The sequence below is a fragment of the Clostridium sp. genome, assembly GCF_047718555.1.
GTDB lineage: Bacteria > Bacillota > Clostridia > Clostridiales > Clostridiaceae > Clostridium_I.
Map to the genome: position 1 here is coordinate 1 of NZ_JBDNRK010000012.1, position 40,600 is coordinate 40,600.

At 29.5% G+C, this 40,600-nt stretch carries 27 protein-coding genes; 24 read left to right on the plus strand and 3 right to left on the minus strand.

What is annotated here, in order from left to right:
• Positions 1-866: 866 nt before the first annotated feature.
• From ABF633_RS06965 to dprA, 8 genes are all read left to right on the plus strand, one after another.
• On the plus strand, positions 867-1,526 hold the full coding sequence (locus ABF633_RS06965; RefSeq protein WP_415522930.1) for an O-antigen ligase family protein: 660 nt from the start codon (positions 867-869) through the stop codon (positions 1,524-1,526).
• A gap of 784 nt (positions 1,527-2,310) precedes the next feature.
• Entirely contained in the window at positions 2,311-3,543 is a 1,233-nt protein-coding gene (locus tag ABF633_RS06970) for a beta-1,4-xylanase (protein ID WP_415522931.1), read from the plus strand.
• 500 nt (positions 3,544-4,043) lie between these two features.
• A complete protein-coding gene (locus ABF633_RS06975; protein WP_415522932.1) occupies positions 4,044-4,616 on the plus strand; it encodes an Rpn family recombination-promoting nuclease/putative transposase in 573 nt (190 codons plus the stop codon).
• A 59-nt stretch (positions 4,617-4,675) separates the two neighbouring features.
• The gene (locus ABF633_RS06980; protein WP_415522933.1) at positions 4,676-4,990 is read left to right on the plus strand and encodes a hypothetical protein; all 315 of its coding nucleotides are present in this window, start codon (positions 4,676-4,678) and stop codon (positions 4,988-4,990) included.
• 220 nt (positions 4,991-5,210) lie between these two features.
• Complete coding sequence (tnpA, locus tag ABF633_RS06985) at positions 5,211-5,684, plus strand: IS200/IS605 family transposase (RefSeq protein WP_415522934.1); 474 nt, start codon at positions 5,211-5,213, stop codon at positions 5,682-5,684.
• Between the two features lie 180 nt (positions 5,685-5,864).
• Positions 5,865-6,449, plus strand: a complete 585-nt coding sequence (locus ABF633_RS06990) for a transposase (RefSeq protein WP_415522935.1) — start codon at positions 5,865-5,867, stop codon at positions 6,447-6,449.
• A 2-nt stretch (positions 6,450-6,451) separates the two neighbouring features.
• Entirely contained in the window at positions 6,452-7,990 is a 1,539-nt protein-coding gene (locus ABF633_RS06995) for a YifB family Mg chelatase-like AAA ATPase (protein ID WP_415522936.1), read from the plus strand.
• A gap of 7 nt (positions 7,991-7,997) precedes the next feature.
• Positions 7,998-9,071 (plus strand): DNA-processing protein DprA, encoded by a 1,074-nt coding sequence (gene dprA, locus ABF633_RS07000; RefSeq protein ID WP_415522937.1) that lies wholly within the window; start codon positions 7,998-8,000, stop codon positions 9,069-9,071.
• A 314-nt stretch (positions 9,072-9,385) separates the two neighbouring features.
• Here the strand turns inward: dprA and ABF633_RS07005 are convergent, their stop codons facing one another.
• Both ABF633_RS07005 and ABF633_RS07010 read right to left on the minus strand, forming a co-directional pair.
• Positions 9,386-9,655: a helix-turn-helix domain-containing protein gene (locus ABF633_RS07005; RefSeq protein ID WP_415522938.1), complete on the minus strand. Its 270-nt coding sequence runs from the start codon at positions 9,653-9,655 to the stop codon at positions 9,386-9,388.
• A gap of 337 nt (positions 9,656-9,992) precedes the next feature.
• The gene (locus ABF633_RS07010) at positions 9,993-11,774 is read right to left on the minus strand and encodes an Ig-like domain-containing protein (RefSeq protein ID WP_415522939.1); all 1,782 of its coding nucleotides are present in this window, start codon (positions 11,772-11,774) and stop codon (positions 9,993-9,995) included.
• A 520-nt stretch (positions 11,775-12,294) separates the two neighbouring features.
• On the opposite strand from ABF633_RS07010, the gene ABF633_RS07015 reads away from it, so the two are divergent.
• From ABF633_RS07015 to ABF633_RS07060, 10 genes are all read left to right on the plus strand, one after another.
• Positions 12,295-12,978 carry a YveK family protein gene (locus tag ABF633_RS07015; protein WP_415522940.1) on the plus strand — a complete coding sequence of 228 codons (684 nt, stop codon included), beginning with the start codon at positions 12,295-12,297 and terminating at the stop codon, positions 12,976-12,978.
• 11 nt (positions 12,979-12,989) lie between these two features.
• A complete protein-coding gene (locus tag ABF633_RS07020) occupies positions 12,990-13,685 on the plus strand; it encodes a CpsD/CapB family tyrosine-protein kinase (RefSeq protein ID WP_415522941.1) in 696 nt (231 codons plus the stop codon).
• Entirely contained in the window at positions 13,686-14,456 is a 771-nt protein-coding gene (locus ABF633_RS07025; protein WP_415522942.1) for a tyrosine-protein phosphatase, read from the plus strand. It abuts the gene before it with no gap.
• Positions 14,457-14,724: 268 nt separating this feature from the next.
• Positions 14,725-15,087 (plus strand): CFI-box-CTERM domain-containing protein, encoded by a 363-nt coding sequence (locus ABF633_RS07030; protein WP_415522943.1) that lies wholly within the window; start codon positions 14,725-14,727, stop codon positions 15,085-15,087.
• A gap of 18 nt (positions 15,088-15,105) precedes the next feature.
• On the plus strand, positions 15,106-16,137 hold the full coding sequence (locus ABF633_RS07035) for a hypothetical protein (protein WP_415522944.1): 1,032 nt from the start codon (positions 15,106-15,108) through the stop codon (positions 16,135-16,137).
• Between the two features lie 33 nt (positions 16,138-16,170).
• Positions 16,171-17,817, plus strand: a complete 1,647-nt coding sequence (locus ABF633_RS07040) for an Hsp70 family protein (protein ID WP_415522945.1) — start codon at positions 16,171-16,173, stop codon at positions 17,815-17,817.
• Between the two features lie 9 nt (positions 17,818-17,826).
• Complete coding sequence (locus ABF633_RS07045; protein ID WP_415522946.1) at positions 17,827-21,201, plus strand: AAA domain-containing protein; 3,375 nt, start codon at positions 17,827-17,829, stop codon at positions 21,199-21,201.
• A gap of 23 nt (positions 21,202-21,224) precedes the next feature.
• Positions 21,225-22,589, plus strand: coding sequence for a phospholipase D-like domain-containing protein (locus tag ABF633_RS07050; protein ID WP_415522947.1), 1,365 nt, complete (start codon positions 21,225-21,227; stop codon positions 22,587-22,589).
• Between the two features lie 25 nt (positions 22,590-22,614).
• Positions 22,615-24,177 carry a class 1 isoprenoid biosynthesis enzyme gene (locus ABF633_RS07055; RefSeq protein WP_415522948.1) on the plus strand — a complete coding sequence of 521 codons (1,563 nt, stop codon included), beginning with the start codon at positions 22,615-22,617 and terminating at the stop codon, positions 24,175-24,177.
• A gap of 182 nt (positions 24,178-24,359) precedes the next feature.
• Positions 24,360-25,469, plus strand: a complete 1,110-nt coding sequence (locus tag ABF633_RS07060; protein ID WP_415522949.1) for an Ig-like domain-containing protein — start codon at positions 24,360-24,362, stop codon at positions 25,467-25,469.
• Between the two features lie 184 nt (positions 25,470-25,653).
• Here the strand turns inward: ABF633_RS07060 and ABF633_RS07065 are convergent, their stop codons facing one another.
• Positions 25,654-26,871, minus strand: a complete 1,218-nt coding sequence (locus tag ABF633_RS07065; RefSeq protein ID WP_415522950.1) for an SH3 domain-containing protein — start codon at positions 26,869-26,871, stop codon at positions 25,654-25,656.
• Positions 26,872-27,116: 245 nt separating this feature from the next.
• Between ABF633_RS07065 and ABF633_RS07070 the strand changes: the two genes are divergently transcribed.
• The 6 genes from ABF633_RS07070 to ABF633_RS07095 form a co-directional block, all read left to right on the plus strand.
• Positions 27,117-29,906 (plus strand): Ig-like domain-containing protein, encoded by a 2,790-nt coding sequence (locus tag ABF633_RS07070; RefSeq protein ID WP_415522951.1) that lies wholly within the window; start codon positions 27,117-27,119, stop codon positions 29,904-29,906.
• A gap of 119 nt (positions 29,907-30,025) precedes the next feature.
• On the plus strand, positions 30,026-32,050 hold the full coding sequence (locus ABF633_RS07075; protein WP_415522952.1) for an Ig-like domain-containing protein: 2,025 nt from the start codon (positions 30,026-30,028) through the stop codon (positions 32,048-32,050).
• A 117-nt stretch (positions 32,051-32,167) separates the two neighbouring features.
• Positions 32,168-33,202, plus strand: a complete 1,035-nt coding sequence (locus ABF633_RS07080; protein ID WP_415522953.1) for a cohesin domain-containing protein — start codon at positions 32,168-32,170, stop codon at positions 33,200-33,202.
• A 15-nt stretch (positions 33,203-33,217) separates the two neighbouring features.
• Positions 33,218-34,648 (plus strand): C1 family peptidase, encoded by a 1,431-nt coding sequence (locus ABF633_RS07085; protein WP_415522954.1) that lies wholly within the window; start codon positions 33,218-33,220, stop codon positions 34,646-34,648.
• A gap of 305 nt (positions 34,649-34,953) precedes the next feature.
• A complete protein-coding gene (locus ABF633_RS07090; protein WP_415522955.1) occupies positions 34,954-37,458 on the plus strand; it encodes an Ig-like domain-containing protein in 2,505 nt (834 codons plus the stop codon).
• A gap of 441 nt (positions 37,459-37,899) precedes the next feature.
• Positions 37,900-40,600: Ig-like domain-containing protein (locus ABF633_RS07095; protein ID WP_415522956.1), on the plus strand; the 2,701-nt coding region annotated here is incomplete at its 3' end.

A 40,600-nucleotide genomic window follows, 5' to 3' on the forward strand; every position in this document is an offset into this window, starting at 1 on the left:
GAAAAAAAAGCAAAAAAAAAATAAAAAAAAATTTTTTTAAATAATATAATAAAATCTAATTTTAGATAATTGTAATTTTTATCTTAATAATTAGAAAATATAAAATTTATTCTAATAAATTAAAGTTAATTAAATATTTTTTCAAATAATGGTTTGATTTAAATAATATTTTACAATTTTTCTATCATTACCTTATAATTAAAAGATATTTAGTGAATCTTAAGAGGTGAAAATATTTGCTTAAAAAATTTCTAAGTAATACAAATATAATATTTTATCTATTTTTCTTTTCAATATTTATTGAATATCAGTCTAATATAAACAAGATTTATAATATTATATGTTTTATTTTGTATATTGTTTTTATTATTAATCTAATAATAAATTTTAAAAATAAATCTAAATTTGATAAATTAAAGTTTGATAATAAATTTTTGATACTAATAACATTTTTTTATTTTTATACATCAATTATTAATATATTTTTTTATAAGAGTTATTCATTAGATGATTTTAAATCGTTAAGATATATTATTAGGATGTATTTTATTGCTTTATTTTTATTTTTTAAATTAAATACAAGTAATGACCAATACATTAATGTATTTTATAAATGGTTTACATTTATAATGAATACTTTTTCTATTATAAGCATATATGAAATTTTATCTAAAAAAAGTTTATTTTCACCATTTTTTAAAATTGACAATTCTTTTGTGGTATCTGAATATAGTGGACAAAGTTTTAGAGTTGTTTCAGTTTTTACACACCCAATTGTATTTGGATTATTTTTAGTTTCATTATTTTGGTGTAATAAATTTATTATAAGGAATAAGTTTATTAGATTTCCTTTACAAATAATTTTGATGATAAATCTATTTTTTACAGGATCTAGAAGCTCATGGATAGCTTTAGTTATTACTTTAATAATATATTATTTTAAAATTATAATTAGTAAAATTATAAATAGTGATTTTAAAATTACTTATAAAAAGATCTATGTTAGCATTTTTATTTTTTTATTATCTGTAATTATATTATTTATATTTTCTAATTATATATTATCTGTAATAAATATTATTTTACAAAGAATTATTACTGCAACGAATAATTCCTATGGAGATGTTTCTCGGCTTCAGCGATTGGGTACTATACGTATAATATATAATTACATGCTGAATAATGGAATTGTAAATTTTTTATTTGGGAATGGTTTTAAGTCGGTTAATATATTTATGCTTAATAATCCTGTAGTAATTTCAGGGTTTTCTACGACAGATAATCAATATTTATCTTTTTTTTATGATTTTGGTTTTTTAGGATTGTTATTATATATAATAATAATAATATATTCAGTAATAATATTTTTCAAAAATAATATTTTAAATATTAATAATCTATCTATTTTATGTTTTTTAACTATTTCAGTAAATATGTTTTTCTTTAATAGTTATACGCGGTATAATGTTTTAATTTTTTTAATAGTAACTATGTTTTTCATAGGAATAAAAAATAATAAGAATTAAAAAAAGGATAAAATATAAGGTTGAATATATGAATATTCTAAAGCCATAGGGTATATAGCAGTTGTTTTAGGACATTGCGATTCACACATAACTAAATTTTATTTATTTCATATACAACTATTTTATCTTATATCAGGATATTTTTACAAAGAGGATAATATTAAAAATATTATTAATTTTATTAGGAGAAGATTATTGCTTTTTCATTAGGGGGAAATATACCAATGAACTAATTAAAATAGGTACTATTCTTCAGTAAAAAAAATAAGATACTTCTCTGACATAGAGATATTTCTTTTTTATCTGAAAAGGAGTCTTTTAATTTATAACTATACCTATCTAAACAATTATCTTAGTGTTATGAACTTATTTTATCTGTAATTACTGTTCTCATACGCTCACCATAGAAAACTTCAAGACCATTCTTCAAATTTTGAATTGGTTGTAATTATAAGTGAACTCTTCTCATAATGTTATGCAAATATTTGGAGTATTAATTGAGTTGTGGCGTGGAGTAGATTTATTAAAGATTAGGTTTATTTTAGAAAATGTACATAGTTTATTATTTAAAAATTTTTATAATAAATGTTTTCGCTATTAATATTTAATGCTGCAATCATATTCGAGTCACAATTTGTTAAAGTATTTTAGGTCTTTAGCGAAAATATTATATTACAAAGTTATGACTTATTTAATTTTACAATTCCTGTTATTTAACAATCTATAGAATTTTAAATTGATATTCTGAATAATAGAATATTTGAAAGAATTAAAGGAGATAAGAATGTATAAAAAATCAATTTGCATACTATTAATAATTTTTATTATATTTAATTTTATTATTTTTAGATTTATCACACGAGATAAAATTAATTCTAATAATTTAGATAAAAGCTCGCAATTTTTAATAGGTGTAAATATTCATTTTTTAAAACCAAGTGTTCAAGAAGTTAATAAACTTCAAGATGGTGGATTTAAAATTGTGAGGAGAGATTTATCATGGGGAAATATTGAAAAGAAAAAAGGAGTATATGATTTTTCACAGTATGATAAATTAGTAAAAAGTATGAGTGAAAATAATATAAAAATCTTGTTTATTTTAGATTATTCTAATCCTCTATATGATAAAAACCTTTCACCATATACTAATAATGGACGAAAGGCTTTTGCCAATTTTGCTAAGGCAGCAGTAGAACATTATAAAGGAAAACAAATTATTTGGGAAATATGGAATGAACCTAATATTACATTCTGGAAACCAAAACCTAATGTTGATAATTATTTTAAATTAGTTATAGAAACTATAACTGCTATCAAATCTAAAGATAAAAATGCATTTATAATGGCACCAGCATTATCAACTTTTGATTATGATTATTTAAATTGTTTAGGTAAATATGGATTATTTAAACTAATAAATGCTATAAGTATTCATCCATATAGAGCAGAAAATCCAGAAACAATTATAGATGATTATAAGAGATTAAGAGATTTAATACAAAAATATCCACATAATAAAAATATTGAAATTTCTTCTGGGGAATGGGGATATTCCACATCGTTGGATGGAATGAATGACATAAAACAGGCACAGTACTGCATTCGTTCATATTTAATTAACATTATGTGTGGAATAAATATAAATATTTGGTATGATTGGAGAGATGATGGTATCGATAAAAACAATATTGAAGATAATTTTGGAATAGTTTATAATGATTTAACGCCTAAGCCAAGCTATTATGCAATTAAAACTATGAATAAAGTACTTGATGGATACAGGTATATAAAGAGAATAGATGTAGGATCAAAAGATGATTATGTACTTATGTTTGAAAAAAACAATAAAATGGTTTATGCTCTTTGGACTACAGGTAAAGATCATAATGTAAAGGTAGATTTAAAAAGTAAAAAAATTGAAGTTATTGACTTTATAGGAAAGAATTATAGTGATAAAGTTTCTAACAAAGAGTATAAAATTAGTATAGATGAAAATGTTAAATATATTTTGAACTAGTTAGTGAATAATATGCTCTGTTAGAGCACTTGATACGTTGAAAGTGAGCCACTTTCACGGAATAATTTGAGCCACCCTCACGCCGGGTGATTCACCTACATATTTTTTGTCAATAATGAATTTATACGCTATTTTTAGTGTAAATAAATTCAAAGGAGGTCATATTATTATGACCAGATATAGAGAAATACTACGATTGCATAATCAAGGTATTAGTCAGCGTAGTATTGCATTAAGTTGCGAGTGTTCTCGCAACACCGTATCAAGGACTTTAGCAACTTCGGTCGAAAGCGCCCTCAGTAGGGTGACAGTCACCTGTCTAAAAAACAAAAATAAAGTCAGTAAAGTAACAGGGCAATTGCTCTGTTTTTTCTTGAGTTAAATGACAGTTTGACGCAGTTCATTTTCAAATAGGATATCAATATGTATAAAGGTATACTTAGTATGGAATAAGACTTAATTTTCTGATAAAATAAAAGTATAGAGATATAAAATAATGTATGTTAATATATGGAAGTAGATACAGAGGATGTGATAGAGTGCCTAGAAAAAAGAAAAAAATACTGGATGATAATTTCATAATGTCACCTAAGTATGACTTTGTGTTTAAATATATATTTGGTAATGAAAAGCATAAGGATTTATCAATAGCATTACTTAGTGATATACTAACTGTTCCAGAGGAAGAATTCGAAGGTATAGAAATAATAAATAGTGAACTTATAAAGGAGTTTAAGGAAGATAAAAAAGGAATTCTTGATGTAAGGATAAAAACAAAAAGTGGAAAGCAGATAGATGTAGAAATACAGATACTTCCAACAGAGTATATGGCAGAACGAACTATATTTTATTGGGGTAAGATGTATACGGGTCAGATAAAGCCAAGAGATACCTATGATAAGCTAAAGAAGTGTGTAACTATAAATATAGTGGATTTCAAGTGTACACCGCTAAATAAATTGTACTCCGTTTACCATATAACAGAGGATAAAACAGGATATAAATTAACAGATATACTGGAGGTTCACTTTTTAGAACTACCAAAGCGTTTTGATGAAGATGTGGAGAGATGAGGATGATCCAGTAGTCCAATGGATGGAATTCCTAGATGCAAGAACGAGGAGAGATGGAAATGTTAGTGAAAAAGAATAAAGATATAAAGAAAGCTTATGATTTATTGCAGATAATAAGTAAAGATGAAAAGGCTAGAATGCTATACGAAGCCCAGCAGGCAGAAATCAGTGATCAGCTAACTAGAATAAAATCAGCTGAAGCTAAGGGAGAAGCTAAAGGAGAAGCTAAAGGAATAGCTGAAGGAATAGCTGAAGGAAAAGAAGCAGCAGCTATAAATTTTCTAAAACTTGGAGTAGATGAAGAAATAATAGCCAAAGGTACAGGACTAAGCATAGAAAAGGTATTGGAACTTAAGAAGAAGTATGAAAATTAGAGCAAGGAGCTAACTTGGATGACAGTCACATGTCGAGAAAAGAAAATATGAAAACAGCCTTAGGGCTGTTTTTGTTATTTTTGATTGTATTTAGAATACCACTGGTTTTACCAGTGGTTCCAAAAAGCTTTTAGCTATGAGTAGAAAAAATAAAACCTCCAATATAAAATAGAAGTAGGTTTGCCGACCACAACTAAAATATATTGGAGGTGTGTCCAAAATGGACAATAGTAGTTTAGCACATAGTAAATGGAATTGTAAATATCATGTAGTTTTTGCACCGAAGTATAGGAGACAAATAATATACGGTAAGATAAAAGCAGATATTGGAGTAATACTTAGAAAATTATGTGAACATAAAGGGGTAGAAATTATGGAGGCAAATGCATGTAAAGATCATATACATATGCTTTTAAGTATACCACCTAAATTAAGTGTATCTCAATTTATGGGATATCTGAAAGGTAAAAGTTCACTAATGATTTTTGATAGACATGCAAATTTAAAATATAAGTATGGTAATAGACAATTTTGGTGTAAAGGATACTATGTTACGACTGTAGGAAAAAATAAAAAAGTCATAGAAGAATATATAAGGAACCAGATTCAAGAAGATTTAGCATATGAACAAATGAGTTTAAAAGAATATATTGACCCGTTTACAGGTGAGACAGTAAATAAAGGCAAAAAATAAAGCACCTTTTAGGTGCAGCCAGTGAAGGCATGCGGTTGGCAAACCGTTCAGTGTGCGAGTAGCACCTGCCAGTAACATGCCCTTATAGGGCTAGAGCAAACCACCCGTTTTACGGGTGGTGCTGATTAGAAATTTGAAAATAGTCTATAATTTAAAAAAAAAGATGTTTGGAGAAAATTTATGAGTAGAAAAAGTAGAGAATGGTATCCAAATGTTGTTATGCATATAACATCAAGAGGAAACCATAGAAATGACATTTTTAGATATGATGAAGATTATGAATTTTATATTATTTCACTTGAAGAATGTGTAAAGTATTTTAATAGTGAATTTGAAATATTAGGGTATACTTTAATGACCAACCATATTCACTTACAAATTCAAACAAAAGAAAAACATATAGGTTTTTTTATGAAAAGGCTAAACAACTTTTATGCAAAATACTTTAATAATAAATACAATTATATTGAGCATCTTTTTCAAGAAAGGTATGGATCAGAAATAATTAATAATGATAAGTATATGCTTGAGACTAGTAGATATATACATCTTAATCCTGTTAGAGCTAATATGGTGAAAAAACCTGAAGAATATGAATGGAGTAGTTATTGCATGTATATAGGAAAAAGAAAAGAAAGAATTATAAATTCTGAGAGTATACTATCTTACTTTAAAAAAGAAAATTGCAGAGAATTATATAAAGGTTATGTAGAAAGTTCAATAAAAACGAATTCATTCGAAAAATTAGAAGAAGAGGAGGGATAATATTGGCATCAGTTGTGAATAGCTTTGCAATCTCAGGTATTGATGCGTATGTAGTAAATATAGAAACTGATACGATATACGGACAGCCTTCTGTTTCTATAGTTGGACTTGGTGATGCCGCTGTAAAAGAAGCGAGGGAAAGATTAGAAGCATCAATAAATCATGAAAAGTATGAATTCCCAAAGATGAGAATAGTAATAAATTTAGCACCAGGAGATGTTAAAAAGAGCGGCTCTCACTTTGATTTAGCGATGGCTGTAGGTTTATTAATTAAATCAAATCAAATAGCAGTAAATAATGTAGAAGAATTTGCTTTTATAGGGGAGCTATCTTTAAATGGGCAGCTAAGATCATGCACAGGAGTTCTTCCTATGGCAATTGAAGCCAAAAAGAAAGGAATAAAAAATTTAGTAGTTCCAAGAGACAATATGAAAGAAGCATCACTTGTAAAAGGTATTAATATATTTTCATTTGATACATTAAAAAATGTTGTACAATTTCTACAAGATACTAACTATAATTTAGATTTATCAGGCTTAAATGAACAACATATAATTGAACATGAAAGTTTATTAGATTTTAAAGATGTTCAAGGTCAAGATTCTATAATTGATTTTATTGTAGTCGCGGCAGCTGGAGGCCACAATATGATTTTATCAGGTTCGCCTGGCTGTGGTAAATCAATGATAGCAAAAAGAATTCCAACAATTTTACCTGAGATGACGGAAGAAGAGGCCTTAGAAGCAACTAAAATATATAGTGTTGCTGGTTTGTTAAAAAATAGAGGAACATTAATACAAAACAGACCATTTAGAGCTCCTCACCATAATGCCTCCATGAACTCACTAGTAGGTGGTGGAATTTATGCAAAACCAGGAGAAATATCTTTAGCACATAATGGAGTACTTTTTTTAGATGAGATTGCTGAGTTTAATAAAAGTACATTAGAGGCTTTAAGACAGCCAATGGAAGATAAAATTGTAACTATATCAAGAGTAAAGTATTCTCATAGTTATCCTGCTAATTTTATGTTTGTAGCAGCTATGAATCCTTGTCCATGTGGATATCATGGAGAAGAGCGATGTCACTGTACAGATTATGAAGTTACTAAATATAGAAGTAAAATTTCTGGACCTATACTTGACAGAATAGATATTCAAAAATGTGTTCAGCCAGTTAATTTTATGGATTTATCAAGTTATAAGCAAGGTAGGTCATCTAAAGAATTAAAAGAAATAGTGCAACAAGCAAGAAAAATACAGGTGGAAAGATACAAAAATATAGAAAGGGTTAACTGTAATGCACAGATGACTCCAGCTCTTATTAAAGAATTTTGTAAGTTAGATGATGAAAGTAAAAAAATGTTGCAATTAGCTTATGATAAATTTAAATACAGTGCTAGAACTTATCATAAATTTTTAAGGGTAGCCAGAACTTTTGCTGATATAGAGCAATCTGAGAATATAAAAAAAGGACATATTATGAAAGCACTGCTTTGTAGAGATTTAGAGAAAGAGCAGGTAAATATGGTTGTTGTATAGGAAAAAAATGGATTATGATAAATATTTATATTATATTTGGTTAACAGGAATAAGAGGCGTAGGGTCAATTATAAGTAAAATGCTTCTGAATGAATTAAAAACACCAGAAAAAATATATAATTCAAAATTAGAAGAATTACTTCAAATAAGAGGAATAGGAAAAGAGACAGCTAAAAGTATACTGCAATCAAAAGATCTCAGTAAAGCTAAGAATATATTAAAAATATGCAAAAGTAAAAATATAAATATAACTGTTATAGATGATGATGTTTTTCCTGAGAGTATCAAAAATTGTAAAGATAGTCCTATATTATTTTACTATAGGGGAGTTTTACGTAAAGATTTAATGGGGGTAGCTATAGTAGGAGCAAGACGATGTACTGAATATGCCAAAAAAGCAGCAGTTGAGGCGGCAGATTTTTTAGCAAAGGAAGACATAGCTGTTATTAGTGGTTTGGCAAAGGGTATAGATAGCTATGCACACACATCTTGTTTAAAAGCTTGCGGGTTTACAGTTGCCGTTTTAGGTTGTGGTGTTGATATTTGCTATCCAAGAGAACATAATGAACTTATGAACAAAATCATTGAAAAAGGATTAGTAATATCAGAATATTCACCTAGTACACCTCCAAGACCAGAATATTTTCCTAAAAGAAATAGAATTATATCAGCATTATCTAATAAGGTTTTAATTGCAGAAGCAGGAGAAAAAAGTGGAGCGCTGATAACGGCAGAGCATGCAAAGAGATATAATAAGGAAGTATATGTAGTCCCAGGAGAAATATATTCAAAATCATTCCACGGTTCAAATGGCCTGATCAGTAAAGGAGCAAGAATATACCTATCTCCCCAGCAATTATTAGACAAAGAGATTTTTGCTAATAAAAAAACTATAATGAATACTACAGAAAATAATCTAGAAAAAGAAATAGTAAAAATATTAGAAGAGAGAGAATTAACAATAGATGAAATAAGTGTAAAATTAAGCATAGATAGATGCAAGCTAGTTGAAATATTATTTTTACTTGAAATTGGTGGTAAATTAAAAAATATCAATGGAAAATACATAATTGTTGATTAACACTTTGTTTTATCCTACTTTTTGCACTTTATTTTCTCAAAGGAAATGATATAGCAAGTTCGGGTAAACCCTCACTAAGGGGCCAGTCTGTGCACCAAGCAAAGGGCACAATGTATAGCAGGTGGGAAGCCTGAATGGTAAAGTTTAACTAACAGTCATTAGCTTTTAAAAAGCTTTCAAAATTTATATAAATTTATTAACTTATGTAATTACCACCCACTTGCCCTGTAACATAACTTAAATCATAATATGAAAATTATACGTAGGTAGGTGGAAGTTCTACAGGCTGAAAATATATAGATTTGCAATTGTCTTTATGAAAAACATAAAATAAGCATAATTGTACTTTTTATAAGTATATCTGAAAATAGGCCTTCCACCTTAACTTTAAAAGCTTTTGCTATGATCTTTTGAGATGACTTTCTTGGAGTGTTTACTCCATTTTCCCAGCTCCAATATGTTTTATGATGGGTTGCGCATCTTTCTGCGGCTTCTTTTTGTGTCCACTTTTTATGTATTCTCAAAAGCCTTATTTTTTCATTCCAACTGGAATTAATTAAATTTTCATTAAATAATCTATACATAGGATCATCCTTTCATTCTTTATTTAAATGTCTATTTACTAATAGCATCTCTTAGTTTAATTAAAGCTTTTCTCTTTATTTCAACAGCTTGTCTATAATTAATATCGTAGGTGGAAACTACTTCCTTTAGAGTTTTATTTTAGAGGTATACTTCGGAAATTGTATTTTATTCCTCCTCAGGAAAGCTGCTTAAGATTTTTATAACTATTTTTGTTTCATCATGGGCAATTATGAAATTTAATTAAAATGATGTAAATTTCATAGTTGCTTTTGAGCATAAGAAATCAGCGATAGTTGGATTCATGAAATTATTGTTATTTTTTACAATGATTATTTATTAATTAATCCACCTTCCTGTAAATTGCATTTCAATTAAGCTAGGTAAAACACTACGTATTGCTTGTTTATCAGATTCGCTTATAGTACTTATATCACGACTATATATTATATCAAGTTCATGTAATTTATTTAATCCTTTTAATGAATTCACTAGTGAATTTATATCATTTAGTGCAGAATTACCATAACTTAAACTAAGAATCCTTAAATTATTTATTTCTTTTAATTTATATATATCTGTTAATTTAGAGTCTTCGGCTAAATTAAGATATTGTAAATTAGATAAATTTTTCAATGGATCTATGCTGTTTAGTTTATAATTACTGCCTAAGTCAAGATATTGTAAATTAGATAAATTTTTTAATGCGTCTACATTAGTTATATTATTACCATTTAAATTAAGGTATTGTAAATTTTTTAATTCTTTCAACTCATCTGTGTTACTAATGCTATTTGAAAATGTGATATAACTAGTAGTAGAAGATGCTGATGGATATACCAATGCATATCCAAGATACAATTCTGTTAAATTTGATAAGTTACGGATACCGCTAATATCTTTTATGAATTTTCCATCTGCATTTAATACTTTGATGGTTTGAACATCGCTTTTATATATGTTACCTGTTGGCTTCTTTAAAGTATCTCTTATAACTTGTTCTAAGTTCTCATCTTTAAAAGTTACTATGGCATTATTATTTACAAGTATAGTGCAGGTGGCAGTCTTGTTACTTCCATCATTGGCAGTTGCAGTAATTGCTGCAGTTCCAGCACTTATTGCAGTTATTTTTCCAGTAGAAGATACTGCAGCAACCTTAGGGTTTGAAGATTTCCATGTTACTGTTTTATTTGCTGCATTATCTGGAGATACAGTTGCAGTCAAATTATCTGTGTATCCAACTGTTATGGCATCATTAGTTTTATTTAATGTTACTGATCCAGCTTTAATAGATGCTGGATTATTTATAGTTACATTACAAACAGCTGTTTTATTACCATCTGCGGTAGTGGCAGTAATTGAGGTTTTTCCTGCAGTTACTCCTGTTACTTGTGCTAAATATATGGCCTTGCCAGATGTATTATATGTTTTTACACCTGATACTGTAGCAACATTAGGATTTGAAGATTTCCATGCTACGGCTTGTTTTAGTGTATCGTTTGGAGATACATTTGCAGACAACACATCATATTTTCCTACTGTTATGGTGTCATTAGTTTTATTTAATTTTATTGATGGACTGAGAACAGTTATAGTGCAAGATGCTGTTTTGCTGCCGTCAACAGTGGTTGCAGTAATTGTGGCTGTTCCAGGACCTACTGCTGTTGCCACTACTCCACCATTTGGTATTGTAGCAACCTTAGGATTTGAAGATTCCCACATTAGCCTTTGATTTGAGGCATTGCTTGGATATATAGTTGCTGATAGTGAAACATATTCTCCTACCACTAAAGTATCTGTAGTTTTGTTTAAAGCTACTGATTCTACTTTAATATTGCTTGGGATGATTGTACCAATCTTCTTTGATACAGAGGTCATATCATATAGGTCAATTATTCCATCGCTATTGAGATCATATTTTGCCTGATATTTGTTGCCTGATTTTTTTACATTATAATTGGATGAGATAATGGCAAGGTCTTTGATATCAATTTTGCCATCATTATTAACATCTAGACTTGCAGTTGCTGGTATTGATGCATATACCTCTGAATTAGAATTGAAGGCAATACATAAAAAGGTAATGATAGTTAAAAACATAATAATTGTTATCTTTTTCATTAAATTTTCCCTCTCTTATTAATGGAGTTTACTGTGTAAAAGTGATATATAATTATTTAACAAATAAAATTTTAAAATTATAAGTTTATTTAAGGAATTATGTGAATTATTTTACAATATGTATATAATTATAACAAATTATTTGAATGAAATATTAAATTTAATGAAATTAAAAAATAACTATGTATGTGGATAGCTCAGAAAAAATTAGAAAACAGGATATTGCAAAAGCTTTAATATATAAGGATTGGAGATGAAAAAAATGTGGAAAAATTAGATATTTAATAGATATTAGCAAGTAAAAATAAAAAAATAAAAAATATATTGGAAAATATCATAAAAATAATATATAATAAAGAATGTGTATTTATGTAAATAAAAGTGAAATTAAATTGTATTTTACATAATTAAATAATGCCTAAGTATATTTTAAACATTTGGTAAATAAAAGGTATAGAAAATTAATAAAAAAAACTATATAATTTAATTTATATAACTTATGAAAATCGGAGGTTTATTTATGAATGACGAAAATACTATAGACTTAAGTCAGTTTCTTTATGTATTGAGCAAGAGAAAGTCTATAATAATTACAATCACTTTAGTTGCAGTTATTATATCGGGAATACTTAGCTTTTTTATTATGTCTCCTGTATATCAATCTCAGGTAACCGTAATAGTAGGAAAGAAAAATGATACAGCAAATTCTAATACTCAATATACTGATGTTATGATGTATCAAAATTTGACAAAAACCTATGCTACTATTGCTACTTCAAAATTAGTTGAGGGAAAGGCGGCAGAAAAGCTCGGAAATGGTATGACTGCTGATAAATTGGATAAGCTTATTACCGTTACACCAGAAACAGGTACTCAGATAATAGATATAACTGCTCAGGGTGGAACTCCAGAGGAAGCTTTAAATAGGGTAACAGCTCTTTCAAATGCTTTTGTGGAAGCTTCTCCTACTGTATATAATGCTGGTGAAGTTAATATTATGGATAAGGGAGAGCTTCCAAAGGCACCAGTTAAACCTAAAAAAACACTTAATATTGCTATAGCATTTTTCTTGGGGCTTATGGTGTCCGTAGGACTATCCTTTCTATTGGAATATATGGACAGTACATTAAAAACACCAGAAGATATCAAAAGACATTTAGATCTGCCAGTACTTGGAACTATTCCGGTACATGACGAAATGTAAGGGGGAGCACAATGTTAATAGTACAGGATAATCCTAAGTCACCTGTATCAGAGGCATACAGAACACTTAGAACTAATATACAGTTTTCCAGCTTCGATAATGAATTGGATACAATTTTGGTTACCAGCTCAGGGCCGGCTGAAGGAAAGTCAACTACTTCTGCTAATTTAGCTCTTTCTATGGCTGAGGTTGGCAAAAAGGTTCTTTTAATAGATTGCGATCTTAGGAAGCCTTCACTACATAAGAAATTTAATATTTCCAATAATAAAGGACTTTCGAATCTTTTGATTGGTCAGTTTAAATTTGATGAAGTAGCTCAAAAATATAATGATAATATGTGCATACTCACATCAGGTACGGTACCTCCTAATCCTTCAGAAATGCTTGCTTCAAAGAAGATGAAACAATTCTTAGAAGAAGCTAAGAAAATTTTTGATTTTATAATACTTGACACTCCACCAGTAGTGGCAGTAACAGATGCACAGCTTCTTTCGACTATGGTAGGAGGAGTACTTTTAGTAATAGCAGCAGGACAGGCAGAAATAGGAGCGGCTGAAAAAGCTAAAGAATTATTACATAATGTTAAGGCCAATATTATAGGAGTTGTACTCAATAAGGCAGAGGTTACTGGCGGTAAGAAATATGGTTACTATCACTATTATTATGGAGAAGGCGGTAGTAAAAAAAAGGGAAAGAGGGAAAAGTAAATGATAGATATCCATTGTCATGTACTGCCGGGCATTGATGATGGTTCTAAAGATATAAATATGAGCCTTGAAATGCTTGGCATTGCAGAAGAAAATAATACTACAAAGATTATAGCTACTCCTCATTATTATAGAGGAAGCTACGAAAATGAATTTAAAGATGTGTTAGGTTATGTAGAAAATTTTAATGCTGAGATTAAATCTAAAGGAATAAATATTGAGGTATTTCCCGGGCAAGAGATTTTTGCAGACAAGTATACCTTAGATGCCTATAGAGACGGGATTATACACTGCCTAAATAATTCAAAATATATGCTTATTGAATTCCCTATGGATGTACTTCCAGATGATGCTATAGACATCATTTATGAGTTGAAGCTTTTAGGAGTAAAACCCATAGTTGCTCATCCTGAAAGATATCTATATATTAATGGTAATTTAATGAATATAAATAAGTTTATAGAGGAAGGTTGCCTATTTCAGGTAAATACTTCTAGTATAATAGGGCTTCTTGGAAGCAGAGTAAAAGAAGCAGCTCTTGGTATTATGGATAATGGCCTTTGTCATTTTATTGCGTCAGATGCTCATTCTATAGGAAAGAGATGTCCAAATTTAGGCTTAGTAATGAAAGATATAAAGAAAGAATACAGAGAAGTTTATTCTTCTGTTCAAAGAAATGCACAGTGCATTTTAGAAAATGAAGAAATAGATGTTAGAATGAAAAAAATAGAAAAGAAGAAGGGCTTGTTTTCTTTTTTTCTTAAGAAATAGCAGTGAGATATATCTCACTGCTTTATTTATTTCCTATGTAGTTGTTGTAGGTTTGTAAATGAAGTTAAAAGTAGAAATATATGTTTATTATGGACAAATGGGAAGCATTATATATATCTTACTAAATAGTAGAAAAAAAACCAAATTTGTTGTAGAATATAAGAGAAATAACTGGAATGGGCTATACATATCACTATATTACAATAAGATGATAATATATATAATATTATGATTAATGCATAAATTACTTAAAGAGGATGATGAAAATATGTATATAAAAAATAGTATTAAATTAGCAGGTTCTATAGGTGGACAGACAGGTTCAGGAAGTGGTTCTATACCAGGTAGTACTGGCAGAGGAGAACAATCAATACCTAGAAAATCAGCAAACTCTAATAATAGAAATTCAGAATGTATTATACTAGAATCTTTAAATCATAAGGATAATATTATACATATACAAAGGCTTAGAGGCTGGAGAGATGATGTTTTATTAAAATCTAAATTTGGTAGTAGGGTAGTAAAAATATATTATTACATAAGCCCAAAACTTGTGAAATTATCTAAAAGGATTCCAGCTATAAAAATGCCAGTGGCAGTGACATCAATTGCTATATCCAATTTAATATAGTACTAGAAAGGAATTTTTATGGTGGAAATAGGAAGGCTATTAGAAAATTTAGAATTTTACCTGGAAGAACTTAAAAAGTTTGATTTAAAGGCATTTAAACAAGCTGATTCATTAGTAAAGAAAACAGATGCATTAAAAGAATATGATTATAATAGTGATAATTTAGAGTATTTATTTGAAATACCATTATTAGAACAACAACAATATTCTTTTAAAGCTGCAAATAAGTTAAAATTTATAATTACTGCAGGTAACAAGGGCAAAGATATAGTCACAAAAATAAATAAATTAATAGAAGATATAAATGGGGCTAGGAAACAAAGTATATTAAGTCAATATATGAAAGATGAGGAAAAGTATAATAAAATCAAATGTTTTATAATAAGAAAGCTATATATTTATTATATGAAAGGTCTAGTTGATTACCTTAAAGAAGTTCCTAATGATGAGATATTTATATTAAACTATAATGTTCAAAAGGAAATTGAGGAAATACAAAAAGATGATAATTGGTTTTTAGCAAACGGCATAATTAAAGAAGCTATAAATATGAATATAAACAAAGTAATAGAAAATAGAAAAAATGATATAGTTATGTATAAAGATATAAAAAGTGAAATTCTAGAGGCAATTATAGACTTGGAAATTCAGCTGGATTGGATAAAAATAATAGTTAATTTATATTTAGAAGAATCTATTAGAAAAACAATTTGCGAGGATGAGCAATTCAATGTAATGTCAAAAAAGATAGATAATATATTAATTGAATTAATTGATTTTTATATGGGAAAAGATGAAAATTTGATTGATAATTATTTTAATGAAGAGGATTTGCTTAGAAAAATCTTAATGAAATTAGGATATTTATATAGTGATATTTCTGAAGGAGATATATTAGATTTAAAACTTTGTCAGACATTAGATATTGATAAAACAGCAGAAATAGAAAAGGATTTTTGTATAAGTAAAGTTTATAAAAAAGGAATAATCTTTAATGATTCTGTAATTAGAAAGACTCTTGTGAATGTGTATAGATTTGATCCTAATTAGAGGATTTTGTTTAGTTAGAGGAGGCGTGTAATTGTGTCAAAAATAATAGGTATAGATTTTGGTACTACTAATTCATTAGCTAGTTTTATTAATTCAACGGGAAATACAGAAATTATAAAAGATCACAATGGAGAATTTCTTACTCCGTCAGTAGTTGCTAAGTTTAATAGTAAATTGATTATAGGAAAAGAAGCAAAGGAAAATATAGCGGCATTTGTAAATGGTTATGGAATTAAAGAGATTAAGCGTAGAATTGGAAGTGGTAAGAAGGTATATTTTGGTGGACAATATATGGAGCCTTGTGAGATAGCTGCACTAATTTTAGCTAAAGTAAAAGGTAATGCTGAAATGTATTTTGGAGAGAAAGTAGAATTTGCGGTAATTACTGTTCCTGCAGAATTTAGCGATGTTCAGAGGAAGGAAATCAATAGGGCAGCCGAGATGGCAGGATTGAGAGTTAAAAAAATAATTAATGAACCAACTGCAGCGCTATTAACCTATTCAAGGTATAATTCAACTAATAAGAAAGTTATATGTTATGACTTTGGGGGAGGTACTTTCGATGTTTCAGTAGCAAATATATCCGATTTAGGAGTAGAGGTTATTGCTGTTGGTGGTGATAGAGAGCTGGGTGGAAAAGATATAGATAAAATTGTTTTTGATTATTTTGCAGCCGATTTAAAAAATAAAAAGGGTATAACATTGAATAAAGAAGGTGAATATCAATTATTGCTAGAAGTAGAAAAAGTGAAAATAACTTTGTCTGATTCAACTTCAACTGCAGTTAGTATTCATTCTTTAGGTACTATAAAAGGAAAAGTCCCATATTTTAAAGAAATTAATAGAAGTACTTTTGAATCGCTAATAACACCTATTATTGATAGAACTATAATTAGTTTGAAAAATACACTTGATGATAAAAACATATCAATAGCTGAAATAAATGAAGTAGTCCTTGTTGGTGGAAGCAGCATGATACCATTAGTTAAAAATAAGCTTCAAAAATTATTCAGTAATAAGATTAAGGAAAGTAAAAACATAGACAGCTGTGTAGCTATGGGGGCGGCCATAGAAGCAGCTAATCAAATGGGTATAACATTGAAAAAAAAGTCTAGTATACTAAGAGATGTATCACCATTTAATTTGGGATTAAAAGTAACTAGAGATGGAAGCTCGGATGTCTTTGATCCAATAGTTTTTAAAAATGCACCTTTTGGAGAAGAATTTTCAGAAAAGTATAATACAGCACTTAATAATCAGAAGACAATGGTACTTAAAATTTATCAAGGAAATAGTCAATGGGCATCAGAAAATGAACATATTACAGACTTTGAGATTATAGGTATACCACAAAGACCTGCAGGTAGTGAGTGGGTTAAAATATCGTTTAAATATGATGAGAATGGCATAATTAATATTAAAGCTAGAGTGTTATCCACAGGTGCCGAAACAGTTCATTCTTATAAATATGGTTATAGCTTAAAGGGAAATGAAGATACAAGCGTTGTTGATAAATTTATGATTTCCTCTGATACAAAAATTTCTGTAAATAAGATTAAAGAACAATTGAAAAATGAAGGACTTTCAAGTATTGCTGGAGTAGTAGAGGATTGTTTAAAGTATGAACAAAAAGATTTGTTGATGCATGAAATAGATAGAATTAAAGGATATTATGATTAGGAGATTAGCATGAATTATATATTTTTAACAGATAAGGTATGCGATGAACTAAAAAATAGATATTCAGTTTATAAAAAAGAAAGTAATTCTAATGCCGAGTTTAATAGCTATATAAATGAAATTTTTAATCCTTCAAATAGAGGTATAATTTATAACAAAATTCATGAAAAACCTTTAAAGATAAAAATATGGTCTAGTACAATTTCTTTAACGCTAGAAGAATGGCCGGAAAGAAATGGACTAAAAGCTATAGACTTTAAAAACATAGATATTGAAAAATTTAACTTAATGTTGAAATTTTGTAATGTATTAGAGGGGGAGTGGGACTTTGCTCTCTTATACTCACAGGTAGAATCTGGTGCTGATTTGGAATATTTAAAAGAGGAATCATCATTTAACGTTGAAAAGAATAAATTTGATAAATTTAGTGAGTATTGGAAAAGTTATGATTTAGTTACTGAAAAACGTGAAGAAAAAGCCAGGGAAGAAAAGGAAAAATCTAAGACTAAATTTTCAAAGTTAGCTGTAAATTTTGATAATAATACTGTTATATTTAAGCTGCAATATAATGATTATAAATTTAAAGAAGGGCAGAGAATCACAATGTCATCTTTAAATAATAGTGGTGTTGACAGTAAACATATCACTATAGGTGATGTAATTAACTATGATATATCTTTGGATCAATTAGTAGTAGTATGCTTAGAATTAGATATTCTGTTGCAACTTGCAGAAAATAAGAAGAATACAAGTGGTTATATATCAATAGATGATATTGGTACCATGTCTATGCTTAAAAGACAAAAAACAGCATTGAAAAAATTATTTGATAGAGAAACTGCTAATATAGGACTAAAAGACTTTATACCTAATATTTATGAGGCCGATATTAATAAAAAGCAAGTTATTAGTGACAATGAATTTAGTGAATATTATGAAGAGATGAATAAATCGCAGCAAGAAGCTGTTAAAAGATCTTTAGAATGTAAAGATATTTACCTGATTCAGGGGCCTCCCGGTACTGGAAAAACAACGGTTATTTGTGAGATAATTAGATATTTGAGTAAGAAGGGAAAGGATATATTAGTTTCATCACAAAATCATTTGGCTGTTGATAATGTTCTCCAACAAATTGGGGATGAGGAATATATTAGAGCTATTAGACTAGGAAAAGAGGATAAAATAGAATTAGGATGCGAAAAATTCTCTTTAACCAATAGAGTTAAGGATATTCAGCAGAGAATAACACAAAGACTTTTAAATTGCGAACAAGAATATAATGAGATTAATATAAAGCTTGAAAATGATGAAAATATTTATAATTGCTATAAAGAATTACAAAATGATATTAAAGTAGTTTTAAGTCTTGTAAATAGTTATAAAGAGCACAATTTTATTAAGGCAGAGTTTCATGATAAAAAACTAAAATATGAAGATAAAGAAGACTTAGCTAAAAACCAATTAAATGAAATAGAAGAAAAATTTCAGAAAAATAAACAGGAATTAAAGTTCTTAATTAATATAGTTGATAAAAATAATTTTAATAGAGAAAGCATACAGAAACTTAGTAATTTAATTGTCAGTTGTGATATTGATGAAAATAGTGTACAAATCACACACATATATACAAATGTATTAGAGGCATTACAGAAGGTTATAAGAACTGCAAAAGAAAATGAAATTAAAATTAAAGATTATATTACTAATTTAAATGAACTGGAACTTATTTTTAAAGAGCATAAAGATAGAATTTTATCACTAGGAGCACAGTTTGAAACAGCGTCAGATAGTGTTAAAGAAGCAATATTAGATAAAATAAATGAAGAGAAAGAGAATCTAAAGAATTTTAAATATAAATATAGAAGCAAAGATTATGATTTAAAACTATTAATTTCTAAGAGAAATCATATTGAAGATGAAATCAATCATTGGAAAGAACAAGCAGATACTTATAAACTAATGGTAGAAGATATAATTTCCAAAACAAGTAATGAATATATATCTAAGAAAGATTTTATTGAATTAGTTGAATTGAGAACGGAATTATTAGAAAAGCTAGATAATAGAATTGATTTATTGAAAATGATACAGTATATTCCTGAGTATGATAAAATGAGTAAACTAGAAAATGAGCTATCTGATATTCAACTTAATTTAAAGTCAATAGAAGAAAATTTAGGTATAGAAAGTAAAGTGTTGTCTGCAATAGATAGCAAAATTGAAACTTATAAAAAACAAGAGAATATAGATTTTATATTAAAATATAATAATATTTCTATTTATGATTTGGATAAAGATTTTGTACATAATATGAAAGCTTTTGTTGAAGAATATGATAATTTAAGTCATAAGCTTAAGTTATTTAATTCTACAAAAGAATTAAGAAAAAATTGGAGCAATGAACTTAAGACATATCAGCCAAGTTTTGAAGATATGTATATAGGAGTTTCAAATGTAGTGTGTTCTACATGTAGTGGAATTGCAGCAGCAAACAATAATTATTTCCTTGAAAAAGAATTTGATTATGTAATTATTGATGAGGCGGCAAAGTGCTTTAGTTCAGAACTGATTATTCCCATGGTAAAAGGTAAAAAGATAATTTTAGTAGGAGATCATAAGCAAATAAGTCCTATAATTGAAAAAGAAATTCTAGAAGAAATGGAAGCCGAGAAAGAGTTTACTAAAGAGGAATTAAATGCATATTTAAAATCATCGCTTTTTGGAATAATGTTTAAAGATGCTCCAAAAGAGTTAAAAACAGTTTTAAACACACAATATAGAATGAATGCGGATATATCAAGATTTGTATCTAAAAGGTTTTATGATTCAAACTTGGTAGATGGTAAAAATATTATTAATAAAATACACGGGATAAATGAATTAATAAATGGAATGTATTGGGTAGATACTGGTTCTAATGAAAATTCTACTGAAATAAAATGTGGAAATTCATACTATAATGAAAAAGAAATTCAAATAACAATCACTTTATTAAAATGGCTAGATAATAAACTAACATCAAGGAAAAATGTTGGAATAATAAGTCCCTATAGAGTTCATACTAGCAACCTTAGAGATCAATTAGTGAATCATGATTTTTTAAATATGGATATTGAAATTAATACTATTGACGCATTTCAAGGTAGGGAAAAGCAAATTATAATAATGAACTGTGTAAGAAATAACTTAGCAGGAAACTTTGGACATACATCTGGTAGTGCAAGGATGAATGTTGCTATTTCAAGAGCACAGGAACTTTTATTCATTATAGGAAATGAAGATTTTATAGAAAGTAATAAAGGTAGGGCAAATTCATTATATGACTTATTGGAGTACTTAAAGAAATCTAATAATATTTTAAATTTGGATTTCTTTCAATGCTAATTTATTTATAAAGGGGATTTTGTATGAATGAAGTTGATATTTTAAGCATACATGAAAAATTTTCAAATATATATGATGGATATAAACTATTAGGATCATATAAGCTGTATATACCAAACTATAAAATTGATTTTATAGTGGAGCATTTACAGGATACAAGACTAAATATAATTGAGGAGCATATTTGTAAATGTATATCAATAGGAATAAATTATTTTAATGACATAGGGACTGTTTTATCTATTGATGACGATTTACTAAAGTTTACTTTATATAATTTAAAAGAATTAGAGTATATAATTGAAGATGATAGACATTATTCTTTTACTGAGGAATCAGAAGTTTTGTTTAAGGAAATGATAAAGAGGCAGCCTGTAAAGGAAAGAGTTGAATTATATTTTGATACATTAAGAGGAAATTTTGTAATTAATACTATACCTGATCATGAAGAAGATATATACGTATCATTTGAAAAAATACATAGAGATGAAGATGGTATAGTATTGTCACCAAGAAAAATGCCATTTAACAATTTAGAAAAATATGAAGATGAAGTAATTCAAATAATAAAATTAGCAAATACAAATATAAATAGGATAAAAAATATAGAATTGGATGATGAGAAGAAGAAAATCTATTACCATCTAATATTATTATTAGTATATAAATGTGATAATAAATATAAAATTGTGGCTTATGATCCATGTAGCATAAATCAAATTGATAATTCAATAACTGGTATTATTCAAAAATTATATGATAATGGGCAACTTCTAGAAATAGTCAAAGAGCAAAATAACTTAAATGTAATTGATTTTAATACAATTCTTGAAAATTATGAAGAAGAATTTAATTTTGACTCAGATGGAGAAGCGAAAAACATAATAGAGGAAATAAGGGAGATAACAAAAAACACAGATACATTAGAATATATTATGAATTATAAAATTAGAGAAAAGTTTATACATTATTTAAAGAATGCTAAAGAAAGTTTATATATTATTAGTCCATGGATGAATAATTATATAATAAATAGTGAATTTGTAGAAAATCTTGAGAGGCTATTAAAACAAGGAGTAAAAATAAGAATAATATATGGTATAAGTACAAAAGAGGATATAAATGAAGATTACAGAAACTCTAAAACAGATAATATAGCAAAAAAATTAAAAATGATTGGTAAACCATATGGTGATTTATTTAAGATATCACATGGACAAACACATGAAAAATTATTGATTTGTGATAGAAAATACTATATAAATGGCAGCTTTAATTTCTTATCTTATTCTGGACAAGCCACGGGAAAGTTTAGAAATGAAGGTAGTACATACTCAGAAAATAAAAAATTAATAGAACAAACAATTAAATTAAGATTTAATGAGTAAATAATGTAGGATAGTTGGTAAATAAATGATGAATATACTTATAAAACTGAGAAATAAATTTTTAAAAAATATATTTTTTTATTGGATTGAAAAAGATTTTAACAGATGTATTAAAATGATGGAAAATTACAAGTTAAGAAGATATATTCATAGTAACATATATGAAAAGAATAGTGAAAATGAAAATTTGCCAAATATAATAGATTACATGGCTTCCTTTATAATTTCAATGTATTCGGAATATGATAATGTTGCTGAACCATTAACTTCTATTGAGGAAGAATCTGACTTTTTAGCTAAGTCTTTTATTGACGCATATAAAATAGCCATAGAAAAAAAAGAATGTGATTTATTACAGTATCTTGCTATTCCAAAAATAGAGTTCACAGAAAAAGAAAAAATATTTTTTAAAGAAAAAAAGCAAGAAATGTATTCTGATGCTAGAATGCATTCTGAATTAAAGGATAAAGGTTTTGAAGAAGTATTTGATATAATTTTTAATTTAGTCGGTAAATATTATGTTGGTAAACATAAAAAGTTCTGGAGACCAGGGATAAAGCATTATGTTGGAGCCATATGGTATATTATTTATCAATGCATTAAGGATGTAAAAACATTTAGTAAAGAATATCAAATTAATTATGTTGATGATGGTGAGCAGCGCTGTTTATTTAATTTCTTTAATTTATATATTCACAGTATATTATTTAATGGAAAAGTTTTATTACCGTTTGAAACAAGAAAAGTAATTTTTGCTGCATCTGCACTTCATCCAGCACAAGATGATTATATTGACAATAATGAAGTTAATAAAGAAGTACTAGATGATATTTATAAAAAACTATTAGGAAAAGATATTGAATATAAAGTACCTCAAACAAAGGCAATATTTGATTTAGTTGAGATAATTTATAATAAATATAATCCCAAAGATAATCCTACTTTAGTAAAAATATTTACAAAACTGCATGAATGGCAGTGTAAATCAATGTCTCAAAAAAGCAAAGGATTAAGCGAAGAAGAACTGTTAGAAATATCATTTATGAAGGGTGGATATGCATTTGCATTTTATGGATATATAGCTTTAGGTGAAATGGATATGTTTCAATTTAGGCATTTCTTTTCTATGGGAGCTATCTTTCAAATAACGGATGATCTCCATGATATCGAAATAGATATTGCAAATGGTGTGGAGACAGTTTGGACAAAAATAATAAATGAGGGTAGTCTTTTGGATGATGTAATGTATGGAATAATTGGAGTGCAAAGAAAATTTGAAAGTATAACATCTATAATACAAACTTTAAAAAAGCCAGTAGCTTTAAGACGAATGGAGCTATTTGCTGTAAGACTAGATTTGATAAAGTTTTATTTTGCTAATAGTAAATATTTTTCAGATGAATTAATTAATAATATACAGTTTAGATTTAATATTGACGTTAGAACATATATGGATAGATATAAATTAGAAATTGATAAGATCAAAACAATGGACGGGTTGGAAAAAGCACTTATGGATATGAAGAAGAGCTACGTTCATTCTTTTAAGAAGGAATACAATTACTTACAACATGGTAAGTCCCTCTAGGAGATAAAATTATTAAAAGTACAGGAAAAGTAATAATAAGAGGGTCAATTTTTATTGTAAATCAACAAGGAGTAAAATCCCTAGTGTTTTTTGTCAAATATTATTAATGCTGATGGATAGAAATACCATATGAGTAAATGATATAATATTTAGTAATATATTAAATACAAGGAGATGTTACATTGAAGAATTTAAGGAAAGTAAGTTTATTTCTTAGTATCTTATTTATTATTAGTATTTATAATGCTATAGGTTTTAATGCTTATGCGTCTACCTTACCTTCTAAGAAAATTATGTCAAATCCCGTTAAAGTAGCATCAGAGAAACTAAATAAAAATACAGATACAATACTGGTAGGAAAAACAGATAAACTAACTGCAATAATAAATCCAGGTAATGCCACAAACAAATCAGTAAAATGGACAACTTCAAATTCAAAGATAGCATCAGTAGATAATAATGGAGTAGTAAAAGCCTTGAGTGTTGGAACTGTGAAAATCACAGCAACTACAGTGGATGGTAAAAAGGCAGCAAGCTGTACTGTAAAAGTAAATCCTATTGTTAAAGTAGCATCAGTTAAATTAAATAAGAGCACAGATACAATACTGGTAGGAAAAACAGATAAGCTAGTTGCATCAATAAATCCAGGCAATGCTACAAACAAATCAGTGAAATGGTCAAGTTCAAATTCAAAGATAGCATCAGTAGATAATAATGGAGTAGTAAAAGCCTTGAGTGTCGGAACTGTGAAGATTACAGCAACTACTTTAGATGGGGTGAAGGTAGCAAGTTGTACTGTAAATGTGGTTAAAAGTAATTATTACATAAATGATAATGATATAAAGAAACTAATATATAATGCAGATAATACATTTCGTTCAATTGGGACATTTGGAGATTATACTAATTATAAGTATAAAGATGGATATGTGGAATTAAAGAAAGGTATGAATACTTATAATAGTTTGTTTAGCTATTATAACAAATACTTTTCTATAAAAAAATCAAATTATTTTATAAATACAAGCCTATTTATGAATACAGACAATGTCTACTATACAATTATAGGTAATCCAGGAGAGCCGCCTTTAATATTACAATCTCAAATAAAGAATAAAACTGTAAATAATAACAAAATGAATGTTACCTTACGTGTCTATATAGAAGGTGATGTTGATAAGGAGTTTTCTTGTTATGAAACTTATACATTAGTTTATGAAAATGGAAGATGGCTGGTAGATGATTCTAATGATATTGAGTGGAAGGACTTTGCCTATAAAAAGAACCATTAAAATAAAGTATTAATATGAGGAGCTATATTTAGAAAGTGATTCTAAAATATAGCTCTTTAAAGATATATTTTCCATAAAAATTGCAGTCATTTATAGTACCCGTTATAGGTTAAATTTAAAATTCCTTTGTCAGTCATATTAGCTAGATTCATAAATAAATAGGTGATATAATACTCACTGCTTTTTATCTCCATTTATTATCGCTTAGCCCATAATCTCTATCTAAATAGAGATTAGATCCGTGAACAATTCCCGTTCCAGTAGCTATGGCTGTTTTCCTGGAACGAATATCTTCAATATTGCCAGTGGAACTATCTGCCACTGCATTGGCAATAAGCTTTATCATATTCTTCTCACTCATATTAGGATTTGCAATAAAATTAGTAGTTATAATTTTCTCAGCAGCTGGAGATATACTTCCATTCTGTGTGACAATATCAAAGGCAAGGGCAAATCCACGTACTGTCTTTAAATTATATTTATCACACATAGACATTGCCTGTTTAATCATGGATACTTCTGCATCTGATTCAATGCTTATAAAATCTTTATTGTTACATAGGTTATTAAACTGTGAATACCAAGGTGCCTTAATTTTATTTGTGGAATCATTAATACTCTTAGCCCACTTGAGCTGATTCTCTGGAGTGTCAAGTATCATATTGTGTATGGAGTTATAGTTTGTACCAAAAATACTTTTCATTTCATTAGTATGTTGTCTATCCATTCTGTTAAGTAAAGGCTGCAGTGTACCTTGGCCTATGCACCATTGAAGATAGCCTAGAGATAAACCTGCACCATCAAAATTTCCCGCAATTTCATTAGAATTTCCAACTTCAAACCTTTTGGTTATATTTCTAGCAATATTAACTACACTATCTGGTGGAGAGGTATAAGATTGTATGTATGCTCCATATACATAAGCAAAGCTGTTGTTGTAGATAATTTTATCCCATACATTTCCTTTAGCATCTGACAGGGTATCTACAATATTAACCTTCTGATAATTATATAGATATCCTAGTATAGTACCATTTAAATTAGGAGCTGATCTTATCTTAAGATCAATCTGAAGTTCAGGATTATATACATAGCCTTTTTTAGTATTAACTGATGGTTTTGGAATGCTTGTACCAATTTGCTTTGATAGTAAGGTCATGTCATATAAATCAATTAATCCATCCTTATTCAGGTCATATTTTGTATTATAAGTACTATCTGACTTCTTTATATTATACTTAGATGAAACCGCGGCCAAGTCTTTAATATCAATTATATAATCATTATTAACATCCAGGCTTGCAGTTGGCACTGTTGCTGCATATACCTTTGAATTAAAATTAATGTTAATACATAGAGTCGTAAGTAATGAGAGAACTATAATAATTTTAATTTTCTTCATTAATTTCCTCCTTTGTTTATTAAATTTTAAAGTATTTTACAGTATGTATATAATTATAACAAATTACTAAATTAAATTCAGGTGAAATACTAGATTTTTATCTGTTATTTGGAAAAAATATATTTATTTATATTTTTATTTTGCATATAGATGAATTTATTGTAAATTCTTTATGGATTTTATATAATTATAATGTAGGAAAAAATGGATAAATAAACTAGTTGTGTAGATTTAGGGGGAAACTAATGAATAAGAGTTTTAAGAAAATTAATTTGTTTTTAGTGATATTATTTTTATTTATGTCATGGATACTGTATCCTGTTAATAAGGTAAGTGCAGTAGAAAATACGGTAATATTTCAGGGAGTAGAATCTGTTGCAAATATAAGCAGTAATGTTCTTTCCAGTAATCCTTATAAAGTATTAGCTGAGATCAAAAGTGGAGAAAGTTATGTATTTATAAATAACGATACATCTTCAAGAACAATATATGAATCAAATAGTGGCTTATTTGATTATGCTATTTATAACAAAAATGGTTCTCAAAATACTTTAAATATACAGAATAAAACTAGTAAGTTATCAGTTAGTGTCCCAGCAGGAGGTTCTATTGTAATAACAGTTAATGATGTATTTGATAGCAGTGGATTTTTGGAAATTCAGGAAGATGGAGATTATTTTACATCAAAAGTCAGCAGTGTACCCGCCTTTTATAAGACTTATATAAATCAGGGAGAAAGCTATGAGTTTGATAACAACGATACAATGGATCACACCATATTAAATAATTCCATGTGGAAATATAATGTATCCGGCACAATAGAGTATGTAATATATAATAAAAATGGATTAAAGGTTGAGCAGCAGATCCAGGCCAGCAAGGATGTATTCACAATACCGGCAGAAGGAAAGTTAATAGTAACAGTGTCTAGTTTGAAATCTGGAGTAAATGCACTGGAGTTTGATGTAGCAGGAATGCAGGACAAACTAATAACGAGAAAAACCAGCAGTGTACCGGCTTTTTATAAAACTTATATGAAGCAGGGTGATAGTTATGAATTCGACAATAATGATATAAAGGATCACACTATAGTAAGCAACTCCCTGTGGAGATACAGTGTATCGGGTACAATAGAATATGTACTATATGACAAAAATGGAGTGAAGGTTGACCAACAGATCCAGGCCAGTAAGGATGTGTTGACCATACCAGCAGGAGATAAGTTAATAGTAACAGTGTCTAGTTTGAAATCTGGAGTAGATGCACTGGAGCTTGATGTGGCAGGAATGGAGGACAAACTAATAACGAGAAAAACCAGCAGTGTACCGGCTTTTTATAAAACTTATATGAAGCAGGGTGATAGTTATGAATTCGACAATAATGATATAAAGGATCACACTATAGTAAGCAACTCCCTGTGGAGATACAGTGTATCCGGTACAATAGAGTACGTACTATATGATAAAAATGGAGTAAAGATTGACCAACAGATCCAGGCCAGTAAGGATGTATTGACCATACCAGCAGGAAATAAGTTAATAGTAACAGTATCTAGTTTAAAATCTGGAGTAGATACACTGGAGTTTGATGTAGCAGGAATGGAAGATAAATTAATAACGAGAAAAGCCAGCAGCGTACCAGCCTTCTATAAAACTTATATGCAGCAGGGAGATAGCTATGAATTCTATAATAATGATACAAAGGATCACACTATAATAAGTAACTCCCTGTGGAGGTACAGTGTATCGGGTACAATAGAATATGTATTATATGATAAAAATGGAGTGAAGGTTGACCAGCAGATTCAGGCTAGTAAGGATGTATTGACCATACCAGCAGGGGGAAAATTAATAGTAACAGTGCCAAGTTTGAAGGCAGGAGTAAATACACTGGAGTTTGATGTAGCGGGAATGGAGGACAAACTAGTAACAAGAAAGGTCAGCAGTGTACCAGCCTTCTATAAAACTTATATGCAGCAGGGAGATAGTTATGAATTCCATAATAATGACACAAAGGATCACACTATAATAAGTAACTCCCTGTGGAGATACAGTATGTTGGGTACAATAGAGTACGTACTATATGATAAAAATGGAGTGAAGGTTGACCAACAGATCCAGACCAGTAAGGATGTATTAACCATACCTGCAGGGGGGAAATTAATAGTAACAGTGCCAAGTTTGAAGGCAGGGGTATATTCAATAGAATTTGATGTAGCAGGAATGGAAGATAAACTAATAACAAGAAAAGAGAGCAGCACACCAGCTTTTAGTAGGGTTAGTTTAGGCTTAGGAGAGAATTATGAATTTATTAATAACACTTCAAGCCTACAATATCTATTAACTACATCAAATTACAACTATAGCTATAAAGGTAATATTGATTACATAGTGTATAATGCTGATGGTTCTAAATATAGTTCAGCAACTAATGTATACGTAAATAGTATTGCCATTCCAGCTGGTGGTAAAATAGATGTTCTAGTAAAAAAACTGGTATATGGTGTTTATTCACTAGATTTTGCAGGGATATACAACTATTTTGAATTTATTGGGGATTTATATGCTACTTCTTCTAATATAAATGATATTAATAATTATACTGTGAGTAATGCAGATATAAATATAACCTTCTCTAAAAACATAGAACAAAGTACTAATTTTGATAAGATAATGATTAGTGATACAAAGGGCAGTACAGTAAAAATCTCCAAAACTATGAATGGTAATATATTAACAATTAAACACGACCAGCTTAAGCTGGGAACTCAGTATAAATTGACTATACCAATGGGAGCAGTGAAATCCTCAAACAATTATAATTTACCAAAGGATTATAACTTGATATTTAAAACCGGGTCGGTTTCTCAAGATGTAAATGGTGATGGTAAAATAGATATACTTGATATTGCAAAAATTGCTCATAGTTATAATTTAAATAGCAAAAGTACAGGATGGGATAAAACATTGGATATAAATGGTGATGGAGTAGTAGATTTATATGACTTAGTGTTAATTTCAAAATATTTAAACTAAACAATAGCAAAAGAAATATTTCTAGCTTTTAAATAATTAATTTACATAGCAAATAGGATAGCTTTTAAGTTTCTTTTTATTGATATTCCACATAAGACTTATTGAAAGGGTGATGAGTAATGAAGTTAAAAAAGATAACAATAACTTCCATGTTTTTATTGTTCATATTAAGTATAATTTTACCATTTAATCATACAGTAAAAGCTGCTGTAGGCTCACAAGTTTCATATTCATTTAGCAGCAGTAACATTCAAGGAGGGCAATCCTTTGATATTACTGTAAATGCATCCAATGTATCCAATTTATATGGTGCTTCTTTAGATTTTAATTATAATCCAGCTTTAATACAGATTAAAGGAATTGATAAGGGAAATACTTTCAAGAATTCCGGGAAAGCTGTAAATATATATACACCTATTAATGATACTAAAAAAGGATTAATAAGTTTTGTAGAGGTTTTGCAGGGGAATGTTTCTGGAATATCTGCTGCAGGGACCAACAGCTTATTTATTATTCATGCTAAAGCTTTGAAGGCAGGAAAAATACCTTTAAAAACTATATCTGATAATGTTAAATTTGGTATGTCTGCTTCTGGTAATAATATTTGCATTAAATTAGCCAATAGCAGTGCAGCAAGTATTTATTATAGTGTTGTTAATAACAGCATAAACATAAATGATACTAGCTTAGCATTAAGTGAAGTAAACAACAGAAGTACAACAGTACAGGGAAAGACTATAGCAAATGGAACCGTTACTGTGAAAATTGGCAGTAGGACTTATACAGGTAAAGCTAATAGTTCTGGAGCTTTCAGTATCAAGATACCAGTGCAGGCAGCGGGAGCAAAGATATATGTAAATGTGAAAAACGGGTATGGCTATACCAGCAGTGATAGGGCCGTAACAGTTTTAGATAGGATAGCACCAGGAATGCCAGCAGTAAATTTAATAACTACAAGTTCAACCACTATTACAGGAAGAACAGAGGGATATGCAGCAGCAATAGCTTATGTTGGAAGTAAACAGATTGGAAGTGCCAGAGCAGATAAGAATGGCTATTATACTATAAAGATACCAGCACAGAAGGTATTGACAAAAGTAAATGTGGTAGCAGCAGATGGTGCCAACAATAGAAGTGCAGCAAGAGTAAATACAGTGGCACTAATACCTGGACAACCATCAGTAAACGAAGTAAACAATAAGAGTGCAACAGTTAGTGGGAAAACCATAGCAAATGGAATAGTTACTGTGAAGATTGAAAGTAAAATTTATACAGGTAAAGCGAATAGTGCAGGAGTTTTCAGTATAAAGATACCGGTACAGGCAGCAGGAACAAAGGTATATATAAATGTTAAGAACAGCTATGGCTATACCAGCAGTGATAGGGCCGTAACAGTTTTAGATAGGATAGCACCGGGAGTACCGGCAGTAAACTTAATAACTACAAGTTCAACCACTATTACAGGAAGAACAGAGGGATATGCAGCAGCAATAGCCTATGTTGGAAGTAAACAGATTGGAGGTGCCAGAGCGGATAAGAATGGCTATTATACTATAAAGATACCAGCACAGAAGGTACTGACAAAAGTAAATGTGGTAGCAGCAGATGGTGCTAACAATAGAAGTACGGCAAGAGTAAATACAGTGGCATTAATACCTGGACAGCCTTTAGTTAATGAAGTAAACAATAAGAGTACAACAGTTAGTGGAAAGACCGTAGGTAGTGGAACTGTTACTGTGAAGATTGGAAGTAAAATTTATATAGGTAAAGCTAATAGTGCAGGAGTCTTTAGTATAAAGATACCAGTGCAGGCAGTTGGAACAAAGGTATATGTAAATGTTAAGAACAGCTATGGTTATACTAGCAGTACAAAGACTATAACAGTGGTAGACAGAATAGCACCAGCAGTACCAACAGTTAATACAATAAACACTAAATCAAAAACTATTACGGGTAAAACGGAAGGAAATGCAACAGTAATAGCTTATGTAGGAAGCAAACAGATTGGAACGACTAAAGCGGATAGGAATGGTAACTATAATATTAAGATAGCAGCACAAAAAGTAGCAACCAAGATAAGTGTGGTGGCTGTAGATGGATCTAACAATAGAAGTGCTGTTAGAATCAATACAGTGCTAAAGTAGAAAATTTAATGAATGTATTTATTGTAAATAAACATTTTAATAATAGATAATAGCTATGAAGCGATAGTATTTTCAAATAAAACAAAAGAGAAAAGAATAGGTTAAGGAGGAAAAGTTTTGAAAAAGATTTTTAGTGCAATTCTTGTATTCTTTTTATGGATTGGAAATACAGTTGCATTTGCAGATACTAATCCTAATGTGAGTATTGATATAAAGGGAAACATAGAAGTTGGACAAAGTATACAAATTTTAATTAATGTATCCAATATAAAAAACCTATATGCTGGAGCGGCAAAGTTTAAATATGATAAGAATATTCTAAAGGTAACAGGATTTGAAAAAGGGGATTTAGTAAGTAAAAGTGAAATAAATGTTTTTGATGCTGGAAATAGTATTGATAATGACAATGGGGTTGCTGAATTTGGTGGCTTTTCCTGTTTAGGACAATTACCAGGTTTTTCTGGTTCAGGAACTTTTCTAATAATTGATGCGCAGGTTTTAAAAAAAGATAGTTTTCATATAAACAGTGTACCATTATTATCTGATCCAAATGATGACAATAATTTAAAGATTCAGCTCATTGATAACAATATAAAAGATATAAATTACAATTTTACAGGATATGATTTTAAACTAAACTCTGATGGCAGTATCACAGCTTCTAAGTCTGGAAGTGGTAATAATGGGGATCACTCAAAGGCTACAGCTACAGGCTCAGCAGGTGTAGATGCGAAAAACAATAATGAAAGTATAAATACTTTAAATAAAGATAATAGTGAGAATAAAGTCGATGATACAGATAATGCTGCAAGTGGAAAGGACAATCAAAATTCAAGTAGCAGCACTGCCAACAGTGCATACAGCGAATCAGAGGATAATGCAAGTAATAATGTTTCTAATGATGCTGCTAGAGGTAACAGCAGTAGTAATATTGGCAATAAAAATGACTCATCTAAGGAAAGCAGCGGCAATAATGAGAATGGTATTTCACAAAATAGTAGTAAAGCCAAAAACAGTGCTAGTTCAAATAGAGTTATTGAAGCTGGTAGGAAAAATAATATTTACATAGTTGCAGGAATTTCTGCGGCAGTGATTTTGATTCTATGTTTTATGGTATTTAAATTTATATTGAAGAAAAAGATATACAGATGACAAGGAGTAAAGGCTATGAAAAATAAATTAAATAGATTTACAAGTTTTACTGTATTTTTAGTGCTTATTTTTAATATACTTACTATTTCTGTATTTGGTAATGAAAATAATAATGTATTACCAAGCAGCTATGATTTAAGAAAGACTGGACAAGTAACTAGTGTTAAAAATCAATTACAAGTTGATGATTGCTGGGCATTTTCGGCAATGGGTTCAGTTGAATCAAATCTGCTTAGAATAGAAAAGAAAAATTATGATTTTTCTGAAATAAATATGCTACTTAACAATGGTACTACTAATAATATAAATGCAGGTGGAAACAATAGGATAGCTGCAGGATATTTTGCAAGCTGGAAGGGCCCTGTATATGAAGCTGATGATCCAAACCCTGCAAGTGCTAATAGTGTACAAGCTAAAAAAGGTTTGACAGCAGCAAAGCATATACAAGAGGTATTATTTATACCAGATAGAACGGGAGCTTTAGATAATAATGAATTAAAAAAAGCAGTTATGAAGTATGGTGCTGTATCTTCTTCACTTTATATGGATGAGAATACTTACCTTAATTCAGCAGGAAATGCCTATTATGATTACAGAAGCAGCTATAATAATCATGCTATAGACATAGTTGGTTGGAATGATAATTATTCTAAGAATAATTTCAAAGTTTCACCTGCTGGAAATGGAGCTTTTATTTGTAAGAATAGCTGGGGAACAAAATTCGGAGATAGTGGATACTTTTACGTTTCCTATTATGATGTATCTATAGGTTATGATAATGCAGTTTTTTCAGGAATAGAACCATCTAATAATTACAGTAAAAATTATCAATATGATTCTCAATATAATGGAAATGTTTATTATCCTGAAGGGTATGACAATTGGTTTTCAAATGTATTTACTGCTAATGGAGATTCTTCAAAAAATGAAGTGATATCAGCTGTTAGTTTTTATACAAATAAGAAAAATGCTAAATATGTAGTTTATGCAGAGAACAATTATGCATCTAATAGGCTTACAAAAATAGCTTCTAAACCAGTAGCATCAGGAACAATTGAAATGCCAGGATATCATACAGTTAAATTATTTAATCCAGTTTATTTAAATACAGGAGGACAATTTGCAGTTGCAGTTAAAGTTTCAGGTGCGTCAATACCTATAGACAGTGCAACAGCATCTAGTAATTCTTATGTAAGTTATGATGGTGTTAGCTGGGAAACTTATGGGAAAACTGTGGATTTAAAGGCTTTCACAACATTGAACTCTAAAATCCAATCTGATGTTAATGGTGATGGTAAAATAGATATAAAGGATATAGCAGCAGTAGCACAAAAATATAATATTACTTCGAAAGATTCTTCAAAGTGGAATGTGAATTATGATGTTAATAAGGATGAGACAATAGACATATATGATTTAGTATATATATCTAAAAGAATTAACTAATTGAAAGCAAGAGTAAATAAAGTTAATAAATACACAAATTGTAACTAAATCAAAAATTACCATGGGAAATAGTTCTTGTGGTAATTTTTTTTATTGTATTTCAAGCAAGATAGTGTGGGCAATTTTGTTTGAAATTATTTTACACAATTTGTATTATAATTTAAAATTAACACTATTAATCAAATATAATGTTATATACTATGGTTAATTTAATAAATTTTAGCAAATATTTTGTAAACTATTGTTAATATATGAACATAATAGTATAATTTTATCTATATTATATTAAAAAATGGAGGGGTAATATGTCGAAAATAAGTAAGAAAAGGTATGGTTTGTTTATTATTGCCACAGTACTAATATTAAATTTATTTATTTTTAAATCAGAACATGTTAAAGCAAGTACAATTACAAGTTTGAAGTTTGGTAGTACGGTATCTGGTAGTATTACAGATACTAATGATGAGCAGATTTATTCAATTAATGTGCCAAAGTCGGGAAAAGTGGAATTGAACCTTAAGTCATATATACAGGGTGGAGTATATTTAACTGTAGAAAATGCAAAGGGAGGTGTAATATGGGGAAATGCATATTGGTCTGTAGGTGATGGAGATGAGGATAATCCAAAGGATTTAGATGATGATTTATACTTGGACTCAGGAACATATTACATTCATATTAAGAAAAGTGGTAATATAGGAAAGTACAATTTGAAATTAAATTACACTTCAACAGGAAATAATGAAAAAGAACCTAATAATGGAAGAGAAACAGCACAGCAAATTAGCTTAAATAGTCAAGTAAATGGTCTTATAAGTGAGACTGATAGTGATGATTATTACAAATTTAATGTGTCAAAGTCAGGAAAAGTGGAGTTGGATCTTAAATCATATATACAAGGTGGAGTATATTTAACTGTAGAAAATGCAAAGGGAGATCCGGTATGGGGAAATGCATATTGGTCTGTAGGTGATGGTAATGAGGACAACCCAAAAGATGTAGATAATGATTTATACTTGGACTCAGGAACGTATTATATTCATGTTAAGAAAGGTAGTAATACAGGAAAGTATAATTTAAAATTAAATTATACTTCAACAGGAAATAATGAAAAAGAACCTAATAATGGAAGAGAAACAGCACAGCAAATTAGCTTAAATAGTCAAGTAAATGGTCTTATAAGTGAGACTGATAGTGATGATTATTACAAATTTAATGTGTCAAAGTCAGGAAAAGTGGAGTTGGATCTTAAATCATATATACAAGGTGGAGTATATTTAACTGTAGAAAATGCAAAGGGAGATCCGGTATGGGGAAATGCATATTGGTCTGTAGGTGATGGTAATGAGGACAACCCCAAATATGAAGATAAGGAATTATACTTGGATTCAGGAACATATTATGTTCATGTTAAGAAAGCAGGGAGTACAGGAAAGTATAATTTAAAGGTGAATTACTCATCAACAGGAAGTAATGAAATAGAGCCTAATGATGGTAAAGAAAAGGCACAGCAAATTAGCTTAAATAGTCAAATAAATGGTCTTATAAGTGAAACAGATGAAGATGATTATTATAAAATTAATGTACCAAAACCAGAAAAGGTTACATTAAATCTTGAAACATATATGGAATTTGGATTATATTTAACTGTAAAAGATTTAGAAGGACATGACTTCTGGAACTCATATTCCTCTATAGTTCATGAAGATGGAGATGGATTAGGAGATCAACCTGGAGATGTTTACCTTAATTCGGGAATATATTATATTCACATTAATAAAAATTTAAATACAGGAAAATACATTCTCAATGTAAAATGTCCAGACTTAGTACCAGCGCAACCTGTAGTAAATGAAGTAAACAACAAAAGCACAGTAGTCAGTGGAAAAACCATAGCAAATGGAACAGTTACTGTGAAAATTGGAAGTAAGACTTATACGGGTAAAGCTAATAGTACTGGAGCGTTCAATGTAAAGATACCAGTACAATCAGCAGGAGCAAAGGTATATGTAAGCGTAAAAAATGGATACGGATATAGCAGCAGTACCAAAACTGTAACAGTGTTAGACAGAATAGCACCATCAGTGCCAATAGTGAATACAATAACTACGACTTCAACAACTATAACAGGGAAGACAGAAGGAAATGCTACAGTAATAGCTTATGTGGGAAGCAGACAGATAGGAGTGGCAAAGGCAGATAAGAACGGTAATTACAGTATAAAAATAGCAGCACAGAAGGTGTTGACAAAAGTAAATGTAGTAGCAGTAGATGCTTCCAACAATAGAAGTGCTGGAAGAGTAAATACAGTAGCATTAATACCAGGACAACCTACAGTAAACGAAGTAAACAATAAGAGTATAGCAGTCAGCGGAAAGACAATAGGAAATGGAACAGTAACTGTGAAGATTGGAAACAAGACTTATACTGGAAAGAGCAATAGTGCAGGAACTTTCAGTATAAAGATACCGGTGCAGGCTGCAGGAGCAAAGGTATATGTAAGCGTAAAAAATGGATACGGTTATAGCAGTAGTACTAAGACTGTAACAGTTCTAGATAGAATAGCACCATCAGCACCAGTTGTAAGTAAAATAGCAGCATCATCAAAGACAATAGCAGGAAAAGCAGAAGTAAATGCTGCAGTAATAGCTTATGTAGGAAGCAAGCAGATAGGAGTGGCAAAGGCAGATAAGAATGGTAATTATACTATAAAGATAGCTTCACAGAAATTAGGAACTAAGATAAATGTTGTAGCTGTAGATGGATCTAATAATAGAAGTGCAGCAAGAGTAAGTATAGTACAAAAGTAGAATTTTTAAGTAGTAATTAATGTAAATAAGGTTAAAGAACAGAGAGCATATCAATTTGTTTGGTATGCTCTCTGTTCTTTCAAGAAACTAATCCAATTTTGTATTTTTATAATATAAGGATTTAGCACAATTAGTATATTACAATATTTAGAAATTATTTACCTATAAATTACAATATATCATATTAAAATATAATGTAATTTAATAACAAATTATAAAAATTATATACGATATATTAGTAAAGTATTACAAAACTGTTACGATGAAAGTAATAAATGATTTATTATACTTTAATATGTGACATGTTTATATAAAAATATTTACTTAAAATTGACAAAAAGATATTTATATTATTTCTAAACTTAATAGATATGTGTGAATGCGTATTAAAGTGTAATTGTCTATTTATATTGATGATAAAAGGGATAGGAGGAGTAATAAGTGAAAGAAATCAAAAAGAAGCTAAGTGTATTTTCTATTGTATTATTTATGTTTAGTACTTATTTTATTTTAAGTTATAATGGAAATCCTTTTAGTTTTAACAACAAAGTTTATGCAGCAACAGTATCAAAGGTGGTAAAAGTAAACTCTGTGAGCTTGAATAAAGCTAAAAATACTCTTACTGTGGGAGGAAAGGATATATTAGCAGCAACGGTATCACCAAGTAATGCCACAAATAAAGCAGTTACCTGGAGTACATCTAACAGTAAAATAGCAACAGTATCCAATGGAGTAGTAACGGCAGTAGGACAAGGAACAGCAACAATTACAGTAACTACAGTGGATGGAAAGAAAACAGCTAAATACATAGTAACTGTTAATCCATTAGTAAAAGTTACTTCAGTAAAATTAAATAAAACAAAAAGCACTCTTACAATAGGTGGTAAAGACACATTAGTAGCAACAGTGGCACCAAGTAATGCTGCAAATAAAGGCGTTACCTGGAGTACTTCTAATAGTAAAGTAGCAACAGTATCCAATGGAGTAGTAACAGCAGTAGGTAAGGGAACAGCAATTATTACAGTAACTACAGTGGATGGTAAAAAGACAGCAAGTTATAGTGTTGCTGTTAATCCAGTAATACAAGCAGCCCCAGCAGTAAAAGTAACATCAATAGTTTTAAATAAAGCTGCTGATAATTTAACTTTAGGGGAATTGGACAATCTATTTGCCTATGAATTCCTAAGTTCAAGCAATTCACCGTACCAACCTATAACATGGAAAACATCAAATTCTAGAGTAGCAACAGTATCTTCTATGGGACAAGTGATTACAGTAGGACCAGGAACGGCAGTGATTTCTGCAACGGCTGGTGGTAAAACTGCTAAATGCACGGTAACTGTTAGTAATCCAGTTCCAGTAAAATCAATAAGTCTTAATAAAACTGCATTAAATTTGTCCTTAGGATCAATGGATAATCTATATGCAAATATACTACCCTTTGAGGCAAATGGTAGTAGTGTAATATGGAAAACATCAAATTCAAAGGTGGCAACAGTATCTTATAATGGAGTAGTAAAAGCAATAGGGCTAGGTAAAGCTACTATTACAGCAACTACACAAGATGGAAGTAAGTCAGTTAGTTGTAGTATAAATGTTACCCCAACAGTTAAAGTTAGATCTGTAGCATTAAATACAAATACAAGTACTTTAACAGTAGGTGATATTAGCTATTTATATGCAACTATAGCGCCTAGCACAGCTGTAAATAAAAATGTAATATGGACTACATCAAACTCTAAGGTAGCAGTAGTGGATTCAAATGGAAATGTAACAGCAATTGGAGCTGGAACGGCTACTATTACTGCAACTACGGTGGATGGAGGGAAGACATCATCCTGTATTGTAACGGTTAATGTAGCAGTTAAGCTTCCTGCACTTTCATCAATAACTTTAAATAAAACATCAGATACATTAGCAGTAGGGACTACAGACAACTTAAATGCAGTACTAAATCCATATAATACAGCATATCAGGCTATTGGATGGACAACTTCCAATCCAAAGGTAGCCTTAGTAAATTCTAATGGATATATAACTGCGGTAGGAGTTGGTAAGGCAGTAATTACGGCAACTTCTGATGATGGAAGTAAGTCAGCTTCTTGCACAGTAACAGTTACTCCAGCAGTTAAAGTCACATCAGTAGTATTGAGTAAAACTACATCTAATTTAAATGTAGGAGGATACGATTGGTTAAGAGTTATAGTAACACCAAATAATGCAACAAATCAATCAGTAACATGGAGTTCATCTAATCCAAATGTAGCTACGGTATCTTACAATGGATATGTAAATGCAGTAGGAACAGGAACAGCAACTATTACAGCTACCACAGCAGATGGAAGTAAAACAGCAAGCTGTGTTGTAACAGTTAATCCGCCAATTAAAGTTACTAGCGTGCAATTCTGGATACCGCCGACTACTTTAGCAGTGGGAAATACAACTAGTATACACGCAAGTGTATATCCATATAATGCTGCAAATACAAGTTTGATTTGGAGTACTTCTAATTCAAAGGTAGCCACAGTAGACAGTTATGGATATGTAACAGCAGTAAGTGCAGGAACAGTAAACATTACAGCAACTACAGTAGATGGGAACAAAACAGCAACTTGTACAATAACAGTTACTCCACCAGTTAAGGTAACCGGTATAGGTTTATATACAAATTCAACTAGTTTAACAGTAGGAGATACAAGTTATTTGAATTCAATAATATACCCAACTAATGCTACAAACAAAAGTGTAACCTATACAACATCCAATGCAAAAGTAGCAACAGTAGATGCCCAGGGTAATGTGACAGCAATAAGTGCTGGAACAGCAACAATTACGGTAACTACAGTAGATGGAAATAAAACAGCAACATGTACAGTGACAGTTACTCCACCGGTAAAGGTAACAAGTGTAGGATTTTCTACAAACTCAACTACTTTGACTGTAGGAAATAATACATGGCTTGGTTACACAGTGTATCCATATAATGCTGCAAACAAAAGTGTTACATGGACAACTTCTAACACAAAAGTAGCAATAGTAGATTCTAATGGAAATGTAACAGCAGTAAGTGAAGGAACAGCAACTATCACAGTAACTACAGTAGACGGAAGCAAAAAAGCAACATGCACAGTAACAGTTACTC

What these genes read in the sequence shown, in the direction of transcription:
- ABF633_RS06965 (WP_415522930.1), top strand. Translation starts at nt 867, where the DNA reads ATGATAAATCTATTTTTTACAGGATCTAGAAGCTCATGGATAGCTTTA.
- ABF633_RS06970 (WP_415522931.1), top strand. Translation starts at nt 2,311, where the DNA reads ATGTATAAAAAATCAATTTGCATACTATTAATAATTTTTATTATATTT.
- ABF633_RS06975 (WP_415522932.1), top strand. Translation starts at nt 4,044, where the DNA reads ATGTTAATATATGGAAGTAGATACAGAGGATGTGATAGAGTGCCTAGA.
- ABF633_RS06980 (WP_415522933.1), top strand. Translation starts at nt 4,676, where the DNA reads ATGTTAGTGAAAAAGAATAAAGATATAAAGAAAGCTTATGATTTATTG.
- tnpA (WP_415522934.1), top strand. Translation starts at nt 5,211, where the DNA reads ATGGACAATAGTAGTTTAGCACATAGTAAATGGAATTGTAAATATCAT.
- ABF633_RS06990 (WP_415522935.1), top strand. Translation starts at nt 5,865, where the DNA reads ATGAGTAGAAAAAGTAGAGAATGGTATCCAAATGTTGTTATGCATATA.
- dprA (WP_415522937.1), top strand. Translation starts at nt 7,998, where the DNA reads ATGGATTATGATAAATATTTATATTATATTTGGTTAACAGGAATAAGA.
- ABF633_RS07005 (WP_415522938.1), bottom strand. Translation starts at nt 9,655, where the DNA reads ATGTATAGATTATTTAATGAAAATTTAATTAATTCCAGTTGGAATGAA.
- ABF633_RS07010 (WP_415522939.1), bottom strand. Translation starts at nt 11,774, where the DNA reads ATGAAAAAGATAACAATTATTATGTTTTTAACTATCATTACCTTTTTA.
- ABF633_RS07015 (WP_415522940.1), top strand. Translation starts at nt 12,295, where the DNA reads ATGAATGACGAAAATACTATAGACTTAAGTCAGTTTCTTTATGTATTG.
- ABF633_RS07020 (WP_415522941.1), top strand. Translation starts at nt 12,990, where the DNA reads ATGTTAATAGTACAGGATAATCCTAAGTCACCTGTATCAGAGGCATAC.
- ABF633_RS07025 (WP_415522942.1), top strand. Translation starts at nt 13,686, where the DNA reads ATGATAGATATCCATTGTCATGTACTGCCGGGCATTGATGATGGTTCT.
- ABF633_RS07030 (WP_415522943.1), top strand. Translation starts at nt 14,725, where the DNA reads ATGTATATAAAAAATAGTATTAAATTAGCAGGTTCTATAGGTGGACAG.
- ABF633_RS07035 (WP_415522944.1), top strand. Translation starts at nt 15,106, where the DNA reads ATGGTGGAAATAGGAAGGCTATTAGAAAATTTAGAATTTTACCTGGAA.
- ABF633_RS07045 (WP_415522946.1), top strand. Translation starts at nt 17,827, where the DNA reads ATGAATTATATATTTTTAACAGATAAGGTATGCGATGAACTAAAAAAT.
- ABF633_RS07050 (WP_415522947.1), top strand. Translation starts at nt 21,225, where the DNA reads ATGAATGAAGTTGATATTTTAAGCATACATGAAAAATTTTCAAATATA.
- ABF633_RS07055 (WP_415522948.1), top strand. Translation starts at nt 22,615, where the DNA reads ATGATGAATATACTTATAAAACTGAGAAATAAATTTTTAAAAAATATA.
- ABF633_RS07065 (WP_415522950.1), bottom strand. Translation starts at nt 26,871, where the DNA reads ATGAAGAAAATTAAAATTATTATAGTTCTCTCATTACTTACGACTCTA.
- ABF633_RS07070 (WP_415522951.1), top strand. Translation starts at nt 27,117, where the DNA reads ATGAATAAGAGTTTTAAGAAAATTAATTTGTTTTTAGTGATATTATTT.
- ABF633_RS07075 (WP_415522952.1), top strand. Translation starts at nt 30,026, where the DNA reads ATGAAGTTAAAAAAGATAACAATAACTTCCATGTTTTTATTGTTCATA.
- ABF633_RS07085 (WP_415522954.1), top strand. Translation starts at nt 33,218, where the DNA reads ATGAAAAATAAATTAAATAGATTTACAAGTTTTACTGTATTTTTAGTG.
- ABF633_RS07090 (WP_415522955.1), top strand. Translation starts at nt 34,954, where the DNA reads ATGTCGAAAATAAGTAAGAAAAGGTATGGTTTGTTTATTATTGCCACA.